At 63.8% G+C, this 53,820-nt stretch carries 57 protein-coding genes, 1 tRNA gene and 1 pseudogene (1 of these 59 running past the window's edge); 18 read left to right on the forward strand and 41 right to left on the reverse strand.

What is annotated here, in order from left to right:
• The 3 genes in view from HNQ95_RS14160 to HNQ95_RS14170 are tightly spaced (at most 34 nt apart) and all read right to left on the reverse strand, a layout consistent with a single transcriptional unit that may run on beyond the window.
• On the reverse strand, positions 1-98 hold the start of the coding sequence (locus HNQ95_RS14160) for a 4-hydroxyproline epimerase (RefSeq protein ID WP_067956631.1). 904 nt of this gene lie to the left of the window's left edge; only the first 98 of its 1,002 coding nucleotides appear in the window; it begins with the start codon at positions 96-98; the stop codon falls past the left edge of the window.
• A gap of 14 nt (positions 99-112) precedes the next feature.
• Entirely contained in the window at positions 113-1,366 is a 1,254-nt protein-coding gene (locus HNQ95_RS14165) for an NAD(P)/FAD-dependent oxidoreductase (RefSeq protein WP_067956629.1), read from the reverse strand.
• 34 nt (positions 1,367-1,400) lie between these two features.
• Positions 1,401-2,294 (reverse strand): dihydrodipicolinate synthase family protein, encoded by an 894-nt coding sequence (locus HNQ95_RS14170; protein WP_067956627.1) that lies wholly within the window; start codon positions 2,292-2,294, stop codon positions 1,401-1,403.
• A 115-nt stretch (positions 2,295-2,409) separates the two neighbouring features.
• Here HNQ95_RS14170 and HNQ95_RS14175 point away from each other — a divergent pair, with 115 nt between their 5' ends.
• The gene (locus tag HNQ95_RS14175) at positions 2,410-3,057 is read left to right on the forward strand and encodes a GntR family transcriptional regulator (RefSeq protein ID WP_067966034.1); all 648 of its coding nucleotides are present in this window, start codon (positions 2,410-2,412) and stop codon (positions 3,055-3,057) included.
• A gap of 14 nt (positions 3,058-3,071) precedes the next feature.
• Here HNQ95_RS14175 and HNQ95_RS14180 read toward each other — a convergent pair whose 3' ends face one another.
• Both HNQ95_RS14180 and HNQ95_RS14185 read right to left on the reverse strand, forming a co-directional pair.
• Entirely contained in the window at positions 3,072-3,392 is a 321-nt protein-coding gene (locus tag HNQ95_RS14180; RefSeq protein WP_246340713.1) for a hypothetical protein, read from the reverse strand.
• A gap of 160 nt (positions 3,393-3,552) precedes the next feature.
• The gene (locus HNQ95_RS14185; protein ID WP_067956625.1) at positions 3,553-4,146 is read right to left on the reverse strand and encodes a hypothetical protein; all 594 of its coding nucleotides are present in this window, start codon (positions 4,144-4,146) and stop codon (positions 3,553-3,555) included.
• A 79-nt stretch (positions 4,147-4,225) separates the two neighbouring features.
• Between HNQ95_RS14185 and HNQ95_RS14190 the strand changes: the two genes are divergently transcribed.
• Positions 4,226-4,774, forward strand: a complete 549-nt coding sequence (locus HNQ95_RS14190; RefSeq protein ID WP_182574265.1) for a hypothetical protein — start codon at positions 4,226-4,228, stop codon at positions 4,772-4,774.
• A gap of 1 nt (position 4,775) precedes the next feature.
• Entirely contained in the window at positions 4,776-5,003 is a 228-nt protein-coding gene (locus HNQ95_RS14195) for a helix-turn-helix domain-containing protein (protein WP_067956621.1), read from the forward strand.
• Between the two features lie 85 nt (positions 5,004-5,088).
• On the opposite strand, the gene HNQ95_RS14200 is transcribed toward HNQ95_RS14195, so the two are convergent.
• Positions 5,089-6,585, reverse strand: coding sequence for a CoA-acylating methylmalonate-semialdehyde dehydrogenase (locus HNQ95_RS14200; RefSeq protein ID WP_067956617.1), 1,497 nt, complete (start codon positions 6,583-6,585; stop codon positions 5,089-5,091).
• A 176-nt stretch (positions 6,586-6,761) separates the two neighbouring features.
• On the opposite strand from HNQ95_RS14200, the gene HNQ95_RS14205 reads away from it, so the two are divergent.
• The 3 genes from HNQ95_RS14205 to HNQ95_RS14215 all read left to right on the forward strand — a co-directional run bounded on the left by HNQ95_RS14205 (position 6,762) and on the right by HNQ95_RS14215 (position 8,739).
• The gene (locus HNQ95_RS14205) at positions 6,762-7,643 is read left to right on the forward strand and encodes a LysR family transcriptional regulator (RefSeq protein WP_182574264.1); all 882 of its coding nucleotides are present in this window, start codon (positions 6,762-6,764) and stop codon (positions 7,641-7,643) included.
• An 84-nt stretch (positions 7,644-7,727) separates the two neighbouring features.
• Positions 7,728-8,333: a transcriptional regulator gene (locus tag HNQ95_RS14210; protein WP_246340712.1), complete on the forward strand. Its 606-nt coding sequence runs from the start codon at positions 7,728-7,730 to the stop codon at positions 8,331-8,333.
• Positions 8,334-8,337: 4 nt separating this feature from the next.
• Positions 8,338-8,739 (forward strand): VOC family protein, encoded by a 402-nt coding sequence (locus HNQ95_RS14215; RefSeq protein WP_067956611.1) that lies wholly within the window; start codon positions 8,338-8,340, stop codon positions 8,737-8,739.
• A 2-nt stretch (positions 8,740-8,741) separates the two neighbouring features.
• On the opposite strand, the gene HNQ95_RS14220 is transcribed toward HNQ95_RS14215, so the two are convergent.
• The 10 genes from HNQ95_RS14220 to HNQ95_RS14270 all read right to left on the reverse strand — a co-directional run bounded on the left by HNQ95_RS14220 (position 8,742) and on the right by HNQ95_RS14270 (position 18,765).
• A complete protein-coding gene (locus tag HNQ95_RS14220; RefSeq protein ID WP_067956609.1) occupies positions 8,742-9,995 on the reverse strand; it encodes a D-amino acid dehydrogenase in 1,254 nt (417 codons plus the stop codon).
• 107 nt (positions 9,996-10,102) lie between these two features.
• Positions 10,103-10,645: a GreA/GreB family elongation factor gene (locus HNQ95_RS14225; protein ID WP_067956608.1), complete on the reverse strand. Its 543-nt coding sequence runs from the start codon at positions 10,643-10,645 to the stop codon at positions 10,103-10,105.
• 104 nt (positions 10,646-10,749) lie between these two features.
• A complete protein-coding gene (rnk, locus tag HNQ95_RS14230; protein WP_067956606.1) occupies positions 10,750-11,166 on the reverse strand; it encodes a nucleoside diphosphate kinase regulator in 417 nt (138 codons plus the stop codon).
• 310 nt (positions 11,167-11,476) lie between these two features.
• Positions 11,477-11,995 carry an RNA pyrophosphohydrolase gene (locus tag HNQ95_RS14235; RefSeq protein ID WP_067956604.1) on the reverse strand — a complete coding sequence of 173 codons (519 nt, stop codon included), beginning with the start codon at positions 11,993-11,995 and terminating at the stop codon, positions 11,477-11,479.
• Between the two features lie 6 nt (positions 11,996-12,001).
• Positions 12,002-13,156 (reverse strand): divergent polysaccharide deacetylase family protein, encoded by a 1,155-nt coding sequence (locus HNQ95_RS14240; RefSeq protein ID WP_157096993.1) that lies wholly within the window; start codon positions 13,154-13,156, stop codon positions 12,002-12,004.
• A gap of 112 nt (positions 13,157-13,268) precedes the next feature.
• Positions 13,269-14,597: a S41 family peptidase gene (locus HNQ95_RS14245; protein WP_067956602.1), complete on the reverse strand. Its 1,329-nt coding sequence runs from the start codon at positions 14,595-14,597 to the stop codon at positions 13,269-13,271.
• Position 14,598: 1 nt separating this feature from the next.
• Entirely contained in the window at positions 14,599-15,918 is a 1,320-nt protein-coding gene (locus HNQ95_RS14250; protein ID WP_182574263.1) for a murein hydrolase activator EnvC family protein, read from the reverse strand.
• A 568-nt stretch (positions 15,919-16,486) separates the two neighbouring features.
• Positions 16,487-16,969: a 23S rRNA (pseudouridine(1915)-N(3))-methyltransferase RlmH gene (gene rlmH, locus HNQ95_RS14260; protein ID WP_067956598.1), complete on the reverse strand. Its 483-nt coding sequence runs from the start codon at positions 16,967-16,969 to the stop codon at positions 16,487-16,489.
• A 17-nt stretch (positions 16,970-16,986) separates the two neighbouring features.
• The gene (gene rsfS / locus HNQ95_RS14265; protein ID WP_067956597.1) at positions 16,987-17,364 is read right to left on the reverse strand and encodes a ribosome silencing factor; all 378 of its coding nucleotides are present in this window, start codon (positions 17,362-17,364) and stop codon (positions 16,987-16,989) included.
• Positions 17,365-17,532: 168 nt separating this feature from the next.
• Positions 17,533-18,765, reverse strand: a complete 1,233-nt coding sequence (locus HNQ95_RS14270; protein ID WP_246340711.1) for an MFS transporter — start codon at positions 18,763-18,765, stop codon at positions 17,533-17,535.
• Between the two features lie 229 nt (positions 18,766-18,994).
• On the opposite strand from HNQ95_RS14270, the gene HNQ95_RS14275 reads away from it, so the two are divergent.
• Positions 18,995-19,825: an AraC family transcriptional regulator gene (locus tag HNQ95_RS14275; RefSeq protein WP_182574261.1), complete on the forward strand. Its 831-nt coding sequence runs from the start codon at positions 18,995-18,997 to the stop codon at positions 19,823-19,825.
• Positions 19,826-19,868: 43 nt separating this feature from the next.
• On the opposite strand, the gene HNQ95_RS14280 is transcribed toward HNQ95_RS14275, so the two are convergent.
• The 4 genes from HNQ95_RS14280 to obgE form a co-directional block, all read right to left on the reverse strand.
• Positions 19,869-20,465, reverse strand: coding sequence for a nicotinate-nucleotide adenylyltransferase (locus HNQ95_RS14280; protein WP_182574260.1), 597 nt, complete (start codon positions 20,463-20,465; stop codon positions 19,869-19,871).
• Between the two features lie 87 nt (positions 20,466-20,552).
• Complete coding sequence (locus HNQ95_RS14285) at positions 20,553-21,839, reverse strand: glutamate-5-semialdehyde dehydrogenase (RefSeq protein ID WP_182574259.1); 1,287 nt, start codon at positions 21,837-21,839, stop codon at positions 20,553-20,555.
• Between the two features lie 3 nt (positions 21,840-21,842).
• A complete protein-coding gene (gene proB, locus HNQ95_RS14290; protein WP_154386200.1) occupies positions 21,843-22,991 on the reverse strand; it encodes a glutamate 5-kinase in 1,149 nt (382 codons plus the stop codon).
• Between the two features lie 6 nt (positions 22,992-22,997).
• Complete coding sequence (obgE, locus tag HNQ95_RS14295) at positions 22,998-24,035, reverse strand: GTPase ObgE (protein WP_067956589.1); 1,038 nt, start codon at positions 24,033-24,035, stop codon at positions 22,998-23,000.
• A 114-nt stretch (positions 24,036-24,149) separates the two neighbouring features.
• Between obgE and HNQ95_RS14300 the strand changes: the two genes are divergently transcribed.
• On the forward strand, positions 24,150-25,010 hold the full coding sequence (locus HNQ95_RS14300) for an endonuclease/exonuclease/phosphatase family protein (RefSeq protein WP_067956587.1): 861 nt from the start codon (positions 24,150-24,152) through the stop codon (positions 25,008-25,010).
• Between the two features lie 9 nt (positions 25,011-25,019).
• Here HNQ95_RS14300 and HNQ95_RS14305 read toward each other — a convergent pair whose 3' ends face one another.
• From HNQ95_RS14305 to rplU, 3 genes are all read right to left on the reverse strand, one after another.
• Positions 25,020-25,607, reverse strand: coding sequence for a GNAT family N-acetyltransferase (locus HNQ95_RS14305; protein ID WP_067956586.1), 588 nt, complete (start codon positions 25,605-25,607; stop codon positions 25,020-25,022).
• A 120-nt stretch (positions 25,608-25,727) separates the two neighbouring features.
• A complete protein-coding gene (gene rpmA / locus HNQ95_RS14310; RefSeq protein WP_055974797.1) occupies positions 25,728-25,997 on the reverse strand; it encodes a 50S ribosomal protein L27 in 270 nt (89 codons plus the stop codon).
• A gap of 24 nt (positions 25,998-26,021) precedes the next feature.
• On the reverse strand, positions 26,022-26,453 hold the full coding sequence (gene rplU, locus HNQ95_RS14315) for a 50S ribosomal protein L21 (protein WP_067956584.1): 432 nt from the start codon (positions 26,451-26,453) through the stop codon (positions 26,022-26,024).
• A 444-nt stretch (positions 26,454-26,897) separates the two neighbouring features.
• Between rplU and HNQ95_RS14320 the strand changes: the two genes are divergently transcribed.
• The 3 genes and pseudogenes from HNQ95_RS14320 to HNQ95_RS34180 all read left to right on the forward strand — a co-directional run.
• Positions 26,898-26,987: transfer RNA gene (locus HNQ95_RS14320), tRNA-Ser, on the forward strand.
• Positions 26,988-27,092: 105 nt separating this feature from the next.
• Positions 27,093-27,641 (forward strand): riboflavin biosynthesis intermediates N-glycosidase, encoded by a 549-nt coding sequence (gene ybiA, locus HNQ95_RS14325; protein ID WP_182574258.1) that lies wholly within the window; start codon positions 27,093-27,095, stop codon positions 27,639-27,641.
• Between the two features lie 198 nt (positions 27,642-27,839).
• Positions 27,840-28,148 (forward strand): annotated as a pseudogene (locus HNQ95_RS34180) (autotransporter outer membrane beta-barrel domain-containing protein); the annotation flags it as partial.
• Between the two features lie 246 nt (positions 28,149-28,394).
• Here HNQ95_RS34180 and HNQ95_RS14335 read toward each other — a convergent pair.
• The 7 genes from HNQ95_RS14335 to rfbA all read right to left on the reverse strand — a co-directional run bounded on the left by HNQ95_RS14335 (position 28,395) and on the right by rfbA (position 35,059).
• Complete coding sequence (locus HNQ95_RS14335; RefSeq protein ID WP_182574257.1) at positions 28,395-29,261, reverse strand: D-amino-acid transaminase; 867 nt, start codon at positions 29,259-29,261, stop codon at positions 28,395-28,397.
• Positions 29,262-29,351: 90 nt separating this feature from the next.
• On the reverse strand, positions 29,352-30,608 hold the full coding sequence (locus HNQ95_RS14340; RefSeq protein ID WP_312874161.1) for a glycosyltransferase WbsX family protein: 1,257 nt from the start codon (positions 30,606-30,608) through the stop codon (positions 29,352-29,354).
• Positions 30,605-31,447 carry a glycosyltransferase family 2 protein gene (locus tag HNQ95_RS14345; RefSeq protein WP_182574255.1) on the reverse strand — a complete coding sequence of 281 codons (843 nt, stop codon included), beginning with the start codon at positions 31,445-31,447 and terminating at the stop codon, positions 30,605-30,607. Before HNQ95_RS14345 ends, HNQ95_RS14340 begins: the two co-directional genes overlap by 4 nt.
• A 217-nt stretch (positions 31,448-31,664) precedes the next feature.
• The gene (gene rfbD, locus HNQ95_RS14350) at positions 31,665-32,549 is read right to left on the reverse strand and encodes a dTDP-4-dehydrorhamnose reductase (RefSeq protein WP_182574254.1); all 885 of its coding nucleotides are present in this window, start codon (positions 32,547-32,549) and stop codon (positions 31,665-31,667) included.
• A complete protein-coding gene (gene rfbB / locus HNQ95_RS14355) occupies positions 32,546-33,625 on the reverse strand; it encodes a dTDP-glucose 4,6-dehydratase (RefSeq protein WP_246787030.1) in 1,080 nt (359 codons plus the stop codon). Before rfbB ends, rfbD begins: the two co-directional genes overlap by 4 nt.
• A complete protein-coding gene (gene rfbC, locus HNQ95_RS14360; protein WP_154386206.1) occupies positions 33,622-34,185 on the reverse strand; it encodes a dTDP-4-dehydrorhamnose 3,5-epimerase in 564 nt (187 codons plus the stop codon). Before rfbC ends, rfbB begins: the two co-directional genes overlap by 4 nt.
• Entirely contained in the window at positions 34,178-35,059 is an 882-nt protein-coding gene (gene rfbA / locus HNQ95_RS14365; protein WP_067956564.1) for a glucose-1-phosphate thymidylyltransferase RfbA, read from the reverse strand. Before rfbA ends, rfbC begins: the two co-directional genes overlap by 8 nt.
• A gap of 274 nt (positions 35,060-35,333) precedes the next feature.
• Between rfbA and HNQ95_RS14370 the strand changes: the two genes are divergently transcribed.
• From HNQ95_RS14370 to HNQ95_RS14380, 3 genes are all read left to right on the forward strand, one after another.
• Complete coding sequence (locus HNQ95_RS14370) at positions 35,334-35,927, forward strand: ankyrin repeat domain-containing protein (RefSeq protein WP_210283768.1); 594 nt, start codon at positions 35,334-35,336, stop codon at positions 35,925-35,927.
• Positions 35,928-35,937: 10 nt separating this feature from the next.
• Positions 35,938-36,408: a nucleoside deaminase gene (locus HNQ95_RS14375; protein WP_182574252.1), complete on the forward strand. Its 471-nt coding sequence runs from the start codon at positions 35,938-35,940 to the stop codon at positions 36,406-36,408.
• 79 nt (positions 36,409-36,487) lie between these two features.
• Entirely contained in the window at positions 36,488-37,579 is a 1,092-nt protein-coding gene (locus HNQ95_RS14380) for a CaiB/BaiF CoA transferase family protein (protein ID WP_154386210.1), read from the forward strand.
• Positions 37,580-37,694: 115 nt separating this feature from the next.
• Here the strand turns inward: HNQ95_RS14380 and HNQ95_RS14385 are convergent, their stop codons facing one another.
• The 6 genes from HNQ95_RS14385 to HNQ95_RS14410 all read right to left on the reverse strand — a co-directional run bounded on the left by HNQ95_RS14385 (position 37,695) and on the right by HNQ95_RS14410 (position 43,434).
• Entirely contained in the window at positions 37,695-38,093 is a 399-nt protein-coding gene (locus HNQ95_RS14385) for a F0F1 ATP synthase subunit epsilon (protein ID WP_067956560.1), read from the reverse strand.
• Between the two features lie 104 nt (positions 38,094-38,197).
• Positions 38,198-39,745, reverse strand: coding sequence for a F0F1 ATP synthase subunit beta (gene atpD, locus HNQ95_RS14390; RefSeq protein WP_067956557.1), 1,548 nt, complete (start codon positions 39,743-39,745; stop codon positions 38,198-38,200).
• A gap of 64 nt (positions 39,746-39,809) precedes the next feature.
• Positions 39,810-40,694, reverse strand: a complete 885-nt coding sequence (locus HNQ95_RS14395; protein ID WP_067956556.1) for a F0F1 ATP synthase subunit gamma — start codon at positions 40,692-40,694, stop codon at positions 39,810-39,812.
• A gap of 16 nt (positions 40,695-40,710) precedes the next feature.
• Positions 40,711-42,240: a F0F1 ATP synthase subunit alpha gene (gene atpA, locus HNQ95_RS14400; RefSeq protein WP_067956554.1), complete on the reverse strand. Its 1,530-nt coding sequence runs from the start codon at positions 42,238-42,240 to the stop codon at positions 40,711-40,713.
• A complete protein-coding gene (locus tag HNQ95_RS14405; protein ID WP_182574251.1) occupies positions 42,240-42,800 on the reverse strand; it encodes a F0F1 ATP synthase subunit delta in 561 nt (186 codons plus the stop codon). Before HNQ95_RS14405 ends, atpA begins: the two co-directional genes overlap by 1 nt.
• A 238-nt stretch (positions 42,801-43,038) precedes the next feature.
• On the reverse strand, positions 43,039-43,434 hold the full coding sequence (locus HNQ95_RS14410; protein ID WP_067956549.1) for an AGROH133_08824 family phage infection protein: 396 nt from the start codon (positions 43,432-43,434) through the stop codon (positions 43,039-43,041).
• Positions 43,435-43,561: 127 nt separating this feature from the next.
• Here HNQ95_RS14410 and HNQ95_RS14415 point away from each other — a divergent pair, with 127 nt between their 5' ends.
• Positions 43,562-44,080: an SAM-dependent methyltransferase gene (locus HNQ95_RS14415; protein WP_169808305.1), complete on the forward strand. Its 519-nt coding sequence runs from the start codon at positions 43,562-43,564 to the stop codon at positions 44,078-44,080.
• Here HNQ95_RS14415 and HNQ95_RS14420 read toward each other — a convergent pair whose 3' ends face one another.
• Positions 44,081-46,264 carry a primosomal protein N' gene (locus tag HNQ95_RS14420; protein WP_154386213.1) on the reverse strand — a complete coding sequence of 728 codons (2,184 nt, stop codon included), beginning with the start codon at positions 46,262-46,264 and terminating at the stop codon, positions 44,081-44,083. It abuts the gene before it with no gap.
• Positions 46,265-46,354: 90 nt separating this feature from the next.
• Here HNQ95_RS14420 and fsa point away from each other — a divergent pair, with 90 nt between their 5' ends.
• Positions 46,355-47,008 carry a fructose-6-phosphate aldolase gene (gene fsa / locus HNQ95_RS14425; protein WP_182574250.1) on the forward strand — a complete coding sequence of 218 codons (654 nt, stop codon included), beginning with the start codon at positions 46,355-46,357 and terminating at the stop codon, positions 47,006-47,008.
• Between the two features lie 60 nt (positions 47,009-47,068).
• On the opposite strand, the gene HNQ95_RS14430 is transcribed toward fsa, so the two are convergent.
• Positions 47,069-47,506 carry an Lrp/AsnC family transcriptional regulator gene (locus HNQ95_RS14430; RefSeq protein WP_067956542.1) on the reverse strand — a complete coding sequence of 146 codons (438 nt, stop codon included), beginning with the start codon at positions 47,504-47,506 and terminating at the stop codon, positions 47,069-47,071.
• Between the two features lie 133 nt (positions 47,507-47,639).
• Between HNQ95_RS14430 and HNQ95_RS14435 the strand changes: the two genes are divergently transcribed.
• Positions 47,640-48,530, forward strand: a complete 891-nt coding sequence (locus HNQ95_RS14435; protein ID WP_182574249.1) for a DMT family transporter — start codon at positions 47,640-47,642, stop codon at positions 48,528-48,530.
• Positions 48,531-48,537: 7 nt separating this feature from the next.
• Here HNQ95_RS14435 and HNQ95_RS14440 read toward each other — a convergent pair whose 3' ends face one another.
• From HNQ95_RS14440 to leuS, 3 genes are read right to left on the reverse strand one after another with little or no spacing between them, the layout of a single operon-like run.
• Entirely contained in the window at positions 48,538-49,668 is a 1,131-nt protein-coding gene (locus tag HNQ95_RS14440; RefSeq protein ID WP_182574248.1) for an AAA family ATPase, read from the reverse strand.
• 24 nt (positions 49,669-49,692) lie between these two features.
• Complete coding sequence (lptE, locus tag HNQ95_RS14445) at positions 49,693-50,256, reverse strand: LPS assembly lipoprotein LptE (protein WP_154386216.1); 564 nt, start codon at positions 50,254-50,256, stop codon at positions 49,693-49,695.
• Entirely contained in the window at positions 50,243-52,873 is a 2,631-nt protein-coding gene (leuS, locus tag HNQ95_RS14450) for a leucine--tRNA ligase (RefSeq protein WP_182574247.1), read from the reverse strand. The genes lptE and leuS overlap by 14 nt, the downstream gene beginning before the upstream one ends.
• A gap of 143 nt (positions 52,874-53,016) precedes the next feature.
• Between leuS and HNQ95_RS14455 the strand changes: the two genes are divergently transcribed.
• Positions 53,017-53,679 (forward strand): YggS family pyridoxal phosphate-dependent enzyme, encoded by a 663-nt coding sequence (locus tag HNQ95_RS14455; protein WP_182574246.1) that lies wholly within the window; start codon positions 53,017-53,019, stop codon positions 53,677-53,679.
• Positions 53,680-53,820: the final 141 nt, after the last annotated feature.

Raw genomic sequence — 53,820 nt, forward strand, 5'->3', positions numbered from 1 at the left:
ATCGTCGCGCCTTCGAGGCGGGGGCCACCGCCCGCCACCAGCCGCACCGGATTGCCGCAGGTGTGGCCGTCGATACAGAAAAAGGAGTGGCGCGCCATGATGATACCTTGCGTCAGAAACGTTGGGCGGAAAAGGGGGTGAGATCGATCGCCGACTTTTGACCCAGCATGCGCTCGCGCACCAGCCGGCCGGTGGCCGCCGCCTGGGTGAGGCCAAGGTGACCATGGCCGAAAGCGTAGTGGACGCCGGCTTGGCTGCGCGAGCCGCCAATGACCGGCAGCGAATCGGGCAGCGACGGGCGGAAGCCCATCCATTCGCGCCCGCCCGAAGTATCGAGACCCGGTAGGAACTTGCGCGCCTTCTCCAGCATCGCCTTCGACCGCGCATAGTTCGGCGCCCGCGAGATGCCGCCCAGCTCGACAGCGCCGCCGACGCGCAGGCCGGTGGCAAGCGGCGTGATGACGAAGCCATGGCCGGAGAAGATCAGCTGTCGCTTGACGTCGAAAGCACCGGTGGGGAGCGTCGTGTTGTAGCCGCGCTCGGTTTCGAGCGGGATGACGTCGCCGAGCTGACGGGCGAGCAGATGCGACCAGGCTCCGGCAGCGATCAGCACCTGGCGGGCGAACAGCGTGCGGCCTTGCTTGAGCTGGATCAGGATGCGGTCACCAGCCGGCCGGACAAGCCCGACATCGCCCTTGACGAAGGAAGCGCCGCTGACCTCGGCATGACGCCAGATCGCCTTGCCGAGATCCTTCGGGTCGGACACCGTCTTCCAGCCGGGCACGAAGGTGCCACGCGTGAAGCGGTCGGCCAGCCCGGGCTGATAGTTTGCGAGTTCGTGCTTTTCGAGATGCCGGTAGGCGATGCCGAAGCGGTCACGCGCCGCCCAGCTCGGCAATGCCGCCTTGAACTCCGCCTCACGCTCGTAGAGTTCAAGCGAACCGTCCTCGCGCAGCATCGAGCCGGTACCCGAGCGCGCCATCAGCGACGCCCACTCCTGCTCGGCGAGCTTCATCAGCCCGGCCTGCGCGGCAAGGCTCGCCTCATAGTTGGCGGGCGCCCCGGCACGCCAGAAGCGGAAGAGCCATGGCGCAAGCTTGGGCAGGTAGGCAGGTGGAATGGTCAGCGGGCCAAGCGGGTCGGCCAGCCATTTCGGTACGTTGCGCATCATGCCCTTGTGCGCAAGCGGCAGGACATCGGAGAACGCAAACGCCCCGGCATTGCCGGAGCTGGTTTCCTCGCAGACGCCGGTGCGGTCAAAGACCGTCACCTTGCGCCCGGCCTCGGCGAGATAGGCAGCCGCCACGATGCCGACGATGCCGGCGCCGATGATGGCAATGTCGATCTCGTCGACCGCTGCACTCATGCCTTGCTCCCCTCCGAGCCCTGCCCTTACCAGATCAGAACGAAGGCAGCTTGGGGCGGACTTCCAGGGCGTCCTTGATGATCTTCTCGACCGCGTTGCGGCGCTCGCCCGACAATGGCTTGCGCGGCATGCGCACACGATCGTGGGAGCCGATCGCCAGCACCTCGGCAAGCTTGATGTTCTGGACCAGATAGGTCGAGACGTCGAGGTCGAGCAGCGGGCGGAACCAGCGGTAGATGGCGAGCGCCTCTTCGCGCCGGCCCTGCTTCATCAGCTGGTAGATGGCGACGGTCTCGCGCGGGAAGGCGACGACGAGGCCTGCAACCCAACCGATGGCGCCGACCGAAAGAGCCTCGAAGGCGAGGTTGTCGACGCCGGTGAACAGGTCGTAGCGGTTGCCCAGGCGGTTGATGATCTCGGTCGAGCGGCGGATGTCGTCGGACGATTCCTTGACCGCGACGAAGCGCGTGTCGGACGCCAGTTCCTCCATCTGGTCGACGGTGACGTCGACGCGGTAGGCGAGGCGGTTGGAGTAGATCATGACCGGCAGGTCGCCGGCCTCGGCCACGGCGCGAAGGGCCGCCACCGTCTCTTCCGGGTTGGTGTGGTAGATCGGGCTCGGCACCACCATCAGGCCGGACGCGCCTTCCCTAGAGGCGCGCTTGGCGATGGCCGCCGCCTCGCGGGTGCCGGCCTCGTTGACCGTCAGCAGCACCGGCTTGCCGGCGGCGACCTTCTGGGCGGTCTTCAGCACCTCGATCTTTTCGTCATGCGAGAGCATCGGGCCCTCGCCGAGCGAGCCGGCGACGATCAGGCCGTCACATCCGGCCTCCATCTGCAGCGCGAAGCAGCGCTCCATTTCGGCATGATCGAGGCGATCGTCCGCCGTGAATTTGGTGGTGACTGCTGGGATGACTCCGGCCCACATGGCGCTCTCTCCATCTGATATATCAGTGATGTATGACGAGGCGACCAACATTGTCAATCGGCAATCGCATCTGATATATCAAAAATATATCATTGCGCTTTCAAGAGATTCGGTCATGCAAGCTGAGAAACTGGAACCGGCTGCGACACGGGCCTACCACGAGCTCGAACGGCTCATCGTCACCCTCGAACTCGCCCCTGGGACCATTGCCACCGAAGGTTCTCTGATCGACAGGCTTGGCCTTGGCCGCACGCCGGTGCGCGAGGCGATCCAGCGCCTGGCCTGGGAAGGACTGGTCGAGATCAGGCCGCGCGCCGGCCTGGCGATTGCGCCGCTGCACCCCGGCGACTGGCTGCGCGTGCTCGACGCGCGCCGCGGCATCGAGGTCGTGCTTGCTCGCTCGGCGGCGCGCTTCGTCACCCGCGATGCCGCCAACCAGTTCCATGCCGCAGCCCTTGCGATGCAGAAAGCAGTGATCGCAGCCGACGTGCTCGGCTTCCTCGCGGCCGACAAGGCGCTCGACGAGGCGCTCGCCCTTGCCGCCGACAACGATTTCGCCGCCCGCCTCGCAGCACCCCTGCAGACCCACAGCCGGCGTTTCTGGTTCCGCTATCAGCGTGACACCGGCCTCGCCGCGTCCGCAGAACACCACGTCGCGCTGATCCGCTCGATCCTTGAGCACGACGAGGAAAGTGCAGCGCAGGAAGCCGAGCGGCTGATGGCGATGCTGCGCGCCCATGCCGAGGCGGCAGCGACGCGGTAAGGCCGCATGATCGATCAATGTCTCGGTTCGGCTTCCCTGACTTCATCAGCGGCGCTCTCCCAGCCGTCGCCGGCGGCGAGCACACAGCTGCGGCCTCTGACATCCGACAACAGCACGGTCCAGGTGCCATCGGCGGAGATGTAGATTTCGACGATGGCCGCGTCGCTGGCGACGCCGTAACCAAGGCGCCGCTCGTGAAAACTGTCCGTCAGGCCGGCCACGATCGCGTCATGGTCGCTGCAGAACAGCTCTGCAACTGCCGGGGTGGCCGGCAGCATCAGCGCCAAGCCGACGGCCGCCAGCCCGCTTGTGTGGAATGCGGGCGCGAGCGCCATTCGACACCTCCTTGCCGCCGCATCTGTGCGGGAAGGTAACGACCCATCTTAACACGAAGGGCCAGTGGAAGCCCCGGAAGCATTGGGCCTTCCGTCATTCCGTGCAGGCCCTCGCACCCGGGGCATATTGCTGCACACCGCCGCAACAAGCGGCGGCACGTCAGCCCTGTCGGGGATCACACAATGGCAGCTTTGCGATAGCGTCGTCCGTCAGCAGTTTTCTCAGGTTTACCGACGACACCAGGAAGTACAGTTCGTCCGCCTGGCTGCGCATGAAAATCTCTGCCGCGAGCGCGCCGGGGTTGATGGCACCGTCGCGGCATCCACCCTTGATCGTCACGGATATGCTGCCCTTGCCGTCCTTCCGGCCGGTCGCCTTGAAAGCGCGCGCCTTGGCCTGCGCGGCGGCGAGCCGGGCCAGGTCCGCCTGCGCGACGCGAGCGACCTGGATCCTTTCGAAGGAAGGGCTGGCCGACACGCCCGGCGCATTGTCGCCTGATACGATTTCGAGCGGCAAGGCCTCGTTGACCGGTCCATAAGGTGCCGGCGCCTCCATCGCGAAATGTAGCACGACATCGCCGGTGCGCAGCTTGAGCGGAACAGGCATGACGGCTGCGACGCTCATCTGCTCCGGCGCGATCTCTAGAGGATCAAGGGCTGCGAGCCTGGTCAGCGCCATCGGATTGAGCGAAGCGCAGGCAGACAGCGTCAACAGCGAGGCCAGCCCTGCAATCGAACGTCCACGCACCGACATAATGCCTCCATATGGTTGTTTGACAGCACTGACTTATTGTTTTACGATAATTTTTGCAAACAGAATTTGAGAGGCCGGAATGGAGACTGCCCGCGAGCGTGCCCGTTTGCTGAGCCGGCGCATGGAAAAGCTCATCCTCGTGCTGATGGCCATTCTCGGCCTGTTCGTCCTCTACGGGCTGGTACTGGCCTGGTCCGACCCGACCTGGATCGGCACGTTCGTGATCGAAAGGCTGGCACTTCCCAAGCCGCCGCAGTTCTCGACCTCGACGATGCTGTTGCTGGCAGCGGCATTTCTCGCACAGGCCGGATTGCTCGGATGGGCGCTGCAGACGCTGCGGGCGGCGTTCCGCGAGATCGGCCTGCATGACATCGTCGGCGCAGAAAGCGCGCGCCTGATGCGCCTGTCAGGCGTGGCTTTTCTGACCAACGCGATCGCCATGGCGTTGGCCCCGCCGCTGGTCTCGCTCATCGTCAGCCTCGACATGCCGGCCGGCCAGCGGTTCCTGGCGATCAGCTTCGGCACGCACGAACTGCTGGCCCTGATCCTGTCGGGCATACTGATCGTCTTTGGCCACCTCCTTGCGGTGGCCGCCGAGGTCGACGACGACAACAAGCGGTTCGTCTGACATGCCGGTCATCGTCAATCTCGACGTCATGCTGGCGCGCCGCAAGATGCGTTCCAAGGAACTCGCCGCCAAGATCGGCATCACTGAGCAGAACCTGTCGCTGCTGAAGTCCGGCAAGGTGCGCGGTGTCAGGTTTTCGACGCTCGCCCGCATCTGCGCCGAGCTCGAGTGCCAGCCGGGCGACCTGCTGGAGTACCAGCCGGGACCGGAAGAAGAGGACGGAACGTAAAACGGGCGCCCAATGGGCGCCCGTTCATTTTCCCGCTAGAAACGGTCAGTTCATCGTCGGGATGATGAACTCCACGCCGTTGGGCTTAGTTCATCGTCGGAATGACGAACTCCGCACCGTCCTTGACGCCCGACGGCCAGCGCGAGGTCACCGTCTTGGTCTTGGTGTAGAAGCGGAACGCATCCGGACCGTGCTGGTTGAGGTCACCGAAGGACGAAGCCTTCCAGCCGCCGAAGGTGTAGTAGGCGATCGGAACCGGGATCGGCACGTTGATACCGACCATGCCGACCTGGACGCGCGAAGCGAAATCGCGGGCGGCGTCGCCGTCGCGGGTGAAGATCGCCACGCCGTTGCCCATCTCGTGGTCGTTGGCCAGCTTGATGGCGTTCTCGTAGGTCGGCGCGCGCACCACCGAGAGAACCGGGCCGAAGATCTCTTCCTTATAGATGCGCATATCGGCGGTCACATGGTCGAACAGACAGCCGCCCATATAGAAGCCGTTCTCGTAGCCCTGCATCTTGAAGCCGCGGCCGTCGACGACGAGCTTGGCGCCTTCCTTGACGCCGATGTCGACGTAACCCTTGATGCGCTCCAGCGCCTCACGCGTGACGACCGGGCCGAAGTCGGCGGACGAGTCGGTCGACGGGCCGACCTTCAGGCTCTCGACGCGCGGGACCAGCTTTTCCATCAGCCGTTCGGCGGTGTCGTGGCCGACGGGAACGGCCACCGAGATCGCCATGCAGCGCTCGCCGGCCGAGCCGTAGCCGGCCCCGATCAGCGCGTCGACGGTCTGGTCCATGTCGGCGTCGGGCATGATGATCATGTGATTCTTGGCGCCGCCGAAGCACTGCACGCGCTTGCCGTTGGCGCAGCCCCGGCTGTAGATGTACTGGGCGATCGGCGTCGAGCCGACGAAGCCGACGGCCTTGATGTCGGGATCGTCGAGGATCGCGTCGACAACCGTCTTGTCGCCGTTGACGACGTTGAGGATGCCTGCCGGAAGGCCGGCTTCGAGGAACAGTTCGGCGATGCGCAACGGCACGCCCGGGTCGCGCTCTGACGGCTTCAGGATGAAGGCGTTGCCGCAAGCAATCGCCGGCGCGATCTTCCACAGCGGGATCATCGCCGGGAAGTTGAACGGAGTGATGCCGGCGACGACGCCGAGCGCCTGGCGCATCGAGTAGACGTCGATGCCGGGGCCGGCGCCGTCGGTGAACTCGCCCTTCATCATGTGTGGAGCGCCAATGCACACTTCGACAACTTCAAGGCCGCGCTGGATGTCACCCTTGGCGTCGGCAATGGTCTTGCCATGCTCGCGCGCCAGAAGCTCGGCCAGCGAGTCGTATTCCTTGTGCACCAGCTCCAGGAACTTCATCAGCACGCGGACGCGGCGCTGCGGATTGGTGGCCGCCCAGGCAGGCTGTGCTGCCTTGGCATTCTCGACGGCGGCGCGCAGTTCCTGCGCCGAGGCAAGTGCCACCGTGGCGCGTACCGAACCGTCCATCGGCTGCAGCACGTCCTGCTTGCGCCCGCTGGTGCCGGCGACATGCTTGCCGCCGATGAAATGACCGTAATCGACCATTGCTTCTCTCCCAATTCTTTGTTGATGGCTCATTGTCCCGCTTAACGCGCGCCTTTGCAACGCGAGGGTGAACGCAACCGTTGTGCAGAAAATAAAGTACGACGGGAGCTTGAATGCGATTTCATGCATAGTAGGGTGCACGGATCGTAGCCCTTCGCCTGAGGTCGGAACCACCGATGAACTGGGATGACGTCCGCATCTTCCTCGCCGTCGCGCGCACCGGCCAGATCCTCGGTGCGGCACGGCGGCTCGAGCTCAACCACGCAACCGTATCTCGGCGCGTGGCAGCCCTCGAAGAGGCGCTGAAGACAAAACTCTTCCGCCGGCTGACCACCGGCAGCGAACTGACGCCCGCCGGCGAGCGCTTCCTCGAAGTCGCCGAGCGCATGGAAGCCGACATGCTGACTGCCCGCGCCGAAATTTCGGGCGAAGGCGACGAAGTGTCGGGCACGGTGCGCATCGGCGCGCCTGACGGATTCGGCGTTGCCTTCCTGGCGCAACGCCTGGGCACGCTGACCGCCCAGCACGCCGACCTGCGCATCCAGCTCGTTCCGGTCCCAAGGACATTTTCACTGTCGCGGCGCGAGGCAGATATCGCCATCACCACCGAGCGGCCGAGCGAAGGCCGACTGGTGGCGGCAAAGCTTGTCGACTATTCGCTCGGCCTGTTTGCTTCCCGCGCCTATGTCGAACAATGCGGCCTCCCCACCTCGCGTCCCGAGCTTTCGGCCCACCGCCTGATCGGCTACGTACCCGACCTCGTGGTCAGCTCATCGCTCGACTACGCCGCCGAGTTCAGCCCGTCATGGGAGTCCGCCTTCTCGATTTCGTCCGCGCTCGGGCAGGTCGAGGCGGTGCGCTCAGGCGCTGGCATCGGCATACTGCACACCTTCATTGCCCGCAGGATTGCCGACATCGTGCCGGTAACGGCGATCCCGCCAATCCGCCGCGCCTACTGGCTTGTCTATCACGAGTCCGTCCGGCCATTGCGCCGCATCCAGACGGTGGCGGGCTTCATCACCAAAGCTGTGGAACGCGAGCGGGCGCTGTTCATCTGAACAGCCTTCCGACAAGCTCACACATCCGCTAACGTCGGTACTCCAACCGAGGAAACCGATTTGCTGCCCCGTCCCTACGCAGAATTGCTGCGCAAGGCCCGGCGCGCCACGAGGCGCGCCGATGAGGCCGAAGATCTGTTGCAGACGGTTCTGGTCGCGGCGGTCGAGGCGGGGCGCACCGACCTGTCGAATGTCGAGAACCGGCGCTGGCTTGAAGGCGCATTGCGACGCCGCGCCGCCTTCGACGCGCGTTCGGCAGTTCGGCGCAGAAAACGAGAACAACCTTTCGCAGCCATCAGCTGCGAGCCAAAGCCCCAAGAAGCCTTGCCGGTCAGGTTCGTCGCGACCTTGCCCCCTGGCTTGCGCACGACGACGCTGCTGGCGCTGACAGGCCATACGCGGCAGGAAATCGCCTGGCTGCAGCACCTCGCCGATCCGGCCTTGCGGCAGCGCATCGCAGAAATCCGGCGGCGCTGGTTGGCCTATGGCGGTGGCTCCTTTGGGGAAATTCCGGGCCTGACCGGCACTCTTGCCTTCGGCAGCATCAGGCGTTCCCTGCTCGCTTTGGCCAGGCAACCGGGCGCCCTGCTCGCCAGCCACGACCCCGACGGGCACCTTTTTGTCGTCGGCACCTCACAAAACCCGGCGGCACGGCAACTCAACAGGCGTGCAACCGACCTCACGGAGTGACCATATGTTCGGCAAAAGCAAACTGGGTAACATCTGCTACTACGTCTCGAACATCGACAAGACCGAAGCCTTCTATCGCGATGTCATGGGTCTCGAGCTCCAGCGCATGGAAGGCGACGCCGACACCGCCGGCGACTGGCTGCTCGCCAATACCGCCAATGGCGTCGACCTGATCTTCTTTGCGATGGAGTCCCGGCCCGGCAACTCACCGATCATCGTCTTCGAGATCGCCGACGGCGGCATCGATGACATCGTGTCGACGCTGGCCGACAATGGCGTGACCATCGTCACCCCGGTGAGCCACGCGCCGGGCGGATGGTCATCCGAATTCACCGATCCCGACGGCCACGTCATCTCGATGTACCAATCGGCGGAGGCGCCGCGCTCGCTGAAGAAGGTGGCCTGACGTCAGGCCCAAAAGCGCTCAGGGCCAAGGCCGCTGATATCGATCTCCGGCTCGCGGCCGGAGATCATGTCGGCAAGGATTTTCGCCGAACCGCAGGCCATGGTCCAGCCTAGCATGCCGTGGCCCGCGTTGATGTAGAGGTTCGGCAGCTTGGTCCGTCCCAGAACCGGCGGACCGTCAGGCGTCATCGAACGCAAGCCGCACCAAAAGCGCCCTTCGCGCAGATCGCCGGCATCCGGAAACAGCTCGCTTAGCGCACGCTCGAGCGGCACCCGACGCTGCTCGTGCAGGGTCAGATCGAAGCCCGAAATCTCCACGGTGCCGCCGATGCGGATGCGGTCGCCAAGCCGTGTGACGGCGACCGTGCCGGCAACATCGATAACACTCGAGGCAGGCGCTGCATCGACGTCGGCGATCGGCACCGTCAGCGAATAGCCCTTCAGCGGATAGAGCGGCAGGCGCTGGTGCAGCTTACGCATGAAGCGTTCGGAATAGCTGCCCGCCGCCAGAACGAACGCGTCGGCGTCCTCATGGCCGTTGACCGTGACGCGCTGAACTTTCCCGGCCCAGGCATCGATCGAAAAGACCTTCTGCCCGAACTTGAACACCACACCGCGCGCGGCGCACAACTCGACCAGGCGCTCGGTGAACAAGCTGCAGTCACCGGTCTCGTCGTCAGGCAGGCGCAGGCCGCCAGATAAGCTGTGGCGCGAGCGAACAAGACCGGGCTCCACTTCAACGCATCCCGCCGCATCGAGAATTTCGTACGGCACCTCGAGCCTGTCGAGCACGGCGACATCCGCAGCGATGCCGTCGAGTTGTTCCTGGGTGCGAAACAGTTGCAGCGTGCCATGACTGAGCTCGTCATAGGCGATGCCGGTGCCTTCGCGCAGCACCCGCAACATGTCGCGGCTGTATTCGGCGAGCGGCACCATCAGCGACTTGTTCGCCTGGTAGCGCTCGGCCGTGCAATTGCGCAGCACCCGGGCCAGCCACATCCACATCTTGGGGTCGAATTTCGGCCGGAAGGAAAAGGAGTCATCCTTCATGGCGAGCCATTTCAGCGCCTTGAGCGGCAAGCCAGGTGCTGCCAGAGGCGAGGCACAGCCGGAGGCAATCTCGCCCGAATTGGCATAGCTGGCTTCTTGCGCCGGCCCCTTCTGGCGGTCGTAGACGACCACCTCGTGGCCGGCCTCGGCAAGATAGTAGGCAGTCGTCACCCCGATGACGCCGCCGCCGACGACTATGACCTTCATTGCGCCCCCAGATACAGGCTCCGACATATCAGGTCGATTTCGGAGCGTGCATATTCCCGATTTGCGGCTGCTTCGAGCACTCTCCGAAGCGCGGCAGACGGCGCCGGTCAGGCCGCAGACGGGCCCGGATCATCGCCATTTGTCGAGATGTGCCGGATTTTTCCCGGCACGCCAAGAGCTTGCGGCTCATCGGCGCTGAACACCAGCACTGGAAAGCGGCGTTCAGATGGGTCGGGACGAAGGTCCGGCGTCGCGATGCCCGGCCGCGCCGCCTCGGGCTGGTAGTGAATCTCGTCGACGCAGATGGTCTCGGTTGCACCGCGGCCGCAGTCGATCGATATCGACTGGCCCTTGCGCAGGCCGAGCAGGGCAAGCCCGCGCGGCACGGTGATCGGGATGATCTGCCCGACCATGCCGTCCATCGGCCCATGCGCCACGATCCGGGTATGCGGCGCGCCACCATCGACGCTGAAGGTGACGCGGCTGTTCAGCGTCACCACGTCGGCGTCGGCCTCATTCGAAAACACGACCTGGGCCGAAGCGAGCTTCCGGCGCAACAGCGCCACCAGCGGACCGCCCGACCAGGCGAGGCGGTCGAGCATCGTCTTGACGATGGCAAAATCCTTGGTCGTCAGCTGACATTTGGACATGGCTTGTCTCCGCAAGCACCGGGTTGTTGCCCGGCATGCAGCGCCAAGGCGTCAAGGTGGACGCGCAGGCGGGATTTCAGGAGTGGGCTGGCAGGAGCGCGCCGTCAGTTGGCGTCCGCACGGGGTGCTTCGACGGTCACGATCTCCAGTTCGAGACGGCGCCCGTCGCGCGATGTCCAGGCAACTGACTGACCTTCGCGAAGACCGATCAGCGCTGCACCCACCGGCGTCAGGATCGAGACCTTGCCTTCGGCGATGTCGGCCTTGCCGGGATAGACCAGCGTCACCGTCTTGACCTCGCCGTCGCCGCCGCGGAACGTCACGGTCGAGCCCATGCGCACGACATTGGCCGGGATGCGGCTGAGCGGCTTGATCTTGGCGCGCTCCATTTCGGCGAGCAGTTCCTCGGCGATTCCAGGTAGACGTTCGAGGCTGGATTCGGCGAGGCCGGTCAGCCTGGCATGATCGTTTTCGCTCACCACGATCTCATGTTCGCGGCGCTGCTTGATGTTCTGGCGCAATGGATACTCCACGGATTCTCGTCCGGCCGTGGCGGAAACGCTCACGACCGGTCCGTCCGCGCAAAAGCGGACGTGCCCAAATGTTCAGACCGTTCCGCCCAGCGGCCCGGTGCTCATGATTTCATGCATTGAAAAGTGCCCCGCAGGCTCGGACGTCGCATAGCGACCGAGCCGGGGCTAGGATCCCGCGATGGGGCAGACCCGGAACAAGGCAAAGCTGCCAATATGAGCGTAAGTGCACATGGCCGGAGGGTCGCCGACCCCGCCCTGCTTGTCAAGGGCGGCCGGCCAGATGCTATCCGGCCAAGTATTATCCGGCCAGGTGCCTGAACGCCGCCACGACCTCGTCATAGACCTTGCGCTTGAACGGCACGATCAGTTCCGGCAGCTCGAACATCGGCTTCCACGCCCAGCGGTCGAATTCGGCCGAATGGCCGCCCGGCGGCGGGTTGATGGCGATCTCGCTTTCCTCGCCCTCGAAGCGGAAGGCGAACCATTTCTGCGTCTGGCCGCGATATTTGCCCTTGAGGGCGATGCCGAGCAGATGCGGCGGCAGGTCGTAGTTGATCCAGTCGGGCGCCTCTGCAAGCAGGCTGACGCTGCGCATGCCGGTCTCTTCATAAAGCTCGCGGAGTGCGGCCGGATACGGATCTTCACCCTTGTCGATGCCGCCTTGCGGCATCTGCCACAACTGGTCGGTATCAGACAGTTCGCTGTCCGGCTCGGCGATGCGGTGGCCGGCCCAGACCATCCCCCTCGCATTCAGCACCATGATGCCGACGCAAGGACGGTAGGGCAGATCTGCGGGCGCTTTCAGGGTCTTCGACATCAAGTCCTATCCTCGTTCGGGGTCGCTCGCGACAGCCGAGATCGGCACGATCTCGATGCCGCGCTTGCGTGCCTCGCTTGCCCACGAGGCCACGGCGTCGACGGTGACGTCGAATGCATTGCCGGTGCCGATGGCAAAGCCCTTTGCGCGCGCCGTCCGCTCCAGCTCGTCGAGCTTGTCGAGGATCGCGCCGCGATCCTGAACGCCGTCGATGATGGCATCACCAGCAGCAAACGGCACGCCGTTCTTCAACGCTGTCTCAGGTGCGAGGCTTCGTGCCGATGTGCCGTCGTCGACATAACCGATACCACGCTTGCCGAGCTCGGCCATCATCACGCCCATCGCCTCGGGGTTCGTCGAGAAGCGCGCCCCCATGTAGTTCATCACGGCGGTGTAGTTTGTCGTCCGCGACAGCGTCCAGCGCAGGTTCTTGAGGATCTCGTCGGCACCGGCCTCGACGGTCAGCGTGTTGCGACCGGGATTGACGTTGGGAAAATCGAACGGCTCGAGCGGCACCTGCATGACGATCTCGTGGCCCTCGCGCCGCGCCGCCTGCATCCATCGGCCAAGGCTGTTGCCCTGCGGCGCGAAACCGAGCGTGATCTCCGGCGGCAGCTTGCCGATCGCCGTCTGGGTTCCGGTCTGCGACAGTCCGAGCCCGCCGATCACGATCGCCACCCGCGCGCCACGCGCACCGGACCAGGCCCGGGCATAGACGTCGAACGGACGGCGCCCGTCGGCGGCGCGGATCGGCAACGGCCCGGAGGGGCTGGCCTCGATCAGTGCCTTCTCCGGCAAATGGGCGACGCGCACATTCAGCCCGACGGCAGAGGGATCGCGGACGACGACGGCACCACCCTCGCTCTCTGGCGGGTTGACGCGGATGATCTGCGGGCCGCCGCTTGGCGTCTGTGCCGGCTTCGGTTTGGCCACGGGTTGTGCGGGCGCCGCGGCAACCACCTCGGGCGTAACCACCGCAACGACTTCAGGCGTGCGATAAGGCTTCTGGCGAAAGGCGATCGACGCCGACGCCGCCACCAATGCCAGGACGCACAGGCCGGCAAGCAGCGGCCCCTTGCGCAGCCAGGCAGAGCGCTTGCCAGTCGGACGGCGCGGCGCCTGTCCAAGCGGACGGTCGATTTCCTTTTCGATCTGCACCACGCCGTGCCCTGTGGCCGAAGCCAGCCTCCCCCGAATCAAACTGCCGGAACCTTGCGGTCCCGGCAGCATGGCATTGTCACGTAAAGCAGGCCAGCGCTTCGCCGGTCGCCCCTTACTGCTGGTTCATCACGGCCTTGTCGGGGTTGGGCGGGAAGGCCGGATCGGTCTTCTGTCCACGCAACAGCTCCAGTGCGTAATTGAGCTGCAGGTCGTCCTTCGGCTCCGGCGGCACATAGGCTGCCGAGCCCGAACCCTTGTCGCTTTCCTCGGCCCCCTTGATATGGCCCTTGAGTTCGGACTCGCCACGGGTCACGTCGCGGCCCTGCAGGTCTGCCGGCAGCGGCTGGTCGACCTTGATGTCGGGCGTGATACCCTTGCCCTGGATCGACTTGCCTGACGGCGTGTAATAAAGCGCCGTCGTCAGCCTGAGCGCGCCGTTTTCGGCCAGCGGGATGATGGTCTGCACCGAACCCTTGCCGAAGGACTGCGTGCCCACCACGGTGGCGCGGCGCAGATCCTGCAACGCGCCAGCCACGATTTCCGAAGCACTCGCCGAACCGCCATTGATCAGGACGATCAGCGGCTTGCCGTCGATGTCGTCGCCGGGACGCGAGTCGAAGCGGGTGATGTCCTTCGGATCGCGGCCGCGGGTTGAAACGATCTCGCCGCGGTCGAGGAAGGTGTCGGAAACGCTGACCGCCTGGTCGAGCAGGCCGCCAGGGTTGAGGCGCAGGTCGAGCACATAACCCTTCAACTTGTCCGCCGGGACCTGCTTCTTGATCGTGGTGATCGCGTTTTGCAGGTCGTCGAAGGTCTTTTCGGTGAAGGAGGTGACCTTCAGGTAGCCGACATCGTTGTCGACGCGGAACTTGACCGCCTTGACCTTGATGACGTCGCGCATGATCGACAGCTCGATCGGCTTGTCGGCGCCTTCGCGCAGGATCGTCAGCTTGATCGGGGTGTTGATCAGGCCGCGCATCTTTTCGACGGCGTCGTTCAGCGTCAGGCCGCGAACTTCCTCGCCATCGATCTTGGAAATGTAATCGCCGGCCAGCACGCCTGCCTTGGCGGCGGGCGTGTCGTCGATCGGGGTGATGACCTTGACCAGCTCGTTCTCCATCGTCACCTCGATGCCGAGGCCGCCGAATTCGCCCTTGGTCTGGACACGCATGTCCTTGGCCGCTTCAGCGTTGAGATATGACGAATGCGGATCGAGCGAGGTCAGCATGCCGTTGATGGCGTTCTCGATCAGCGACTTTTCGTCCGGCGGGGTCACATACTGACCGCGCACGCGTTCGAAGATGTCGCCGAAGATGGCGAGCTGGCGGTAGGTTTCGGAACCCGCCGCATTCGCTGTCGAGCCGGGCGCACCGTACACCAGGCTCATCGCGGAGCCTCCCATCAGCGCCCCGGCAAGCAGAAGCGACAGTTTACGCATCATTTCATGTCCTTCCAGAGGTACGGTCCGCCCACCACGGGGTCGGATCGACGGGTTTTCCATCCTTGCGGAACTCGACATAGAGTTCCGGCGTCGCATTTGCATTGTCCGAGGCTGAGGTGCTCGCCACCCTCGCCTCTCCCATCGCACCGATCGGCTCGCCTGCTAGTACGGACTGACCCGGCGCGACGCTGATTCTGCTCATCCCCGCCAAGACGACATGATAGCCGTCGCCGGCGTTGAGGATCAAGAGTTGACCATAGGAGCGGAAAGGCCCCGCATAAAGAACGCTTCCATCCGCCGGAGCGGTGACGATGGCGCCCGATTGTGTCGCAACCATGTCCCCAAGCATGGTGCCGCCGATGCCATCGTCGGCGCCGAAGCGGCGTTTGATACGCCCGGCGACCGGTAGCGCCACCTGCCCCTGGAGCAAGGAAAATGGAGCGGAAGCAACAAGTTGGTTGGCTTCCGGCACCACCGGAACGACCGGTTCGTTTGCTGCCTTGGCTGCCTCCGCGGCAGCCTTTCGAGAGGCCTCTGCGTCGGCGGCCTTCTTCGCCGCCTGCTTGTCGAGCGAGGCGATCAAATCTTTGAGACTTTCGGCTCGCGCTGCGAGTTCGACTGAATTTTTCGTCTCTTCGGCAAGCGCTGTCTCGGATTCCGAGCGTAGCCGGTTCTTGGCTTCGAGCAGCAGGTCCAGTCGCGCCTTTTCGCCGGCCTGCGCCGTCATCGCGGTTGTCAGGCGGTCACGTTCCGCCTCGATCGAGGCCACAACCCGTGACAGCTCCTTGAGGTCGGCCATCAGAATCTCGGTCTCGGAGCGCAGCTCGGGCACCACGGCGCCGAGAAGGATGGCGCTGCGGATCGACGACAGCGCGTCTTCCGGCTTGACCAGGATCGCCGGCGGCGGATTGAGGCCCATGCGCTGCAACGCGCCAAGCACCTCCGCCAGCACGCCGCGGCGTATGTTGAGCGAGGTGCGGATGCCCGCCTCCTGCTCTTTCAGCCCTTCGACCTTGCCGGCGATATCTTCGATGTCTTGGGCGAGCTTGCGCTCAGTCTTTGCCGACTGGATCAGCGCCGCGGTGATCGAGGCGTGATCCTTCTTCACCTGGGCAATCTCGGCCGCCAGCTTTTCGCGCCGCTCGGCTGAAACCTCGATGACGCGCGACAGGTTCTCGAGTTCGGACCGCGTACGGTCCGGGTCCGGCAAGGGCGGGCCTACCTGGGCCAATGCGGCTCCGCAGGCGAGCGCGATCCAGCCTGCGGCGACGATGCCGCGGCATGGTTGGAGCCACGACTTCACTGGGGAATTCCGCGCCATGCGATGATCCGGTTGTATGCTTGCGACCTTAGCGGCGGCATCGTTAACGAACCATCAACCATGTTCACCGGGCACGACCGCGGGCGGACTTTTGCCCAGCCATTTTGTCAAATTCCGGACGCTGCCATTATTTTCCTGTTCGAATTTGTATAGTGGACGCGATACGCCTTGTCGGAGAACCCACATCACAAGACCAAAGAGGTTCCTCTCACTGGCATGTATCTGCTCGGCACTTATCGCAGCGACGGATGCGTTGACCATCGAGAGCCGCGCCATAGGCGACGTATATTCGCTCTACGAATACTTGTCTGGTCAGGACCTTACCGGGGCAGCCCAAGAGAAGCTCGCAACCTTGGCGTGCCGGAAAAGGACGACGCCGCCTTTGTACTTCGGCACCAGCGTTTTCAGCTGCAATATGCAGACCTTATGCGGTAATCCAAACGAGCACGTGGTCTACTATTCCCGAAACAGAGGCGCATACATGGTGCCGGATCCATTTGCCGAACGGTTCGCCAGATCCTGCCCGGAAATGCTAACTGACAAGGCGCTTGCCGACATGTCAGCCCATTCACGCGCGATGATAGGGATGCCCTGAAAGAATGGTCGCCGCGCGATAGAGTTGCTCGCCAAGCATGATGCGGACCATCTGGTGCGGCCAGGTCGCGGCACCGAACGAAATCAGCATCTGGGCTTCGTTGCGCAGCGCCTCGTCGTGGCCGTCAGGACCGCCAATGGCAATCATCACGCCGCGCTGGCCGCCGTCGCGCAGCGACGACATCTTGTCGGCAAATTGCTGCGAGGAGAGATTCTTGCCGCGTTCGTCGAGCAGGATGAGTGCGGTTCCCGGCGCCATCTGGGCGCGCAGCCTGTCGGCTTCTTCGCGCCGCCGCTCATCAACGGTCTGGGCACGGCTTTCTGCGATCTCGGTAACTCCGGAAAAGTCGAGGCCGAGCGGGCCGCCGCTTTTCGAGAACCGATCGAGATAGCGGTCGGCGAGTTCCTTCTCGGGGCCGGCTTTCATCCGGCCCACGGCATGTACCCAGACTTTCATCCCTGGCGTCTAGCGGCTCAATGAACCGTTTCTTCCTCGAGATCCGGCGCCTGCCACATCTTTTCGATGTTGTAGAACTCGCGGATTTCGGGCCGGAAGACATGGACGATGATATCGCCTGAATCGATGAGGACCCAGTCGGCACCTGACAGCCCCTCGACGCGGGCGGCGCCGAGACCGGCATCCTTCAGCGCTGTGAGGAGATGATCGGCAACCGCCGCGACATGACGGTGCGATCGACCCGAGGCGATGACCATGTAGTCGCCGAGGCTCGATTTCCCCTGAATGTCGATGGAGACGATGTTTTCGGCCTTGGAGTCTTCCAGACTGTCAAGGACTGTCTTGAGGGCGCGGGCAACGGCGTCGAATTCGCCTATCCCGGCCGGCGAAGGCATGACTTCCGCCTTCTTCCGAAGTGCTGTTCTCAGTGTCTTTCCTTTCCGACAGGAACAACCAAATCACCCTGAACTCGGGCGACACCATTTAGATAGGCAGAGTTAGGCTACAGTTTCAAGACAGCGACAACAAGTTGATCGTTCCCGGCAGCCCTCGCGCCAGGGTTCCTATGGCTCGGTCGACGGCGGCAGCTGGGCCGACATCGGCGCAAAGCTGCCAGCATCGGCCTCCGGCACCGCCGGACTGATACGCAGGCGCCAGAGCACGAAAGCGGTGAACAACGCCGCGATGGCAGTGGCGACATACATGAAAGCCTGGGTTCCGTAGACAGCCGTCAGCAAGGTGCCGAGGCCGGGAACGATGAAGCCCGACAGCGACCAGGCAAACAGCATGCTGCTCGACAGTGCCACGAGGTCGTCCTTGTGGGCGCGGTCGCTGGCATGCGCGCTCGACAGCGAGTAGATCGATTCGCTGGTGCCGCTCCACACGACATAGATCGCGACCATCAGCGGCAGGGCACTGCCGTCGAAACGGTTTGCCGCAATCCCGGCGATCACCACCAGGAGCCCCGCCGCCACCAGCACATAGCGCCGGTCGGTTCGATCGGAGATCCAGCCAAGCGGGATCTGGAACAGGAGCGTACCGAGGGGCATGGCAAACAACAGGGTCGCCACCTCCTGCTGGCTGAAACCGCTCGCCGTGGCGTGGATCGGCGCGAAGCCGGCGATCATCATCGACAGACCACCAACCGCAAGCATACCGGCGACGCCGACGGGAGAGATCCGCCACGCCCGCGCCAGCGCCACTGAGGCCGCCAGCGGTGGCGGCGGCTGCCGCAGCCGGGTCAGCCCGACGGGCAGGATCGAGATGGCGGCGGAGGCCACGCAAAGCAACGGCGCCTGCGCGGTTGCGATGTCGACGAAGCGCAGCAGGAACGAACCGATACCGAGGCCGACGACATAAGCGACGTAGAAGATCGCCATGACCCGGCCGCGTATGTCGTTGCCGACGGCGTCGTTGAGCCAGCTCTGCGCGACGATGAACAAGCCGCAGATGGCAAATCCATAAAGCGCCCGAGCGGCGATCCAGACGAAGGGGAACGTGCCCGCAGCGACGGCAACGTTGGACAGCACGATCAGGGCGGAAAACACCATGTAGGCACGGGCATGGCCGACACGGCGCACCAGCGCTCCGGTGAGCAGGCAGCCGGCAAGGCCGCCCGCCGACAGGCCGGTCAGCATCGTGCCCGCCCAGGTCGGCCCATAGCCCGCGGCCCCCAGGCTGACAGGGATGTAGCCGAACATCAGGCCGTTGCCGACGGCGAGCAGCGCCATCGCCAGGATCACACCGGCAACGGCGATCGCCGGCGTGTGGTCGCCCTCTTCGACTTCGCTGATCATCCCGTGCCGTTGTTCCATGCAGCCAGTTTCGCGGCTGCGATACATTGGCGCCGCTGCATTTGCGACATCGGCCGTGCAGGTTCAGCCAATAGTCTGGACTGGATCAAGACGGGCCGACCGGCGTTATTGCCATCGACATCGGCGCAAAAAAGCGCTGTGCAGCAAGCACGATCAAATGGACTTCCCCGCAAGCAGGCATATCGGGGTCGTCCTCATGCCGGAAACAACAATGACCCCTGTTCAGAAAGCCATCTGGTACATCGAGAGCCACTACCTCAAGGACATCGGCCTCGATGACATCGCCGCCGCTGGCGGGGTCTCGCGTTTTCACATGTCGCGCGCCTTCGCTGCCGCCACCGGCCAATCGGTCACGGGCTATATCAGGGCCCGCCGCCTGATCGATGCCGCGCTGGCGCTGGCCAAGGGCGCGCCCGACATTCTGGCGGTCGCGCTCGACGCCGGTTACGGCTCGCATGAGGCGTTCACCCGGGCCTTCCGCGATCGCTTTGGGCAGACGCCCGAGGAGGTGCGCGCCAATGGCTCCGTTTCACAGACCCAATGCCTGGAGCTTCTCAAAATGGACGAGACCTTCGTCGAAAACCTCGCCCCGTCGCGCTTCGTCGATGGCGGCCCCCTGCTCATAGCCGGCTTCGGCCAGCGCTACACCAGCGAAACGAGCCTGGCGATCCCGTCGCTGTGGCAGCGCTTCGGCCCGCATTTTGGCAGCGTGCCCGGCCAGAAGAACTATGTCGGCTATGGCGTCTGCTGCAATTTCGACGACGACAGTTTCGAGTACATCGCCGGCGTCGAGGTCAAGGATTTCGCCGACCTGACCTCGGAGTACACCCGTCTGCGCATCCCGCCGCAGCGCTATGCGGTGTTTGCCACCACCGACCACATTTCGATGATCCGTCGCATGACCCACACGGTGTGGAGTAAGTGGCTGCCGACATCGGGGCATGAAGCCGCAGACGGTCCCAATTTCGAGCTCTACCCGGAGAGCTTCGACCCGGCGACGGGCAATGGCGGCTACGAGATCTGGATCCCGATCAAAGGCTGACGCAATTCCAGGAAAACTGTACCGCGGTTTTCCGTCCGGACGGCTAGGACTTGCCCTTGGCCGTCCCGTTCCTCAGCGCCGTCGACGACAGCAGGGAACGGGGTCCGTGGATGAAGGTCCAGGCAGGGGCCTTCATCCGCGCCAGCAGCGGCGCGTCGCCCTCGTCGACACGTGCATAGTCGAAGGTCTTGGCGACCACAGACGACAGGAATGACAGCGTCGCCCCCGGCCGGTCGATGACGGCGATCGGGAAGGTCGTCGCGATCTGCCGCCAGCGCTGCCAGCGATGGAAATCGCGCAGATTGTCGGCGCCCATGATCCAGACGAAATCGACGCCCGGGTTGCGTGCCTTGATCAGCGCCAGCGTGTCGGCGGTGTAGCGCACATTGTAGCTTGCCTCGAAGGCGGTGACCTTGATGTGCGGGTTTTCCGCGATCTGCTCGGACAGTTCGATGCGTCTGGCCAGCGGCGCCAGCTCGCGTGTGCTTTTCAGCGGATTGCCCGGGGTGACCATCCACCACAGCTGGTCGAGTTGCAGACGGCGCATGGCAATTTCAGCGACGAGGCCATGGCCGGCATGCGGCGGGTTGAACGAGCCGCCGAACAGCCCGACCTGCATGCCCTTCATGGCATGAGGCATGCGAAGGTACTTTTGGGAAACTGGCGGCTCCGAAGGCAACAGCAACTTTAGGCCCCCTCAGCCGTCACACCAACCCGATGCTTTCCGTCACGGCCGAAGCTGGCCGTTGCCGCGCACGCGGTATTTGAAAGACGTTAGTTGCTCGACGCCGACCGGTCCGCGCGCATGCATCTTGCCGGTGGCGATGCCGATCTCAGCACCCATGCCGAACTCGCCGCCGTCGGCGAACTGGGTCGAGGCATTGTGCAGCAGGATCGCCGAATCGATCTCGTTGAAGAAACGTTCGACGGCCTTCACGTCCTCGGCAACGATCGCCTCGGTGTGGTGCGAGGAGAATATCTCGATATGTTCGATGGCGCCGGCAACCCCGTCGACAAGCTTCACCGAGATGATGGCGTCGAGATATTCGGTCACCCAGTCGGCGTCCGTCGCGGGCCTGGCGTCGGCAAAGGCCGTAAGCACATCCGCGTCGGCGTGGATTTCGCAGCCAGCTTTGCGCAGCGCTTCGAGCACCGGCACCAAATGGGTCGCAGCGACAGCACGGTCGATCAGGAGCGTCTCTGCCGCGCCGCAAATGCCGGTCCGGCGCATCTTGGCGTTGACGGTGATCGCCACCGCCATGTCGAGCTTGGCCGATTTGTCGATGTAGAGATGGCAGATTCCTTCGAGATGGGCGAAGACAGGCACCCGCGCCTCGGTCTGGACGCGCTCGACAAGGCTCTTGCCGCCGCGCGGGATGATGACGTCGAGGTTGCCCGACAGGCCCTTCAGCATTTCGCCGACGGCGGCGCGGTCGGCGACAGGCACCAGTTGGATCGCATCCTCGGGCAGATTGGCCGACTTCAGCCCCTCGGCGAGGGAGGAATGGATTGCCAGCGACGAGTTGAGCGAATCCGAGCCGCCACGCAGAATTACGGGGTTGCCGGCCTTGAGGCACAGCGCGCCGGCATCCGCCGTGACATTGGGACGGCTCTCATAGATCACGCCGATGACGCCGAGCGGCGTGCGTACGCGCTCGATGTGCAGGCCATTGGGACGGTCCCATGCGGCAATCACTTCGCCGACCGGATCTCTGAGATCGGCGATGGCGCGAATGCCATCGGCCATGTCGCGGATTCGGCCCGACGTCAGCTTCAAACGATCCATGAACGAACCGCTGAGACCGGCTTCTTCCCCGTTCTTCACGTCGATGGCGTTGGCTTCGAGGATCTCGTGCTCGCGATTCAGGATGGCTTCGGCCATGCCGATGAGAGCAGCATGCTTGCGTTCGGCGGAGGCGACAGCGAGTGGGCGGGCGGCGGCACGAGCCTTGCGGCCGATATCAGCCATCAGCCGCGCCGTATCCTCATGGGACTTCTCATGCGCCTTCAGCATGTCCTACCCTTCCGCTTGCACCGCAACCTTGTCCGTATGGCTGACCACGAGGTCGTCACGATGGATCATCGCCGAGCGTGCCTCGTAGCCAAGAACGGTTTCGATCTCCGCCGTCTTCAGTCCAGCGATCCTTACGGCATCCGCAGCGTCATAGGCAACCAGCCCGCGCGCGATCTCGCGCCCCTCGGGCGACAGAATCGCCACCGTGTCGCCGCGTGAGAAATTGCCGCTGACAAGCTTCACACCGGCCGGCAGCAGCGACTTGCCCGACAGCAGCGCACCGACGGCACCCGCATCGACGGTCAGCCGTCCTGCCGGCTCGAGCTGGCCGGCGATCCAGGTCTTGTAGCCCTTCACCGGATTGCCGCTCGGCCGAAACAGGGTGGAGCGTTCGCCGCGTTCGATCGCCATCAGCGGCGACAGCCGCGTGCCGGCGGTGATGATCATCGCCGTGCCGGCCGCAGTGGCGATCTTGCCGGCGTCGATCTTCGTCCGCATGCCGCCGCGCGACAGTTCGGAGGCAGCTCCCCCGGCCATCGCCTCGATATCAGGCGTGATGCGGTCGACGACCGGAATGAATTTGGCATTCGGGTCGCTTGCCGGCGGGGCGGTGTAGAGCCCGTCGATGTCGGACAGCAGCACCAAAAGATCAGATCCCATCATCGTCGCCACACGCGCCGCCAGGCGATCATTGTCGCCATAGCGGATTTCGCTCGTCGCCACCGTGTCGTTTTCGTTGATGACCGGCACAGCATCCATCTTGAGCAGCGTCGATATGGTGGCGCGCGCGTTCAGATAGCGCCGGCGCTCCTCGGTGTCGCCGAGCGTGACCAGAATCTGGCCCGACTTCAGCCCCTTGCGGCCGAGCTCTTCCGCCCAGGCGCCCGACAAAGCGATCTGGCCGACGGCCGCGGCGGCCTGGCTCTCTTCCAGCTTCAAGGCGCGCTTGCCGAGACCGAGGATGGTGCGGCCAAGCGCGATCGCGCCCGACGAGACGACCAGCACGTCGGCGCCACCTTCGGCGAGCGTTGCGATGTCGTCGGCCATCGAGGCCAGCCATTCGCGCTTGAGACCGGTCGAGCGGTCGACAAGCAGCGCCGAGCCGATCTTGACTGTGATGCGCTTGTAGCTTCGAAGCGTAGGGATCGTCATGGCAGTCTACTTCGTCCAGCGCGCGTCGGAGGGCGCCACCTCGCCGCTTGCCTGACGTGCCTCTTCGACCACGCTCATCAGCGCGCGCAGCGTCTCCTCGACGCCCTCGCGCGTCGCCGCCGACAGGAGGATAGGCGCGCGCCCAGCCGCGCGTTTCAACGATGCCATCTTCTTCTTGCGTTCATCTGGATCGAGCGTATCAGCCTGGGAAAGTGCGACCACTTCGAACTTCTCGTCGAGGCCGTGGCCATAGGCCTCAAGCTCGCGGCGCACCGTCTTGTAGGCCTTGGCAGGGCTTTCTTCCCGCGCCGAGACCAGATGCAGCAGCACGCGCGTGCGCTCGACATGGCCAAGGAAACGGTCGCCGATGCCAACACCTTCATGCGCGCCCTCGATCAGACCGGGAATGTCGGCGATGACGAACTCGCGGGCGTCGATGCGGGCCACGCCCAAGCCCGGATGCAGCGTGGTGAAGGGATAGTCGGCAATCTTCGGCTTTGCCGCCGTGACCGAGGCAAGGAAGGTCGACTTGCCGGCATTGGGCAGGCCGACGAGGCCGGCATCGGCGATCAGCTTGAGCCTGAGCCAGACCCACATCTCCTGGCCTTCGAGGCCGGGATTGGCTCGCCGCGGCGCCTGGTTGGTCGAGGTCTTGAAATGCTGGTTGCCGAAACCGCCATTGCCGCCCTTGGCGAGCAGATAACGCTGGCCGACCTGGGTCAGGTCGCAGATCAGCGTCTCGTTGTCTTCTTCATAGACCTGCGTGCCGACCGGGACCTTGAGCGTGATGTCGGCTCCCTTGGCGCCGGTCATGTTGCGGCCCATGCCGTGAATGCCGGTCTGCGCCTTGAAATGCTGCTGGTAACGATAGTCGATCAGCGTGTTGAGACCATCGACGACCTCGAGCCAGACGTCGCCACCGCGGCCGCCATCGCCACCGTCCGGGCCGCCGAATTCGATGAACTTTTCGCGCCGGAACGACACTGCACCCGCGCCACCGTTGCCGGAGCGGATGTAAACCTTGGCCTGATCGAGAAATTTCATCGGACTCTTCGTCTTCTGCTGCTATTTCGTTGTTTCAGCGCACTTGCCATAGCGCAAGGCGCGGCGAAGGGCGAGAGCGGATTGGGCCGCGATGCCCGTATCGAAAGGACGTAGATGAAACTGGTCACCTACAACACCCAGTATGGCGTCGGCCGCGACGCGCGCTACGACCTCGACCGCATTGCCCGCGCCGTCGACGGCGCCGACATCGTGTCGCTGCAGGAGGTGACCCGCAACTTCATGCGCAACGACATGGCCGACATGGTCGACGGCCTTGCCCGCCTGCTGCCCGACTACTTCCATGTCTACGGCGTCGCCATGGACATCGACTTCGGCATGCTCGGCACCGACGGCAAGCCCGCCAACAAGCGGCTGCAGTTCGGCAACATGGTGCTGTCGCGCTGGCCCATCGTCGCGTCGCGCAACCTGCTCCTGCCGCGCAGCAAACGCCTCAGCCGCGGCAACCTGCAGCGCTCGGCGCTGGAAGCGCTTATTATGGCACCATCGGGTCCGCTGCGTGTCTACTCCGTACACACCGACCACGTCAGCCAGGAGGAGCGCATCGCCCAGATCCGTCACCTCAAGGAACGGGTCTACGCCTTCGCCGCAGAAGGCGGCGTCCTCACCGGTGCTGCCGAATACGGTTTCCCCGAGCTCCCCAGCCCCGAGGAATTCGTTCTCATGGGCGACTTCAACATGGTGCCGGGCTCGCCCGAACATCTCGTCATGACCGGCGTGCCCGACCCGGTGGAAGGTCCGCAGATCGTCGCCCATCACCCTGTCGACGCCTATACGCTGGCGGGCGGAGTTCCGGATGGATCGGTCTCCTGGACCGACACGACCCATCCGGAAAAAACCCGCCTCATCGACTACGTCTTCGTTCAGGCCAACATGGCCGCCAGGGTCACATCCGTCCGCATCGATAGCGATGCGGCAGGTTCCGACCACCAGCCGGTGTGGGTCGAGCTGGCCTGAGCCGTCCGCCTAGAACCGTGCCCACGACCTGAGGCTCGCCCAGGTCTTGCGGTCGAGCCGGTAACGCTCGACCGGGACCTGGCCGGCGACGATCGAGTTCAGCATGCCCTGGCCGGCATACTGGAAGCCGCACTTGTGGATGACCCGCCGCGACGCCGGGTTGATGACCCGGCACGAGACGTTGAGCACGGCAACATCGGTCGCCCGGAAGGCGAGATCGACGAGCGCATGCGCGGCCTCGGTGGCATAGCCCGACTTCCAGTAGGGTTCGCCGATCCAGTAGCCGAGCTCTAGCCCGCGGTCGGTGACGTTTAGCCCGGCCGAACCGACGAAGGCACCGGTGTCGGCGATGGTGATGGCATAAACCACCCCGCCGCGCCTGCTACGCGCCATCGACAGGAAGGCTCGCGCCTCGGCCTCGCCGTAGGGATGCGGCATCCGCGACAACATCTCGGCGATGTGGCGGTTGTCGGCCAGCTGCACCAGCTCGGGGATGTCGTCCTCGTGCGGTGGCCGCAGGACCAGGCGCTCGGTCAGCAATATCGGACAGTCGATCGACAGCCTTTCGTCTTCGCTGTCTTCCTTCTCGGCAACCATGTGAAATCCTCCAGGAAAATGAAAAAGGGGAGATGGAAACCCATCTCCCCTGATCCTTTTCCTGGCTTGGCCAGACACCGGTTCCCGAGATGGGGCGCCGGTGTTGTAGTGCGGAACCGGCTACTCCGCGGCCTTGAGAATCGGATTCACCGATACGTAGGTTCGGCCATTGGCTTTTTTGTTGAAGGTCACGGCGCCGGCTTCGAGCGCAAAAAGGGTGTGATCCTTGCCCATGCCGACGTTGACGCCGGGATGCCAGGTGGTGCCGCGTTGACGAACGATAATGTTGCCCGGAATCACGGACTCGCTACCGAACTTCTTGACGCCAAGGCGCTTCGACTCTGAATCGCGACCGTTGCGCGACGAACCGCCAGCTTTCTTATGTGCCATGGATGTTCTCCTTCAGCGCTCTGATTACTCTGATTCCGCGACGGCTGCAGCCTTTTTCGGCGCTGCCTTCTTCGCGGGCTTTTCTGCAGCTGCATCAGCTGCGGCTTCGGCCTTCACTGCCGCCTTCTTCGAAGGCTTCGCACCGCCGGTCAGGATCTCGGAGATCCGGACAGTGGTGTGGTGCTGGCGGTGACCGCGGGCGCGACGCGAGTTCTGGCGGCGACGCTTCTTGAAGGCGATGACGGTCTTGTTGCGGCCGTGCTCGACCACCTCAGCCGTCACCACTGCGCCCGCGACGAAGGGCGCGCCGATCTCGGCGTTTTCACCTTCGCCAACGGCGAGCACTTCAACGAATTCCACGGTGTCGCCGGCGGCGCCGACGAGCTTCTCAACCTTGATCACATCATTGGCGGCAACGCGATACTGCTTACCGCCCGTTTTGATGACTGCGAACATTTTGTGCCTTTCGCTGTTCGGTCGGCCTTTTCGGCCGTCTTTTTGTCAGTCGTTACGGGTTCATGACAAACGGCGCAGAGGACCCTCCACGCCGATTGCAGGGGTCCCGTAACCGAAGGTTGCCATGAAGTCAAGGCGAACACCTTGGCAAAGCTGAGCTTTTGAGCCCGGCCAGGCCTCCCGTGCCGACGCGAGCCTCACGCAGTCCAGTCCCGGATACCGGCTTCAGCTCAAGCGAACAACTGCCGAGGCGACGCCCGCATAACCCAAACGCCCGTGAAGCCAGTCTCTCTGACCGAGATTTTCCACCGGGCTGACGCAGCGTCCATCTGGCTAAATCGGCTCAATGAAAAAGATACGCCAACTCGGTCACATTTGGCCTTGTGCGACAGGCCATGAGCCGTTATCTACTGCGCCGCGCCGGCAACGGCCGATCACGACCGCGGAGAGGTGGCAGAGTGGTCGAATGCACCGCACTCGAAATGCGGCATGGGTGCAAGCCCATCGGGGGTTCGAATCCCTCCCTCTCCGCCAGACACCGCCGCTTCTACGCTTAAAGCCCTAAATATCTTGAGGCCGCAACGGCGGCTTCCTGCCTTCATTGCCGATGTTCGGCATTGCTGCTTTAGAGTGCAGATTATGGTTCATGATCGCGCCCACCTTGAGATAGCGTTCCGTGCCAAGGCACGCCTGAAGTTCCTTTTCTTCTGGGGGCACCAGCCTGCAGAGGATGGACGGATAACTTCCTCATGCTTCAGCCAGTGGTGGTCTGTGGCCTTCGAGGTGGCCAGCATCCGCTATCCCACGGCTGAGCATTGGATGATGGCTGAGAAGGCACGGCTGTTTGGCGACCAAGAAGCGGTGCAACACGTCCTTAAGGCGCGAAGTCCCAAGCAGGCAAAGCAGATCGGTCGCGAGGTGCGCGGTTTTGATGAGGCGCGTTGGGATGGAGAGAAGCGCCGCATCGTCACTGAAGGAAGCTTCGCAAAGTTCTCCCAAAACAAGGCGCTCGGGGCATTTCTGCTGTCTACCGGCAATCAGATTCTAGTTGAAGCAAGCCCGGTGGACCGCGTGTGGGGCATCGGCTTGGCCGCTGATGACAAGCGAGCAGCCAATCCACTCCTGTGGCGTGGCGACAATTTGCTCGGCTTCGCGCTCATGAACGTGCGAGACCGCATTAGAGTCTGATACCGCCTTATAGCCCTGATCTGTATGTCCGCTAACCACTCCGCTGTAGATCTACTCGACCGATATTACTCTCCAGCTGTCTTCATTTGGATCCCAGCGTGTGCAGCGGCGGAAGGTTTGCGGATGACATAAAGATCCTGGTGTTCCCACCAACCGGCAGATTCGTAGGTTAGGTACTCAGCGCCGGAAAGTTGCGCGATTTGCCCATCGACAAAACCCTTCGCCAATCTCGCCTACGTCAATCTCCACACGGATGGCTTTGCCGAACAGGGCGGCGCTGCGGCTCTCACCGTCGCAAGGGATTCGACCGACGTCACCTTCACCACCGTCGGGTTGCGCGCCTCGACCGCATTTACAGTGGCAGGCATAGAAACCAGGGCACGCGGCATGCTCGGCTGGTGCCACGCTTTCGGCAACACGTTTCCCTCGTCAGTCAATGCCTTTGGCTACTCCAGCGCTTTCTCTGTCGCGGGGGCACCGATCGCCAGAGACAGCGCCATTACCGAGGCCGGCTCGACTTCGACATCTCCGCGGCTGCAAGCGTCGGCCTTGCCTATCATGGCCAACTGGCATCCGACGCACAGCATCACAGCTTCAAGGCAAACCTTGCGGTGCGGTTCTAGCCGTCTTCATGCACGCCATGCCGACCATGGACGACTACCAGGACCCGAAGATGGTCGTGTATCTTCGGCAGCCGCGACGGCGTTTGCCGGCCCACCTGGCGGCGGGCCCGGATGGGTCAGCCCTTGCCCGTCAGCGTGCGCTCGCGCGCGCATGGTCGATATAGATCTCGCGCAGCCGCGTGACGACTGGTCCCGGCTTGCCGTCGCCGATCGGCTTGCCATCGATGCGGGCCACCGGCATGACGAAGGTCGAAGCGCTGGTGATGAAGGCTTCGGCAGCAGCCTGGGCTTCCTCGACGGTAAAGCGGCGTTGCTCGAGCGTCAGGCCGCCCTCCTCGGCCAACTGGACAAGCGCCTGTCGCGTACAGCCGGGCAGCGTGCGCTGGCTGTTGGCGGGTGAGACGATCTTGCCGTCATGGGTAACGATATAGGCGGTCGACGACGCACCTTCGGAGACATGACCGTCCTCGACCATCCACGCCTCGTCGCAACCTTCCGCCTTGGCGTCGCGCTTGGCCAACACCTGCGGCAGCAGGGACACGCTCTTGATGTCGCGCCTTGCCCAGCGCAGGTCGGCCAGCGTCTTGACGGCAATGCCGGTCCTTGCTGCGGCAACATCGACAAGCACCTTCGGCTGCGTCAACAGCAGGAGTGTCGGCTCCAGCTCCTCGCCGAACAGGAAGTTCCGCTCTTCGGCGCCCCGCGTCAGTTGCAGGTAGACAAGCCCTTCCTGCAGACCGTTGCGCTCGATCAGACCGTGCTCGATCTCTTCGATGGCAGCGGTGGTGATGGGCAGGCGCAAGCCAAGTTCACGGGCCGAGCGCTCCAGACGCGCCATGTGCAGGTCGCTGTCGACTAGCTTGCCGTCGAGAACCGCCGTCACCTCGTAGATGCCGTCGGCAAACAGGAAGCCGCGATCGAAGATCGACAGTTTGGCCTCAGCGGCCGGCAGGTAGCTGCCATTCAGCCAGACGATGCGGTCTTGTCCACCGGCCATAGGTACTCTCCAATGCAAGTGAGATGTCAGCGCGCCTTGTACAGGCCCAGCGCCCCGATGGAAATTACCTTATGCAAGACGGCGCCGCTGTCACTTATGGTTCCGAAGGGCTTCCGCGCAGGCCTCGAGATAGGCGTAACCATATCTCAGGTCGGGTTCGAGATACGCCCCCTCGCCCCACTCGTTCCAGGCATTGATGAAGACAAGGCGCTCGTTTGCAGGATTGGCCTGCGCGCGCTCCATCGCGTCCCCGAGCCATTGCTCGAACAGATCGGGCGTCGAGCCATGGTAGATCTGGGCAGACGTCGGACGGCGCGCGCTGTTGTCCCATGACGGCATGACGCCGGGATGGACGACGCCTGCCTCGACCGACTTCACCTTTTCCGCTGCCACCACATCGGCGTAGCGTCGAATACGACCGCTGTCCCGGAAGCGTGAGACGGACAAGCTGCTTTCGATACTCGGCGTGCGGATGTTGTGCGGCGGAAACTCGGACAGCGCATCGAAGCCGTGGTCGCGATGCGCACTGAAATCAAAGGCATTCGTCGCGATCAGGTAGATCCCAGGATATCCGAGCCTGGTCATCTCTGCGCGCCAGCGTGCGATGGTGGCTTTCATGTCCGGGAAGAGGCTCGCGCGATAGACGGTGAAAACCGGCTTGCCGTCGATTTTCAGATAGCGGGGATCGCGGAAATATTTGTCGAGGCCGCGAATGACCGCGATGTCGTCCTCCGCCGAATGCCGCTGCGCCAGAAGCACCTCCTGCTCGCGCCCGGACCAGCGTCGCGACCAGGTTTCGTTGGCCCAGCACAGGGAGAATGGCAGGTCGAGATCGGCGGTTGCCAGATAATGGTCCAGCGGACCTTCCAGCAGACGCCGACCACCAAACCAGTAGAAATGAAAACAGAAGGCTGAGATGCCGTAGAGCTTGGCCAGTTCGACCTGCCGGCGCATGACTTCAGGCAACCGCAGGTCATAATAGCCCAGTTCTCCCGGCAGCCGCGGCTGGTAGTGACCTTCGAAGACAGGGAACGCGCGCGCAACGTTGCGCCATTCGGTGAAGCCGCTCCCCCACCACTCGTCGTTCTCCGCCGTCGGATGAAACTGCGGCAAGTAGTACGCCACCAGGCGGACGTCGGTCGCGGCCGGCTTTTCGCTTGCTATCGGCTTATAGTCACCGGCCGGATAATGGCCAAGGAGATTGCGGACCTGTGTCTCGTGTAGCCGGTCCGACGGCTGTGACCTCGCCAGCCATCGGGACGGCTGCGCGATCCGCCGCAACTTTCCCCAGACTCTGCGCAAGAAGGATGGCCTTTCACGCCACGGGGCGCCTGACAGAGCGTTCACTGGCGCTTCCCGAAACTGCCCATAGGGCCGCCATTCAATCCGTTTGCAAATCCCAGAAGCTTGGAGCGTCGCGCACTGGAGAACAGCACATGCGGCCACAGCAGCTTCAGCCATGTACGGAAACGTTCGGCAGGTACGTCAAGCGGCATCTGGTGCTTGTTCATGACATAGACCAGCGACCGGCCCATCGCTTCACCCTTGACGCGGCCCGACTCGACCGACCGCGCGCTGGAGCGGCCTTCCGCATGGTCGACGGCAGCACCTGCAGCAAGCCGCAGCTCGACACCGACCCGCAGCAGCCGCACGCTGAGGTCGTCGTCCTCGTGGAACAGGAAGATGTTCTGGTCGAAGCCACCAACCTGCTCGAAATGCTTACGCCTGATGAAGATGCAGGCGCCATGCAGGACCGGGATGGCGCAATCATGTTTGGGGGGCGCCCCGTGCCAAAAGTCGGACGCCGGCAGCAGTCGCGACCACCGTCTGAAGCGCCGGCGCGAGCCCGAATAGAAACGCGGATTGAAGGCGGCGTCGGGATGGGCAGCGGCTGCAGCAACAAGCGCTTCTATCGCGCCCGCCTCGAAGCGAAGGTCAGGATTGGCAAGCAGCAGGAATGGCGCATTGCCGGCGGCCGCGCCGACATTGCAGGCGCTGCCATAGCCGACATTTTCCTCGATCTCGATGACCTTCGCCCCGGCAGCCTCGGCAAGCGTCACGGAGTCGTCGACGCTGGCGTTGTCGACGACAACAACGTTTGCACAACTCGGAACAGTCGCCAAAAACACTGGCAAGACCGAGCCGCTGTTGTGGGTAACGACGATCAGATCCACGTCCGGTTTCATAAAGTCGTCCGCATCAACTTGACTTAACGTAAATGTCGACTCCTACCCAAAGCAGTGAGCTTTTCCTCGTCTCGCATCTATGCAGCGAAACGGCTGTCCGGACAACATTTGTACAATCACAGCTTCTTTCCGCCGTAGCAATCGGGTGATCAACCAAACGGGAACCTTCCGGCAACGGGCAACTGGCGTTCGCTTTCGAAAGCGCTCGGGATCAGATTCACCTGTTTGAAGATCCGACCAGTTCCGTGACCAGCCCCCCGACCCGCTCTCGCCACTCGCCGGCACGGTAGCTGAAATCGCGGGCAAAGGCGTCCGAGCTCAGTTGCGAATTCGCCGGCCGCGCGGCCTTTGCTGGCCATTGCTCACTGCCGACAGGTTCTGCAAGCGCGGATGGTCCGCCGAGCGACGCACTGACGGTAAAGACATGAGTGGCCAGCTCAAACCAATTGGCGCGGCCCTGGCCGGCGAGATGGTAGAGGCCCTGCGGAAAGCCGCCTTGCTTGCGCCACGAGGCAGCTGCCGCCAGCAAGCCGTCCGCGAGATCACGGGCCTCCGTCGGATTGCCGAACTGGTCGGCCACGACCTGCAGCCTGTCGCGTGTCGCCGAGAGCCTGAGCATCGTCTTGACGAAGTTGCGGCCATGGCGGCTGACGACCCAGGCCGTGCGCACCACCAGGTGGTCCGGATTGCCGGCACGGACGGCTTCCTCGCCCGCCAGCTTGCTGCGGCCATAGACCGTCTGCGGGTTGGGCATGTCCGTCTCTGAGTAAGGCTGCGCCGCCTTGCCATCAAACACGTAGTCCGTCGAAACCTGGATGATCGGTATGCCCGCAAGCCTGGTCAGCCGAGCCAATTCCGCCGGCGCCTCGGCATTGATGCGAAACGCACGCTGGGGTTCGTCTTCCTGCTGATCGACGCCGGTGTGCGCGGCGGCATTGATGACCATATCAGGCGCGACCGATTTCAGGACCGGGGCAAAAGTGGCGAGATCTTCAAGGTCGAGGTCAGGCCGACCGACAAGGACGATATTTGCTTTTCCCTTGGCGCGCTCGGCAAGCGAGAGCGCCAATTGGCCGGATGTTCCGGTAACCAGAATCTTCACTTGGCAGCGACCAATCCCTGGCGGGTTCCGTCGAAGCGCTGCTCGCGGATCGGGCGCCACCACCAGCCATTGGCGAGATACCAGTCGACGGTACGGGCGAGGCCGGTCTCAAAGGTTTCCAGCGGCGTCCAGCCCAGTTCCTGCTCGCTCTTGGTCGGATCGATGGCATAGCGCCGGTCATGTCCGGGCCGGTCGGTAACATAGGTGATGAGGTCGAGATGCGAGCGGCCGCCATTGCGAGGGCGGCGTGCATCAAGCAGGGCACAGATGGCTTCGACAACTTCGAGATTGGTGCGTTCGGCACGTCCGCCGATGTTGTAGCTCTCACCAATCCGGCCCCCGGTCATGACCGCTTCGAGTGCCCTGGCGTGATCCTCGACGAACAGCCAGTCACGGATGTTTGCGCCTTTGCCATAGACCGGCAGCGGCTGCTCATCCAACGCGTTGGCGATGACCAGCGGGATCAGCTTTTCCGGGAAGTGGTAGGGCCCGTAGTTGTTCGAACAGTTGGAAAGGACAACCGGCAATCCGTAGGTCTCGTGCCAGGCGCGCACGAAGTGATCGGACGCCGCCTTCGATGCCGAATAAGGCGACGACGGCTTGTAGGGCGAGTCCTCGGTGAAGACGCCGGAATCGAAAGGCAGGTCGCCGAACACCTCGTCGGTCGAGACGTGATGGAAGCGGAAGCGCTTGCGTGCCTCCTCCCCAAGGCTGCGCCAGTGGTCGAGCACGGCCTGCAGCAGGCTCGCCGTGCCAACGACATTGGTGGTGACGAAGGCCATAGGCCCATCGATCGATCGGTCGACGTGGCTTTCTGCCGCCAGGTGCATGACGAGATCGACGGCTTCGTCTGCGAGAATCTTGCGCACCTTGTCGGTGTCGCAGATGTCGGCCTTCCGGAAGACATAGTTCGGATTGCCATCGAGATCACGCAGCGACGTCAGGTTGCCGGCATAGGTCAGTTTGTCCAGGTTAACGACGCGGTACTTGCCGCTTGCCACCAGATGCCGGCAGACGGCCGAGCCGATGAAACCGGCGCCACCGGTGACCAGCACAGTTTGAGGGACGTTTTTCACGGGTAGACAAATCCGGTTTCGACATCAGTCAGCAAGGGGGCGGCAGCATCCTTGTCCGACAGGATCAGCTCTTGTGCGGCTACCGGCCAGTCGATCGCGATGTCGGGGTCATCGAAGCGGATCGAACGGTCATGCGGCTGCGAATAGGGTGCCGACACCTTGTAGGCAACTTCGGTGTCGGGCTCGAGCGTAACAAAGCCATGCGCGAAGCCCTTGGGCACCAATATCTGATTCCATTCTTTGGCGGAAACCGTCAGCCCCACCCATTTGCCGAAGGTCGGCGAGCCCACGCGAATGTCGATGGCGACATCGTAGATCGATCCGCGCAGGACCCGCACCAGCTTGTCCTGTGCAAAGGGCGGCTTCTGGAAATGCAGCCCCCGCAACACGCCGCGCTCCCGCGACAGCGAGTGATTGTCCTGCACGAAATCGACGGCGATGCCTGCCTGGGCAAGCTTCCCGGCATTCCAGGTCTCGGAAAAGAAACCGCGTGCGTCATCGAACCTGGGGACGCGTATTTCGCAAACGCCGTCCAGGCCGAGCTTGCTCACCTCAACCATGACTGATTTCCCTGACTCGGCGCTCGAGATAGCGGGCATAGTCGGTCTTGCCGAGCTCGGCGGCACGGCGCAACACGTCCTCTTCGCTGACCCAGCCGAGTTCGAAGCCGATCTCTTCCGGGCACATGATCTTGATGCCCTGGCGATGCTCGATGGTGCGCACGAAGGACGACGCCTCGTGGAGGCTGTCATGAGTGCCGGTATCGAGCCAGGCGTAGCCCCTGCCCAGGCGGACGACATGCAACGTATCGCGCTCGAGATAGGTGCGGTTGACGTCGGTGATCTCCAGTTCGCCACGCGCCGACGGCTTGATCGACGAGGCAATGTCGACCACCGAATTGTCGTAAAAATAGAGACCTGTCACCGCCCAGTTCGAGCGCGGCTGCGCAGGCTTTTCTTCGATCGACAGGGCACGCTGGGTCTCCCGGTCGAATGACACGACGCCATAACGCTGCGGATCCTCGACATGGTAGGCAAAGACCGAAGCGCCGCTCTCGCGGGCAACGGCTGCCCGACAGCGCTCCGACAGGCCGTCGCCATAGAAGATGTTGTCGCCAAGTATAAGCGCCACCGGGCTGTTGCCGATGAACTCGCGTCCGATGATGAACGCTTCGGCCAAGCCGTTGGGAGAAGGTTGGACGGCATAGGAAAACGACACGCCAAACGCCGAGCCGTCGCCGAGCAACTGCTGGAACTGCGGCAGATCGCGCGGCGTCGAGATGATAAGGATGTCCTGAATACCCGCCAGCATGAGAACGCCGAGCGGATAATAGATCATCGGCTTATCATATATCGGAAGTATCTGCTTCGATACTGCAAGTGTTGCAGGGTAGAGGCGCGTGCCACTACCGCCCGCAAGTATAATTCCCTTCACGGTACATCCCTGGTGTCGTTGCCTTCTGACCCCCGTCCCGGCTGACAAACCGCAATAGACCGTATGGGACGCACAAACAAGACATCAACTTCGTCTGCCACAATCACGAACAGATTTGGTTTCAGAAGGTAAAACTTGCGGAGCGGAACCCGCTATCCAGCCGCTCGGCCACACGTATCGAAAGATTAGGAACATGAACCGCCTATTGCTCAAGATCGCCTCTGTCCTGGCATTCGCCGCCATGGCATGGATTGCACCAGCCGCAGGAGAAAACATGCTCGAACGTGAATTGCATGCAAGCGCGAGCAAGGGTGACGCGACAGCTGTCCGCGACCTGCTTGCAAAGGGCGCCAGCATCGACGCACGCGACGACAGCGGCCGCACCGCACTTCTGCTCGCCACCCACGGCAACCAGATCGAAGCTGCCAGGGTGCTGATCGACGCAGGCGCCGACGTCAACGCCAAGGATGCCATCAATGACAGCCCGTATCTTTATGCCGGCGCACGCGGACACCTCGAGATCCTGAAGATGACGCTGGCCCACGGCGCCGATCTCAAGAGCATCAACCGCTATGGCGGCACCGCCCTGATCCCGGCCGCCGAACGCGGTCATGTCGAAACCGTGCGCACGCTGATCGAGGCCGGTGTCGAGGTCGACCACGTCAACAAGCTCAACTGGACGGCTCTGCTGGAGGCGATCGTACTCGGCGATGGCGGTCCCCGCCACGTCGCGATCGTCAAGTTGCTCGTCGACGCCGGTGCTGACGTCAACCTTGCCGACGGCGACGGCGTAACGCCGCTGCAGAACGCACGCAGGCACGGCTTCACCGAGATCGAGAAGGTCCTGGTTGCCGCCGGCGCCCGCTGAGGAGGCCGAATTGGACAAGTCGAGTGAGTTCCTTTGCCATGCAATCGAGCTGGCGCGCGCGAACATTTCGAGAGGTGGCCGTCCTTTCGGAGCGGTTGTGGTCAGGAACGGAGAGGTCGTCGCCTGTGGCGTCAATGAAGTGCTCTCGTCCAATGATCCGACTGCCCATGCCGAAATGTCGGCCATCCGGGCGGCAAGTCAGGCCCTGGCCTCGCCACGGCTCGACGGTTGCACAGTCTATGCAAGCGGCCATCCTTGCCCGATGTGCATGGGCGCGATGCGCATGGCCGGCATAACCGAAGTCGCATATGCATATTCGAATGACGACGGCGCGCCCTATGGCCTGTCGACGGCAGCTGTCTATGCCGACCTGGCGCGGCCAGCGACCGAACAGACGATGAAAGTCGCATATCTCCCGGTGCGCCCGCGGGACCACCAGCATCTTTACGCCGAGTGGCAGGCTGCACAGTCCCAATCCTAGGCTCTTCACCCCAATCCGGCCGGAAGGTTTCACAAGCCCTTCCGCCAGCCTCTCGTTTTCGCCACAAGGAGTGCGGACCATGACCAAACCGGCAACCGGCCCGCTTGCCGGGCTTCGCGTCGTCGAATTCGTCGGTCTCGGACCTGCACCCTTCGCCGCCATGCAGTTCGCGGACATGGGGGCCGACGTCATCCGCATCGCGCGCCCGGAGGCCACGCCAAAAATTCCCGATCCGATTTCGGGACGCGGGCGTCCAACCGTGGAGGCCGATCTCAAGGATCCCGTCCAGGCCGAGATGGTTCGCACACTCTGCGACAGTGCCGACGCCCTTATCGAAGGGTTCCGGCCGGCTGTCATGGAACGGCTGGGGTTGGGACCTGATGTCCTGCTGGAACGCAATCCGCGTCTCGTCTACGGCCGCATGACGGGGTGGGGGCAGACAGGTCCGCTGGCAACCCATGCGGGCCACGACATCAACTATATTGCCATATCAGGCGCGCTCGCGGCGATAGGCCCCGCCGGCCATCCCGTGCCGCCGCTCAACCTCGTCGGCGACTTCGGCGGCGGCGCCATGTTCCTCGTCTCCGGCATGCTCGCGGCCCTGCTGTCGGCGCAGCGTACAGGCACCGGGCAAGTCGTCGATGCTGCCATTTGCGACGGCACCGTCCAACTGATGACCATGGCTTACGACCTGGCCTCCGCCGGCCAGTGGCAGCCCCAGCGCGCAGCCAATCTGCTCGACGGCGGCGCGCCCTACTACTGCACCTATGAATGCGCAGACGGCAGGCATATCGCCATCGGTCCGATCGAACCGCAGTTCTTCGAACTGTTCCGCCAGGCCATCGGGCTGGACGACACCGCCCACGCCCTGCGCGCCGACCGGCGCAATTGGCCAGCACTGAAAGACGAGATCGCAGCGCTGATCATCAGACGCCCAAGCTCCGAATGGCTGGCTCTGCTGGAACACTCCGACGCCTGCGTTTCACCGGTGCTCGACCTTCACGAGGCGGCGCAACATCCTCATCTCATCGCCCGGAAAAGCTTTGTTCAACTGAACGGGCTGACACAACCAGCTCCGACCCCGCGCTTTTCCGGCACGCCGACCGAGGCGCGCGCCCGACCTCGAGAGGTGCTGCCGCTGGCCGAGGCGGTCAGGGCGTGGAGCGGCTAACTCCAGCTCGCGAGCTCTCCACCCCAGCCGACAGACCCCCAAAATGCAAAAAGCCGCCGGTGGAGCCGACGGCTTGAGCAATTCTGTCGAACGTGCCTGACCCGGCGAGAAATCCTCAGATCGCGGCTTCCAGGGTCGAAAGGTGGTTGAGATAGGCTTCCGCCTTGGTGCGGGCCTGGTCTTCCTTGGCGTCGGCGACGTCCTCGCGTGCGTCCTGGATGCGCCGCAGCAGTTCGGCGCGGTCGATGTCCTTCACCGGCGTCGCCGATTCGGCAAGCAGCGTGCAGCCTGCCGGGACGATGTCGGCGAAACCGCCAAACACGACGTAGCGCTCTTCCTTGCCGCCAACGGCCTTCACCGTCACGACGCCCGGCTTGATCGTGGTCATGACAGGCGCATGGTTGGCCATGACAGTCATTTCGCCTTCCGCACCGGGAATGACGACGGACTCGACCTGCTCCGAAACGAGCAGACGCTCGGGCGAGACCAGTTCGAATTTGAATGCTTCAGCCATGGTGTCTCACAAATGCTTGGACGGAGTTCCGAGCAGACCTGCCCGCAACTGGGCAGTCATCGGTGCAACAGCGCGGACCATGGGCCCGCGCTGCGGCGTTATGATTATGCCGCTTCCGCAGCCAGGCGCTGGGCCTTCTCGATCGCCATGTCGATACCGCCGACCATGTAGAAGGCAGCTTCCGGCAGGTGATCGTACTCGCCGTCAACCAGGCCCTTGAAGCTCTTGATGGTGTCTTCGAGCGGAACCAGCTGGCCGGGCGAGCCGGTGAACACTTCAGCGACGAAGAACGGCTGCGACAGGAAGCGCTCGATCTTGCGGGCGCGGGCGACCGTGACCTTGTCCTCTTCCGACAGCTCGTCCATGCCCAGGATGGCGATGATGTCCTGCAGCGACTTATAGCGCTGGAGGATTTCCTGGACGCGACGGGCGACGGAATAGTGCTCTTCGCCGACGATCAGCGGATCGAGCATGCGCGAGGTCGAGTCGAGCGGATCCACGGCCGGGTAGATACCCTTTTCCGAGATCGCGCGGTTGAGAACCGTCGTCGCGTCAAGGTGCGCGAACGAGGTTGCCGGCGCCGGATCGGTCAAGTCGTCGGCGGGGACGTAAATCGCCTGCACCGAAGTGATCGAGCCCTTGTTGGTGGTGGTGATGCGTTCCTGCATCGCACCCATATCGGTCGACAGCGTCGGCTGATAGCCCACGGCCGAAGGAATACGGCCGAGCAGAGCCGACACTTCCGAACCCGCCTGGGTGAAGCGGAAGATGTTGTCGACGAAGAACAGCACGTCCTGGCCCTGGTCGCGGAAGTGCTCGGCGATGGTCAGGCCCGACAGGGCGACGCGGGCGCGCGCACCGGGCGGCTCGTTCATCTGGCCGAACACCAGGGCGCACTTCGAACCTTCGGTCGAGCCGTTGTTTTCGTGCGGGTCCTTGTTGACGCCCGACTCGATCATTTCGTGATACAGATCGTTGCCTTCGCGGGTGCGCTCGCCGACGCCGGCGAACACCGAGTAGCCACCGTGCGCCTTGGCGACGTTGTTGATCAGTTCCTGGATCAGAACGGTCTTGCCGACGCCGGCGCCGCCGAACAGGCCGATCTTGCCGCCGCGGGCATAAGGAGCCAGCAGATCGACGACCTTGATGCCGGTGACCAGGATCTGTGCTTCGGTCGACTGGTCGACATAGGCAGGCGCTTCCTGGTGGATGGCGCGCTTGGACTTGGTCTTGACCGGGCCGGCTTCGTCGACCGGCTCGCCGATGACGTTCATGATGCGGCCGAGCGTCTCGTCGCCGACCGGAACCATGATCGGCGAACCGGTGTCACGGACGGCCTGGCCACGAACGAGGCCTTCCGAAATGTCCATGGCGATGCAGCGGACGGTGTTTTCGCCCAGGTGCTGTGCCACTTCGAGGATAAGGCGGTTGTCGCCATTCATCGTCTCGAGCGCGTTCAGGATCGGCGGCAGTTCGCCGTCGAACTGCACGTCGACGACAGCGCCGATGACCTGCGAGACGCGGCCCGCGCCGGAGGCGACGACCGCCGACTTTTCGACCTTGGCAGCGGCCGCCTTGGCAGGCGCCGCCTTCTTTGCTGCGGGGGCCTTTTCCGCCGCCGGAGCGGCTTTCGGAGTAGCTGCTTTAGCCATCGTTTAACCTCTGTGTCCGTTCGTTGTTTCACGCGGACCCGCCTTGCGGCGAGCCATCACGTGGCTAGAGCGCTTCGGCGCCCGAAATAATCTCGATCAGTTCCTTGGTGATCTGGGCCTGACGCTGGCGGTTGTACGTGATCGTCAGCTTGTTGATCATGTCGCCTGCGTTGCGCGTGGCATTGTCCATCGCGCTCATCTTGGCACCCATCTCGCCGGCAGCATTTTCCAGCAGCGCCCGGAAAATCTGCACCGAGATGTTGCGCGGAATGAGATCGCCGAGGATTTCGCCCGGCTCCGGCTCGTATTCGTAGACCGCACCGCCGCTGGTCGCGGCATCGGCGCCGGCCGAAGGAGCGGCGGCAGGAATGACCTGCTGCGCGGTCGGAACCTGGCTGATCACCGACTTGAACTCGGAGTAGAACAGCGTGCAGACATCGAAGCCGCCCTGGTTGAACAGGGTGATCACCTTCTTGGCGATCATGTCGGCATGGACGAAGCCAACCTGCTTGGCGTCGCGCAGTTCGACGCGGTCGATGATCAGCGAGGCGAAGTCGCGACGCAGGACATCGTAGCCCTTCTTGCCGACGGTGATGATCTTGACCGTCTTGCCCTGGCCCTGGAGCTTGCGGACATGGTCGCGAGCCAGACGCGAAATCTGGCTGTTGAAGCCGCCGCACAGGCCGCGCTCGGCCGTGCAGACGACGAGCAGATGCACGTCGTCCTTGCCGGTGCCGGTCATCAGCGCCGGAGCATCGCCACCGCCACCGACAGCCTGGGCGATATTCGCGAGAACCGCACCCATGCGCTGCGAGTAGGGACGCGCGGCTTCCGCAGCTTCCTGGGCGCGACGCAGCTTCGCCGCGGCGACCATCTGCATCGCCTTGGTGATCTTCTGCGTCGCCTTGACCGAGGCGATACGGTTGCGGAGGTCTTTTAGCGAGGCCATGCCTTATCCGTCAGTGTCAGGCGAAGTTTTTCGCGAAAGCGTCGATGTGCCCCTTGAGCTTGCCGCGGAGATCGTCGCTAAGCGCCTTCTCCGTACGGATGCCGTCGAGAACGTCTTTGCCTTCCGAGCGCATGTAAGCCAGCAGGCCCTGCTCGAACTTGCCGACCTGGTTGAGGGCCAGCTTGTCGAGATAGCCGTTGACGCCGGCGAAGATCACCGCCACCTGCTCTTCGGTCTTGAGCGGCGAGAACTGCGGCTGCTTGAGCAGCTCGGTCAGGCGCGCACCGCGGTTGAGCAGACGCTGGGTGGCCGCGTCGAGGTCGGAACCGAACTGCGCGAAGGCAGCCATTTCGCGGTACTGCGCGAGCTCGCCCTTGATCGAGCCTGCAACCTGCTTCATCGCCTTGATCTGGGCCGACGAGCCGACGCGCGACACCGACAGACCGACGTTCACGGCAGGACGGATGCCCTGGAAGAACAGATTGGTCTCGAGGAAGATCTGGCCGTCGGTGATCGAGATCACGTTGGTCGGGATGTAGGCCGAGACGTCGTTGGCCTGCGTTTCGATGACCGGCAGAGCGGTCAGCGAGCCGGCGCCGTTTTCGTCGTTCAGCTTGGCCGAACGCTCAAGCAGGCGCGAGTGCAGGTAGAAGACGTCGCCCGGGTAAGCTTCACGGCCCGGCGGGCGGCGCAGCAGCAGCGACATCTGGCGATAGGCGACGGCCTGCTTGGACAGATCGTCATAAGCGATCAGGGCATGCTTGCCGTTGTCGCGGAAGTATTCGCCCATGGCGCAGCCGGCGAACGGAGCCAGGAACTGCATCGGGGCCGGATCGGAGGCGGTGGCGGCGATGATGATCGAATATTCGAGCGCGCCGCGCTCTTCGAGCACCTTCACGAACTGCGCGACGGTCGAGCGCTTCTGGCCGACGGCGACGTAGACGCAGTAGAGCTTTTCCTTCTCCGGACCAGCGACGTGGATCGCCTTCTGGTTCAGGATGGTGTCGAGAATGATGGCGGTCTTGCCGGTCTGACGGTCACCGATGACCAGTTCGCGCTGACCGCGGCCGACCGGGATCAGGGCGTCGATGGCCTTGAGGCCGGTCGACATCGGCTCATGCACCGACTTGCGGGGGATGATGCCGGGCGCCTTGACGTCGACGCGGCGACGCTCCTTCGCCTTGATCGGGCCCTTGCCGTCGATCGGGTTGCCGAGCGCGTCGACGACGCGGCCGAGCAGCTCCGGACCGACCGGGACGTCGACGATCGCGCCGGTACGCTTGACGGTGTCGCCTTCCTTGATGTCGCGGTCGGCACCGAAGATGACGACGCCGACGTTGTCGCTTTCAAGGTTCAGCGCCATGCCGCGGATGCCGCCCGGGAACTCGACCATTTCGCCCGCCTGGACGTTGTCGAGACCGTAGACGCGGGCGATACCGTCACCCACCGACAGAACCTGACCGACTTCGGTAACTTCGGCTTCCTTGCCGAAATTCTTGATCTGGTCTTTCAGAATTGCGGAAATTTCCGCGGCGCGGATGTCCATCAGCCGACCTCTTTCAGTGCAAGCTTGAGCGAATTGAGTTTGGTTTTGAGCGACGTATCGATCTGGCGCGAGCCCATCTTCACGATCAGGCCGCCGAGCAGCGAAGGATCGACCGCGACCGAGATCGCCACGTCCTTGCCGGCGACACTCTTCAGCGCCGACTTGAGTTCCGTTTCCTGCGCCGCGGTCAACGCATGCGCCGAAGTCACCTCTGCCGAGGTCTCGCCACGATGCTCGGCGGCGATCTGGCGGAACGCCTTGATCATGCCGGGCAGTGCGAACAGGCGGCGATTGCGCGCCACGAGGCGGAGGAAATTGCCGGCCAGGCCGGTGATCTTGGCCTTGTCGGCGATCGCCGAGATGGCCCTTTCCTGATCTTCGCCGGAGAACACCGGGCTCTTGATCAGGCGATCCAGATCAGCACTGCCGTCAAGCAGCACCGCGAAACGACCGAGGTCGGCTTCTACCTTTGCAACAGCGCCTGCTTCGAGTGCGAGATCGAACAACGATCCCGCATAGCGCTCAGCAACACCGGAGATTGGCGAGGAAGATTGGGTCACGGACCGTCTTTTCTCTTGTCTGACAGGCCGCAAGATTGTTGGCGCGAGTGTGAGACTCTAGCTAAATCTTTGACCTTACTGCGTTTTTTGACCCCGGAGCTCGCGACAGCCGCATCCCCCCGGCCGAAAGTCGATTGCCGTCTAGCACAGGCTTTTGAGGACCGCAACACGTCCTCTAACAGGCTTTTGAGGCACTATTGTCGCATCTTGCGCATCGGAGCTGTGGCTTGACGGCGATTCACGGCCAGAAGCCGAAAACAAACCCAAGGGGTAGGGCCGCCAGCGCCAGTTCGACAACGATCGCCACCCAATTGTATGGGGTGTTGGCACCGTCCGACATCATGGCGACGATCCGGCCGAAGGCAGTGAACAGCCACGACACGCCGAGCGCCATGTAAAGCAATGGCTGGGCTAGCAGAATCGCGCACAGCCCAACCCCGAGGAAGAAGCCGGCCATAGTGGCGCGACCCTGGGCGATGGCTTCCGGATTGTCCGGCCTTGCCTGCAGCCTGAGCAGGCGGAAGGCGATTCTCGGGGCAAAGAACAGGATGACGCCGAACAGCAGCGTGACCGCCGCCGAGCTCCACGCCAGCCACTCGCCCTGGCTCGCCGGCCACGGAAATGCGAACTCCATATTTCCCCTCCGGTCAGGCCTCGAATCCACAGGGATCATATCCGACGGTGTGTCGAGCGCCAGAGCGCAACTGGTGTGAACGGCCGAAACAAGTATGCTGCGGTCGGCGGGCCTGATGGAGGGGACCATGGCCATACCGGCGCGAATAGTCTGGGCGATCAGTCACCTCGGCATTCAGCCAAGCGACAGGCTGCTGGAAATCGGCTGCGGGCGGGGCATCGCCATGGCTGAAATCACGCCGCTGTTGACCGATGGTCACATTATCGGGCTCGATCGCTCGGACAGCGCCGTAAGCTCCGCCGACGAGAGAAATCGCGCAGCGATATCGGCCGGCAAGGCAGCGTTGGCGCAGGGGGCACTCGCGGATTGGAGCGGTGGCGGTCGGCACTTCGACAAGATCTTCGCCATCAACGTCAACCTGTTCTGGCTGGAGGCGGCGCGCGAACTCAAGCTGATCCGGTCGCTGCTCGCCCCGGAGGGCAAACTGTACCTGTTCTTCGAGCCGCCAAGCGCCGGCCAGATCTCAGCTATCGCGCACGCCATCGAGGTGCGCCTCAAGGCGGGCGGCTATGTGCTGGAAAAAACCATGTACGGCCCTGCAGCGACGCCGCCGCTGCTCGGCATGATCACCCGGCCCATGGCCTGATCACAGGAAACTCTGCGGATCGATGTCGACCTGCACGCGCACCGATCCGCGCAGCTTGGGCCCGGCGGCAAGCAGCGCGCGGATGTAGCCCTGTATGTCGGCCTTCCTGTCGGCCTGGACCAGCAAACGGAAGCGATGGCGGCCGCCGATGAGCGCCAGCGGCGCCTCCGCTGGCCCGAGCACATGGACATCCTGCGCCACCTGGGCTGCGCGGCGCAGACCACGCGCATGGCTCTCGGCCTCGGGCCGCGTTGCCGCGCTGACGATGATGCCGGCGAGCCGGCCGTAGGGAGGCAGGGCGGAACGCTCGCGCTCGGCGATCTCACGATCGTAGAAGGCCTCCGAATCGCCCGAGACAATCGCCCGCATGACCGGATGGTCGGGCTGGAAGGTCTGCAGCAGGCCAAGGCTCTTCTTGCCGGTGCGCCCTGCCCGGCCGGTCACCTGCGACAACAGCTGATAGGTCCTCTCGGCGGCACGCGGGTCGCCATTCGCGAGGCCAAGATCGGCGTCGACCACGCCGACCAGCGTCATGTTCGGAAAGTTGTGCCCCTTGGCGACGAGCTGGGTACCGATGACGATATCGGCTTCGCCATTGGCGATCGCCTCCAGTTCCAGCCTGAGCCGTTTCACGCCGCCCAGCATGTCCGAGGACAGCACGATGGTGCGCGCGTCGGGGAAATGCGAAACCACTTCCTCGGCAATGCGTTCGACGCCCGGCCCGCAGGCGACGAGATGATCGAAGGTGCCGCATTCCGGGCAGGCCTCGGGCCGCTTCTCGTTGTGGCCGCAATGGTGGCAGACCAACTGGCCACGAAAGCGATGCTCGACCAGCCAGGCCGAACAGACCGGGCAGCCGAAGCGGTGACCGCAGACCCGGCAGAGCGTCAGCGGCGCATAACCGCGCCGGTTGAGGAACAGCAGCGACTGCTCCTGCCGGCCAAGGGTTTCGCGCATCTTGCCGAGCAGCACCGGCGACAGGAAGCCGCCGCGCGCGGGTGGCGAGCGCCGCATGTCGACCGTCGCCAGCTGTGGCAGCGCCGCCTCGGCGAAACGGGCTGAAAGCACCGAACGCGCATACTTGCCCTGCTCGGCGTTGACCCGGCTCTCAACCGACGGCGTGGCTGACGCCAGCACGACAGGAAAGCCGCCGATATGGCCCCGCACCACCGCCATGTCGCGGGCATTGTAGAAGACGCGGTCCTCCTGCTTGTAAGCAGGGTCATGTTCTTCGTCGACGACGATCAGCCCGAGATTGTTGAACGGCAGGAACAGGGCCGAGCGGGCGCCAGCCACCACCCGCACGCCACCCTCGGCGACCTGGCGCCAGACGCGCTCGCGCATCCGCGGCGGCAGGTCCGAATGCCACTCGGCGGGCTTGGTGCCAAATCGGTTCTGGAAGCGCTCGAGGAAGGCCTGCGTCAGCGCGATTTCAGGCAGCAGGATCAGCACCTGCTTGCCTTTGTCGAGCGCCGCCGCCACCGCTTCGAAATAGACTTCCGTCTTGCCCGAGCCGGTGACGCCGTCGATCAGCGTGACCGCGAATTTGTCGGCCTCGACCTGGGCGCGCAAGCTTGCCGCGGTTGCCTCCTGGTCATTGGTGAGCTCTGCGCTGGTGTAGGACGTATCGGGCGGCGCCACCACCGGGCGCGGCGGGATCATCACCGTCTCGAATACGCCTTGCGCCCTCAACCCGTCGATGACGGTGGAGGAAACGCCGGCAGCATGCGCCAGGCCCGAGCGCGTCCAGGCTATGCCGTCATTGGCCATTTCGAGCACACGGGCGCGCGCCGCAGTCATTCGGTCGGGCTCGCCGTCGCTGCGCTTGAGCCCTTCCGTCCAGGGCTCCGGATCGAAGGCCTCGGGCGCGCGCAGGATCATTCGCGCCACCATGCCGGGCGGCGACAGGGTGTAGTGGGCGATCCAGTCGACCAGCCGGCGCATCTCGTCATTGACGGGGGGACAATCGAAGACATGCGCAATCGGCCTGAGCTTCTTCGGATCGACCGCTTCGACCGGTCCGTCCCAGACGATGCCTGCCACCTCGCGCGGGCCGAGCGGCACGCGCACGATCGAGCCGGGCACCACCTGCATGCCGTCGGGAACGGCATAGGAGTAGGCGCGCTCGGCCGGCATCGGCACCAGCACGGGGGCGGCCCTGGTTCTTGGCGAATCGGCGGTCATGACGCGTGACCTTGCCCCGAACTTGGTTTAGAGCAAAGGCCGACATGTGCGGTGTGCCTGAGGCACCCTTCCATCACCAAGGAGACAGTTATGAAGTTTTTCGTCGACACCGCCGACGTGAAGGACATCCGCGAGCTCAACGAGCTCGGCCTTCTCGACGGCGTCACCACCAATCCGTCGCTGATCCTCAAGTCCGGCCGCAACATCGCCGAAGTGACCAAGGAAATCTGCGACATCGTCGAAGGCCCGGTCTCGGCCGAAGTCGCTGCCACCGAATATGCCGAGATGATGAAGGAAGCGGCGGTGCTGTCGAAGATCGCCGACAACATCTGCATCAAGGTGCCGCTGACGCTGGAAGGGCTCAAGGCCTGCCGCGCGCTGACCTCGGAGGGCCGCATGGTCAACGTCACGCTGTGCTTCTCCGCCAACCAGGCCCTGCTCGCCGCCAAGGCCGGTGCCACCTTCATTTCGCCCTTCATCGGCCGTCTCGACGACATGGCCGTCGACGGCATGGAGCTGATCGCCGAGATCCGCCACATCTATGACAATTACGGCTTCGACACCGAGATCCTGGCCGCTTCGATCCGCTCGACGGAGCACGTCAAACGCGCCGCCCTGATCGGCGCCGACGTCGCCACCATCCCGCCGGCAACGCTGAAGGCACTGGTCAAGCACCCGCTGACCGACAAGGGCCTCGAAATGTTCCTGGCCGACTGGGCCAAGACCGGCCAGAAGATCGGCTGATCTTCCAGCCAGAACGACGAAAGCCGGCGCCATCAGCGCCGGCTTCTTTGTGTCTGCTGCTCAGAGAAGCGGCGGCAGCCTGCGCTTGACCGGCTGCGCCTTGACGATCGAGCTGCTGGTTTCCGCCTTGTCGGCGATGCGGTCAAGGATCGTGTCGAGCTCGTCGATGGAGCGGATGTGCAGCCGCCCGACAAAGCAGTCGTCGCCAGTCACCTTGTCGCATTCGGAGAATTGCGGGATCTGCTGGATCAGGTCCTGCACCACGTGCAGCTTGCCCGGCAGCGGCCGGATGCGGACGATGGCCTGCAGCGTGTAGCCAAGCGCCGCCGGGTCGACATCGACAGTGAAGCCGCGGATGACGCCACGCTCCTCCAGCCGCTTCAGCCGTTCCGATGCGCTCGGAGACGACAGCCCGACCCTCTGGGCAAGTTCCTTCAGGGAAATCCTGGCGTCCTCGACCAGGGTTTCGACCATGCGCCGGTCGATGTCATCAAGCATTTTTCACCTCAAAGGCAAAATCATTCATCAACCTTACATTATCAGGGAGAACCGAGAAAGCGTCTCTTCAATGCCATGTTTTTCCGCCCTGCTACCGCGCAGAATGTGCCCAGCCTAACAAGGGAGCAGGGACATGTCGGACAAGATGCGCGGAACCGTCGAAATGACCGCCGCCATGGTGATTTCGGGAACGATCGGGCTGTTCGTCGTCCTGTCCGGCCAGCCGGTGATGGATGTGGTGTTCTGGCGCTGCGCCTTCGGCGCCATCACCCTGCTGATCGTCTGCGCCGCACTCGGCCTGTTCCGGCCCGAGGTGATGACGCGCCGCCAGATTGCCTGGGCCGCGGCCGGCGGTGTCGCTATAGTCTCCAACTGGATCCTGCTGTTCGCGGCCTTCCCGCGCGCCTCGATCTCGATCGCGACCGCCATCTACAACACCCAGCCCTTCATCCTGGTGGCGCTCGGGGCAACGTTGTTCGGCGAGCGGCTGACGCTGACCAAGCTGAGCTGGCTCGGCATCGCCTTTGGCGGCATGCTTTTGATCGTCCAGTCCAAGCCGGACGCCGGCGCCGTCGGCACCGACTATCTCTCCGGCATCCTGTTGGCGCTGGGTGCTGCCTTCTTCTACGCCATCGCCGCGATCATCACCAAGAAGCTCAAGGGTGTGCCGCCGCATCTGATTGCGCTGATCCAGGTGACCGTCGGCATCCTCATGCTCGCGCCCTTCGCCAACTTCGCCGCGCTTCCGGTCGACGCGAAGACCTGGACGCTGCTTGTCGCGGTCGGCGTCGTCCATACCGGCGTGATGTACATCCTGCTCTACGGCGCGATCCAGAAGCTGCCGACGAACCTCGTGGGGGCGCTGTCCTTCATCTATCCAGTCGTTGCGATCCTGGCCGACTTCCTGGCTTTTGGCCATCGTCTGCAGCCGCTGCAGCTGCTCGGCGCCGCAGCGATCCTGATCGCCGCCGCCGGGATGACGCTCGGCTGGACGTTGGTGAAGCGGCGCGTTGCGCGTGCCTGAGCCGGCATCAATCGTCGTCGGGCATCTGCCCTGTCGCGCGCATGCCTTCGATCGTCGTCGCACCTTCATTGCGCACCACCGTCAGCGCCCGCGACCCGGTGCGGTCTCGGATCAGGTCGGCAAGCTCGCGCGAATGTGTCACCACCCACACCTGCGTGCGCTCGGCGGCCCGCGCGACCATGTCGGCGAGTGCCGGCATCATGCGCGGATGCAGGCTCGACTCGGGCTCGTTGAGCGCAATGAGTTTCGGTAGCCTGTAGGACAAAAGCGCACCCGCCAGCGCCAGGAAGCGGGTCTGGCCGTCCGACAGTTCCTGCGGCCTGAACACACGCTGCGGGAATTCGGGCAACACCAGCCCGAATGTCGCGGTTTCTCCCGGCACGGGCACGTCGAGTTGTGCACCGCCAAGCGCATCGGCGATACAGCGGTCGAGATCGACGGTGTCCTCGCGGATATGCCTCAGCGTTGCAAAGACGGCCGCCAGATTGGCGCCGTCCTCGTCGAGCATGGGCGACGTCGTTGCAAGTGCTGCCCGCCGCACCGGCGAATCTGCGTCCGTTCGGAAGCCGTGATAGAATCGCCAGCCGGCAACGGCGGCGCGCATGTCGCCAACCTCGGGATAGCGGCCAGCGCCGCCGAGCAGAGCCAGCGCGGTTTCTGAGTTCAGGACACGTTCGGGGTGCTCGAACCGGCGACCGTCTCCGTCGCGGGCAAAAATGGCCTGCCCCTTGCGCGACATCATCTCGACCGGTCGACGTCCTGCCTCGATGGTCAGGCTCTCTTCCTTGACGTGCGGTTCAAAGGCGAAACCCGCCGATAGCGGCGGCGGCAGACCGATCTCGACCTTGTAGGCATAGCACACGGCCGTCTCGTCATCGACGAATTGAGCGTCGATGATCACGCGGGCCGGCTGCCCGATGCGGCGAGTGCCCGACCACAGGGCTGAGTTCATGCCGCCCTCGCCGGCGATCTCGCGCGCCAGCGTTCCCTCGGCGGACGCCTTGATGAGCTGCAGCGCCCGATAGAGATTGGACTTGCCGACACCGTTCTCGCCGACGAAAATCGAGACTTGGCCGATGTCGAGCCGGATCGATCGCAGCGATCGATAGCCTGCGGCCGAAAAGGATGTCAGCCGCATCGACCCATCCCTTTGAAGAGGGCGTCAGCCCTTGGACATGTCCTGGGCGATGGCCAGCCTGAGCAGTTCGGCCAGTTCGCGCGCCGCACGGTTTTCGGCATCACGCTGCGCCCGCAGCGTGGCGAACTCCTGGCGCGGCCGGTCGAACGACGCCGAGACGTTGCGCTTGCCCGAAGCGATACGCTTGCCGGTCTTGATATCGGTGATGATATAGGTGCCGGTCAGGGTCATCGTGCCGGTGGTGGGCTCGTCGTCCTTGGTGGTCACGGCGGCGAGCAGCGCCGATTCGCTCAACGCTGTCACCGCCAGATCCATCGTGTATGGCGCCGCTGCTTGCTGGCCGGCACCGCCATTGAACATGAAGATCAGATGGTTGCGGACTTCCTGGCCGTAGCGGGTGTTGACCGGCTTGATGTTGATCGAGGCCAGTTGTGTCGCCGTGCCGGCCTCGACACCCGCCTGTGCCGGACCGTCCGAATAAAGCGGGCGCACGGTGCAGGCAGATGCCAGTGCAAGCGTGGCAACCAAAGCCAGACGCGCAGCAACACGCAACGAACGGGCAGAATTCCGCGCCTCAGGCAACGACATTGACGATCCTCTGCGGCACAACAATCACCTTGCGCGGCGACTTCCCATCCAGCGCCTTCTGCACTGCTTCCAGTGCCAGCGCCGCTTTTTCGACGGTCAATTGATCTGCGTCGCGGGCGATTGTCAAATCAGCTCTTTTCTTGCCGTTGATCTGGACCGGATAAGTGATTTCGTTGTCGACGACGAGTGCTGCATCGAACTTTGGCCACGGACGATCGGCAACCAGGCCATCGCCCTGCAGCGCTGCCCAGCACTCTTCGGCCAGATGCGGCATCATCGGCGCGATCATCACGATCAGGATGTCGACAGCCTCGCGCAGCGCCGAGACCATCTCGGCCGAAGCCTTGCCGGCGGCAGCGTCGGCAAGCGGCCCCTGCAGCGTGTTGGTCAGCTCGTAGATGCGCGCAACGGCCTTGTTGAAGGCGAGCTTGCCGATGTCCTCGCCGACCGACTTCAGCGCCTTGTGCGCCGCCTTCGAGACGGCCGCCGCATCGCCTTCGCCGGCTGCCCTGGCTTCCGCTTGGGCCAACGCCTCCGCCGATTCGGACACCAGGCGCCAGACGCGTTGCACGAAACGATGCGCGCCCTCGACGCCGGCCTCGGTCCACACCACGTCACGTTCGGGCGGCGAATCGCTGAGCACGAACCAGCGCGCAGTGTCGGCGCCATAGCTCGCGATGATGTCGTCGGGGTCGACAACGTTCTTCTTCGACTTCGACATCTTCTCGATCGAGCCGATCTCCACCGGCTCGCCGGTCGCAATCAGCGTCGCCCGCCGCTTGCCGTCGGTCTCCTCGATCTTGACGTCGCTCGGCGAAACCCACTCGCCGTTCGGGCCGCTGCCGAGACGGTAGGTCTCATGCACGACCATGCCTTGCGTGAACAGGCCCTTGAAGGGTTCGGACAGGTCGAGGTGGCCGGCCTTGCTCATCGCGCGGGTGAAGAAGCGCGAATAGAGCAAGTGCAGGATCGCATGCTCGATGCCGCCGATATACTGATCGACCGGCAGCCACTCATTGGCGGCCTTCGGATCGGTCGGTTCGTTTTCCCAAGGTGCGGTGAAGCGCGCGAAATACCACGACGAATCGACAAACGTGTCCATCGTGTCGGTCTCGCGGCGTGCCGCCTTGCCGCATTGCGGGCAGTTGACGTGGCGCCAGGTCGGGTGACGGTCGAGCGGATTGCCCGGGCGGTCGAACTCGACGTCGTCGGGCAGCCTGACAGGCAGATCGGCCTTCGGCACCGGCACGACACCGCAATCCTCGCAGTGGATCATCGGGATCGGGCAGCCCCAGTAGCGCTGGCGCGAAATGCCCCAGTCGCGCAGGCGGAACTGCACCTTGCGCTCGCCCATCGGGCGATTGCCGATCGAGATCTGCTCGAGACGGGTGGCAACGTCGTTGAACGCCGCCTCCGGCTTCATGCCGTCGAGGAAGCGCGAATTGATCATCACGCCGTCGTCGGTATAGGCCTCCTCGGTGATCTGGAAGGTCGCGGCATCGCCGCCCTCCGGCATCACGACAGGAACCACCGGCAGGCCATACTTGTTGGCGAAATCGAGGTCGCGCTGGTCGCCCGAAGGGCAGCCGAAGATGGCGCCCGTACCGTAGTCCATCAGCACGAAATTGGCGACATAGACCGGCAGCGTCCAGCTCGGGTCGAACGGATGGACGACGCGGATGCCGGTGTCCATGCCCTTCTTCTCGGCCGTTTCAAGCGCTGCAACCGACGTACCCATGCGGCGCACGTCGTCCATGAAGGCGGCGAGCTCAGGCTTGCTCTCGGCGGCCTTCCTGGCCAGCGGATGGTCGGCCGAGATCGCCATGAAGGAGGCGCCGAAGATCGTGTCCGGACGCGTCGTGTAGACTTCCAGTTCGTTCTCACCCGCAGGTGCGGTACCGGCGGCCAGCGGCCAGCGGATCAGCAGCCCCTCCGAACGGCCGATCCAGTTGCGCTGCATCAGCTTGACCTTCTCGGGCCACTCGTCGAGGCCGTCGAGCGCGTCCGACAGGTCCTGTGCAAAATCGGTGATCTTGAAGAACCACTGCGTCAGTTCACGCTGTTCGACCAGTGCGCCGGAACGCCAGCCGCGTCCGTCGATGACCTGCTCGTTGGCGAGCACGGTCATGTCCTCGGGATCCCAGTTGACCTTGGACGACTTGCGGGTGACCAGTCCCTTCTCGACGAAGTCGATGAACAGCATCTGCTGGCGGTGGTAATAGTCGACGTCGCAGGTGGCGAACTCACGGCTCCAGTCGAGCGACAGGCCCATCGACTTCAGCTGCGTGCGCATCGTGGCGATGTTCTGGTAGGTCCAGTCCTTGGGATGGACCTTGTTCTTCATCGCAGCGTTTTCCGCTGGCATGCCGAAGGCATCCCAGCCCATCGGATGGAGCACGTTGTAGCCCATGGCGCGGCGGAAGCGCGCGACGACGTCGCCCATCGCGTAGTTGCGGACGTGGCCGACATGGATGCGCCCCGACGGATAGGGGAACATTTCCAGCACGTAGTATTTCGGCCGGGGATCGTCGTTGTCGGTCTCGAAGAGCTTTGCCTCGCCCCAGGCCTTCTGCCATTTGGGTTCGGACGCGCGCGGATTGTATCGTTCGGTTGCCATCGGATGTTTTTCACTTAAAAGCGTGCATGGACCGGGGCGAAAACCCGCGGTTCAGGAAATCGTTGCCGGGTGTTCATCATGGATTCCCGGACCCGTCAACTCCGGCAGGCTGGAGGCGGGCAAAAAGCAGCAGGGCCAGCGGCATGGAAAAGTCGGTCGAACAGCTCACTCTGGTGAAGCATAAGATAGGTGCGGCCGAGCGCGAGGCCAACAGGCCAGAGGGCTCGACAGTGCTGGTGGCGGTCTCCAAGACCTTCGATGCCGAGCACATCCGCCCCGTCATCGAAGCCGGACAGCGCGTCTTCGGCGAAAACCGCGTCCAGGAAGCGCAAGGCAAGTGGCCGCAGCTGAAGGCGGAGATCTCCGACATCGAGCTTCATCTGATCGGCCCGCTGCAATCCAACAAGGCCAAGGAGGCGGTCGCCCTGTTCGACGTCATCGAGACTGTCGACCGCGAGAAGATTGCCGCCGAGCTCGCCCGGGAAATCGAGAAGCAGGGCCGGTCGCCGAACCTCTACGTCCAGGTCAACACCGGCTCCGAACCGCAAAAGGCCGGCATCGAGCCACGCGAAGCGGTCGCCTTCGTCAAGCGCTGCCGCGAGGTCCACAACCTCGCCATCGAAGGCCTGATGTGCATCCCGCCGGCTGACGAAAACCCCGGCCCGCATTTTGCCCTGCTGGAAAAACTGGCGCGCGAAGCCGATGTCGGGAAGCTTTCGATGGGCATGTCGGGCGACTACGAACTTGCGATTGCATTCGGCGCCACCAGCGTGCGGGTCGGCTCGGCGATCTTCGGCACCCGCTGAGATGCCAGCAGCCACGAACACAAAAGGCCGGGATCTGCATCCCGGCCTCAGACTGCTGACAAACCCCTGGCGAGAGTTGGGGGTTTGTGATTCAGTGGGTGATGTTGAAGCGAGCCGGCCCTGAACAAACCGCACTTGAGA

The sequence above is a fragment of the Aminobacter ciceronei genome, assembly GCF_014138625.1.
GTDB lineage: Bacteria > Pseudomonadota > Alphaproteobacteria > Rhizobiales > Rhizobiaceae > Aminobacter > Aminobacter ciceronei.

Coding starts and splice junctions, on each gene's coding strand:
- HNQ95_RS14335 (WP_182574257.1), bottom strand. CDS start 29,261: ATGGCCGGTGGACAAGACCGCATCGTCTGGCTGAATGGCAGCTACCTG.
- rfbC (WP_154386206.1), bottom strand. CDS start 34,185: ATGGTTGAGGTGAGCAAGCTCGGCCTGGACGGCGTTTGCGAAATACGC.
- HNQ95_RS14235 (WP_067956604.1), bottom strand. CDS start 11,995: ATGTCGAAGACCCTGAAAGCGCCCGCAGATCTGCCCTACCGTCCTTGC.
- HNQ95_RS14305 (WP_067956586.1), bottom strand. CDS start 25,607: ATGGTTGCCGAGAAGGAAGACAGCGAAGACGAAAGGCTGTCGATCGAC.
- HNQ95_RS14275 (WP_182574261.1), top strand. CDS start 18,995: ATGACCCCTGTTCAGAAAGCCATCTGGTACATCGAGAGCCACTACCTC.
- HNQ95_RS14345 (WP_182574255.1), bottom strand. CDS start 31,447: ATGAAACCGGACGTGGATCTGATCGTCGTTACCCACAACAGCGGCTCG.
- HNQ95_RS14215 (WP_067956611.1), top strand. CDS start 8,338: ATGTTCGGCAAAAGCAAACTGGGTAACATCTGCTACTACGTCTCGAAC.
- HNQ95_RS14200 (WP_067956617.1), bottom strand. CDS start 6,585: ATGGTCGATTACGGTCATTTCATCGGCGGCAAGCATGTCGCCGGCACC.
- HNQ95_RS14285 (WP_182574259.1), bottom strand. CDS start 21,839: ATGCTGAAGGCGCATGAGAAGTCCCATGAGGATACGGCGCGGCTGATG.
- HNQ95_RS14165 (WP_067956629.1), bottom strand. CDS start 1,366: ATGAGTGCAGCGGTCGACGAGATCGACATTGCCATCATCGGCGCCGGC.
- rpmA (WP_055974797.1), bottom strand. CDS start 25,997: ATGGCACATAAGAAAGCTGGCGGTTCGTCGCGCAACGGTCGCGATTCA.
- HNQ95_RS14270 (WP_246340711.1), bottom strand. CDS start 18,765: ATGATCAGCGAAGTCGAAGAGGGCGACCACACGCCGGCGATCGCCGTT.
- fsa (WP_182574250.1), top strand. CDS start 46,355: ATGAAGTTTTTCGTCGACACCGCCGACGTGAAGGACATCCGCGAGCTC.
- proB (WP_154386200.1), bottom strand. CDS start 22,991: ATGACGATCCCTACGCTTCGAAGCTACAAGCGCATCACAGTCAAGATC.
- atpA (WP_067956554.1), bottom strand. CDS start 42,240: ATGGACATCCGCGCCGCGGAAATTTCCGCAATTCTGAAAGACCAGATC.
- HNQ95_RS14190 (WP_182574265.1), top strand. CDS start 4,226: ATGGAGACTGCCCGCGAGCGTGCCCGTTTGCTGAGCCGGCGCATGGAA.
- HNQ95_RS14185 (WP_067956625.1), bottom strand. CDS start 4,146: ATGTCGGTGCGTGGACGTTCGATTGCAGGGCTGGCCTCGCTGTTGACG.
- HNQ95_RS14440 (WP_182574248.1), bottom strand. CDS start 49,668: ATGCGGCTGACATCCTTTTCGGCCGCAGGCTATCGATCGCTGCGATCG.
- HNQ95_RS14280 (WP_182574260.1), bottom strand. CDS start 20,465: ATGCCTCATGCCATGAAGGGCATGCAGGTCGGGCTGTTCGGCGGCTCG.
- lptE (WP_154386216.1), bottom strand. CDS start 50,256: ATGTCGTTGCCTGAGGCGCGGAATTCTGCCCGTTCGTTGCGTGTTGCT.
- HNQ95_RS14395 (WP_067956556.1), bottom strand. CDS start 40,694: ATGGCCTCGCTAAAAGACCTCCGCAACCGTATCGCCTCGGTCAAGGCG.
- HNQ95_RS14225 (WP_067956608.1), bottom strand. CDS start 10,645: ATGTCCAAATGTCAGCTGACGACCAAGGATTTTGCCATCGTCAAGACG.
- HNQ95_RS14420 (WP_154386213.1), bottom strand. CDS start 46,264: ATGACCGCCGATTCGCCAAGAACCAGGGCCGCCCCCGTGCTGGTGCCG.
- HNQ95_RS14435 (WP_182574249.1), top strand. CDS start 47,640: ATGTCGGACAAGATGCGCGGAACCGTCGAAATGACCGCCGCCATGGTG.
- HNQ95_RS14175 (WP_067966034.1), top strand. CDS start 2,410: ATGCAAGCTGAGAAACTGGAACCGGCTGCGACACGGGCCTACCACGAG.
- HNQ95_RS14455 (WP_182574246.1), top strand. CDS start 53,017: ATGGAAAAGTCGGTCGAACAGCTCACTCTGGTGAAGCATAAGATAGGT.
- HNQ95_RS14195 (WP_067956621.1), top strand. CDS start 4,776: ATGCCGGTCATCGTCAATCTCGACGTCATGCTGGCGCGCCGCAAGATG.
- HNQ95_RS14385 (WP_067956560.1), bottom strand. CDS start 38,093: ATGGCTGAAGCATTCAAATTCGAACTGGTCTCGCCCGAGCGTCTGCTC.
- HNQ95_RS14370 (WP_210283768.1), top strand. CDS start 35,334: ATGCTCGAACGTGAATTGCATGCAAGCGCGAGCAAGGGTGACGCGACA.
- HNQ95_RS14410 (WP_067956549.1), bottom strand. CDS start 43,434: ATGGAGTTCGCATTTCCGTGGCCGGCGAGCCAGGGCGAGTGGCTGGCG.
- HNQ95_RS14250 (WP_182574263.1), bottom strand. CDS start 15,918: ATGGCGCGGAATTCCCCAGTGAAGTCGTGGCTCCAACCATGCCGCGGC.
- obgE (WP_067956589.1), bottom strand. CDS start 24,035: ATGAAATTTCTCGATCAGGCCAAGGTTTACATCCGCTCCGGCAACGGT.
- HNQ95_RS14300 (WP_067956587.1), top strand. CDS start 24,150: ATGAAACTGGTCACCTACAACACCCAGTATGGCGTCGGCCGCGACGCG.
- atpD (WP_067956557.1), bottom strand. CDS start 39,745: ATGGCTAAAGCAGCTACTCCGAAAGCCGCTCCGGCGGCGGAAAAGGCC.
- HNQ95_RS14430 (WP_067956542.1), bottom strand. CDS start 47,506: ATGCTTGATGACATCGACCGGCGCATGGTCGAAACCCTGGTCGAGGAC.
- HNQ95_RS14415 (WP_169808305.1), top strand. CDS start 43,562: ATGGCCATACCGGCGCGAATAGTCTGGGCGATCAGTCACCTCGGCATT.
- ybiA (WP_182574258.1), top strand. CDS start 27,093: ATGGTTCATGATCGCGCCCACCTTGAGATAGCGTTCCGTGCCAAGGCA.
- HNQ95_RS14380 (WP_154386210.1), top strand. CDS start 36,488: ATGACCAAACCGGCAACCGGCCCGCTTGCCGGGCTTCGCGTCGTCGAA.
- rplU (WP_067956584.1), bottom strand. CDS start 26,453: ATGTTCGCAGTCATCAAAACGGGCGGTAAGCAGTATCGCGTTGCCGCC.
- rsfS (WP_067956597.1), bottom strand. CDS start 17,364: ATGCCTTCGCCGGCCGGGATAGGCGAATTCGACGCCGTTGCCCGCGCC.
- rlmH (WP_067956598.1), bottom strand. CDS start 16,969: ATGAAAGTCTGGGTACATGCCGTGGGCCGGATGAAAGCCGGCCCCGAG.
- HNQ95_RS14205 (WP_182574264.1), top strand. CDS start 6,762: ATGAACTGGGATGACGTCCGCATCTTCCTCGCCGTCGCGCGCACCGGC.
- HNQ95_RS14245 (WP_067956602.1), bottom strand. CDS start 14,597: ATGATGCGTAAACTGTCGCTTCTGCTTGCCGGGGCGCTGATGGGAGGC.
- HNQ95_RS14220 (WP_067956609.1), bottom strand. CDS start 9,995: ATGAAGGTCATAGTCGTCGGCGGCGGCGTCATCGGGGTGACGACTGCC.
- HNQ95_RS14170 (WP_067956627.1), bottom strand. CDS start 2,294: ATGTGGGCCGGAGTCATCCCAGCAGTCACCACCAAATTCACGGCGGAC.
- leuS (WP_182574247.1), bottom strand. CDS start 52,873: ATGGCAACCGAACGATACAATCCGCGCGCGTCCGAACCCAAATGGCAG.
- HNQ95_RS14180 (WP_246340713.1), bottom strand. CDS start 3,392: ATGGCGCTCGCGCCCGCATTCCACACAAGCGGGCTGGCGGCCGTCGGC.